This window comes from Planosporangium mesophilum (assembly GCF_016863255.1).
Classification (GTDB): domain Bacteria; phylum Actinomycetota; class Actinomycetes; order Mycobacteriales; family Micromonosporaceae; genus Planosporangium; species Planosporangium mesophilum.
This window is the reverse complement of sequence record NZ_BOON01000049.1, coordinates 1-56,073: the sequence shown is the minus strand read 5'-3', so window position 1 is coordinate 56,073 and position 56,073 is coordinate 1. Positions and strand designations below refer to the sequence as shown.

Annotated in this window: 53 protein-coding genes (1 of these 53 only partly in view); 35 read left to right on the top strand and 18 right to left on the bottom strand. The window is 71.4% G+C overall.

The window, feature by feature from the left end; genetic code table 11:
* On the top strand, window positions 1-14 hold the end of the coding sequence (locus Pme01_RS24290) for a DUF1059 domain-containing protein (protein ID WP_168113293.1). 163 nt of this gene lie to the left of the window's left edge; the window shows 14 of its 177 coding nt (coding positions 164-177); its start codon lies off the left edge, out of view; its stop codon occupies window positions 12-14.
* Between the two features lie 45 nt (window positions 15-59).
* On the opposite strand, the gene Pme01_RS24285 is transcribed toward Pme01_RS24290, so the two are convergent.
* The gene (locus tag Pme01_RS24285; RefSeq protein WP_168113294.1) at window positions 60-998 is read right to left on the bottom strand and encodes a M56 family metallopeptidase; all 939 of its coding nucleotides are present in this window, start codon (window positions 996-998) and stop codon (window positions 60-62) included.
* A gap of 150 nt (window positions 999-1,148) precedes the next feature.
* Between Pme01_RS24285 and Pme01_RS24280 the strand changes: the two genes are divergently transcribed.
* The 10 genes from Pme01_RS24280 (at window position 1,149) to Pme01_RS24235 (ending at window position 7,705) form a co-directional block, all read left to right on the top strand.
* Window positions 1,149-1,655 (top strand): fluoride efflux transporter FluC, encoded by a 507-nt coding sequence (locus Pme01_RS24280; RefSeq protein WP_239088432.1) that lies wholly within the window; start codon window positions 1,149-1,151, stop codon window positions 1,653-1,655.
* Entirely contained in the window at window positions 1,652-2,083 is a 432-nt protein-coding gene (locus Pme01_RS24275) for a DUF190 domain-containing protein (RefSeq protein ID WP_168113295.1), read from the top strand. The genes Pme01_RS24280 and Pme01_RS24275 overlap by 4 nt, the downstream gene beginning before the upstream one ends.
* Window positions 2,080-2,448 carry a fluoride efflux transporter CrcB gene (crcB, locus tag Pme01_RS24270; protein WP_168113296.1) on the top strand — a complete coding sequence of 123 codons (369 nt, stop codon included), beginning with the start codon at window positions 2,080-2,082 and terminating at the stop codon, window positions 2,446-2,448. The genes Pme01_RS24275 and crcB overlap by 4 nt, the downstream gene beginning before the upstream one ends.
* A gap of 106 nt (window positions 2,449-2,554) precedes the next feature.
* Window positions 2,555-3,151, top strand: coding sequence for a DUF7711 family protein (locus Pme01_RS24265; protein WP_168113297.1), 597 nt, complete (start codon window positions 2,555-2,557; stop codon window positions 3,149-3,151).
* Between the two features lie 69 nt (window positions 3,152-3,220).
* Window positions 3,221-3,817, top strand: a complete 597-nt coding sequence (locus tag Pme01_RS24260; RefSeq protein WP_168113298.1) for a SigE family RNA polymerase sigma factor — start codon at window positions 3,221-3,223, stop codon at window positions 3,815-3,817.
* Window positions 3,814-4,698 carry a hypothetical protein gene (locus Pme01_RS24255; protein WP_168113299.1) on the top strand — a complete coding sequence of 295 codons (885 nt, stop codon included), beginning with the start codon at window positions 3,814-3,816 and terminating at the stop codon, window positions 4,696-4,698. Before Pme01_RS24260 ends, Pme01_RS24255 begins: the two co-directional genes overlap by 4 nt.
* A 412-nt stretch (window positions 4,699-5,110) precedes the next feature.
* Window positions 5,111-5,521, top strand: coding sequence for a hypothetical protein (locus Pme01_RS24250; protein ID WP_168113300.1), 411 nt, complete (start codon window positions 5,111-5,113; stop codon window positions 5,519-5,521).
* A 67-nt stretch (window positions 5,522-5,588) separates the two neighbouring features.
* A complete protein-coding gene (locus tag Pme01_RS24245; protein WP_168113301.1) occupies window positions 5,589-6,554 on the top strand; it encodes a DUF4388 domain-containing protein in 966 nt (321 codons plus the stop codon).
* Between the two features lie 105 nt (window positions 6,555-6,659).
* Window positions 6,660-7,172, top strand: coding sequence for a roadblock/LC7 domain-containing protein (locus Pme01_RS24240; RefSeq protein WP_168113302.1), 513 nt, complete (start codon window positions 6,660-6,662; stop codon window positions 7,170-7,172).
* Between the two features lie 161 nt (window positions 7,173-7,333).
* Window positions 7,334-7,705 carry a roadblock/LC7 domain-containing protein gene (locus tag Pme01_RS24235; RefSeq protein WP_168113303.1) on the top strand — a complete coding sequence of 124 codons (372 nt, stop codon included), beginning with the start codon at window positions 7,334-7,336 and terminating at the stop codon, window positions 7,703-7,705.
* A 120-nt stretch (window positions 7,706-7,825) separates the two neighbouring features.
* Here Pme01_RS24235 and Pme01_RS24230 read toward each other — a convergent pair whose 3' ends face one another.
* The 4 genes from Pme01_RS24230 to Pme01_RS24215 form a co-directional block, all read right to left on the bottom strand.
* Window positions 7,826-8,956 carry a glycoside hydrolase family 12 protein gene (locus Pme01_RS24230; RefSeq protein WP_168113304.1) on the bottom strand — a complete coding sequence of 377 codons (1,131 nt, stop codon included), beginning with the start codon at window positions 8,954-8,956 and terminating at the stop codon, window positions 7,826-7,828.
* A 370-nt stretch (window positions 8,957-9,326) separates the two neighbouring features.
* Complete coding sequence (locus Pme01_RS24225) at window positions 9,327-10,349, bottom strand: aspartate-semialdehyde dehydrogenase (RefSeq protein WP_168113305.1); 1,023 nt, start codon at window positions 10,347-10,349, stop codon at window positions 9,327-9,329.
* Window positions 10,350-10,482: 133 nt separating this feature from the next.
* Window positions 10,483-11,286, bottom strand: coding sequence for an ABC transporter permease (locus Pme01_RS24220; RefSeq protein WP_168113306.1), 804 nt, complete (start codon window positions 11,284-11,286; stop codon window positions 10,483-10,485).
* Between the two features lie 30 nt (window positions 11,287-11,316).
* On the bottom strand, window positions 11,317-12,333 hold the full coding sequence (locus tag Pme01_RS24215; protein WP_168113307.1) for an ATP-binding cassette domain-containing protein: 1,017 nt from the start codon (window positions 12,331-12,333) through the stop codon (window positions 11,317-11,319).
* A gap of 245 nt (window positions 12,334-12,578) precedes the next feature.
* On the opposite strand from Pme01_RS24215, the gene Pme01_RS24210 reads away from it, so the two are divergent.
* Complete coding sequence (locus Pme01_RS24210) at window positions 12,579-14,267, top strand: substrate-binding domain-containing protein (RefSeq protein ID WP_168113466.1); 1,689 nt, start codon at window positions 12,579-12,581, stop codon at window positions 14,265-14,267.
* A gap of 35 nt (window positions 14,268-14,302) precedes the next feature.
* Here the strand turns inward: Pme01_RS24210 and Pme01_RS24205 are convergent, their stop codons facing one another.
* Complete coding sequence (locus tag Pme01_RS24205) at window positions 14,303-14,896, bottom strand: gluconokinase (protein WP_168113308.1); 594 nt, start codon at window positions 14,894-14,896, stop codon at window positions 14,303-14,305.
* A 180-nt stretch (window positions 14,897-15,076) separates the two neighbouring features.
* On the opposite strand from Pme01_RS24205, the gene gnd reads away from it, so the two are divergent.
* The 6 genes from gnd (at window position 15,077) to Pme01_RS24175 (ending at window position 21,356) form a co-directional block, all read left to right on the top strand.
* Window positions 15,077-16,507, top strand: a complete 1,431-nt coding sequence (gnd, locus tag Pme01_RS24200; RefSeq protein ID WP_168113309.1) for an NADP-dependent phosphogluconate dehydrogenase — start codon at window positions 15,077-15,079, stop codon at window positions 16,505-16,507.
* Between the two features lie 211 nt (window positions 16,508-16,718).
* Complete coding sequence (locus Pme01_RS24195; protein ID WP_168113310.1) at window positions 16,719-17,396, top strand: BON domain-containing protein; 678 nt, start codon at window positions 16,719-16,721, stop codon at window positions 17,394-17,396.
* Window positions 17,397-17,530: 134 nt separating this feature from the next.
* On the top strand, window positions 17,531-17,680 hold the full coding sequence (locus Pme01_RS24190) for a hypothetical protein (RefSeq protein WP_168113311.1): 150 nt from the start codon (window positions 17,531-17,533) through the stop codon (window positions 17,678-17,680).
* 192 nt (window positions 17,681-17,872) lie between these two features.
* Window positions 17,873-19,195, top strand: coding sequence for a D-alanyl-D-alanine carboxypeptidase family protein (locus Pme01_RS24185; RefSeq protein ID WP_168113467.1), 1,323 nt, complete (start codon window positions 17,873-17,875; stop codon window positions 19,193-19,195).
* Between the two features lie 315 nt (window positions 19,196-19,510).
* A complete protein-coding gene (locus Pme01_RS24180; RefSeq protein WP_168113312.1) occupies window positions 19,511-19,939 on the top strand; it encodes a hypothetical protein in 429 nt (142 codons plus the stop codon).
* A 7-nt stretch (window positions 19,940-19,946) separates the two neighbouring features.
* Window positions 19,947-21,356 (top strand): hypothetical protein, encoded by a 1,410-nt coding sequence (locus Pme01_RS24175; RefSeq protein WP_168113313.1) that lies wholly within the window; start codon window positions 19,947-19,949, stop codon window positions 21,354-21,356.
* Between the two features lie 49 nt (window positions 21,357-21,405).
* On the opposite strand, the gene Pme01_RS24170 is transcribed toward Pme01_RS24175, so the two are convergent.
* Both Pme01_RS24170 and Pme01_RS24165 read right to left on the bottom strand, forming a co-directional pair.
* Entirely contained in the window at window positions 21,406-21,852 is a 447-nt protein-coding gene (locus tag Pme01_RS24170; protein ID WP_168113314.1) for a TIGR03668 family PPOX class F420-dependent oxidoreductase, read from the bottom strand.
* A 15-nt stretch (window positions 21,853-21,867) separates the two neighbouring features.
* Window positions 21,868-22,671, bottom strand: coding sequence for an LLM class F420-dependent oxidoreductase (locus Pme01_RS24165; RefSeq protein WP_239088431.1), 804 nt, complete (start codon window positions 22,669-22,671; stop codon window positions 21,868-21,870).
* Window positions 22,672-22,779: 108 nt separating this feature from the next.
* On the opposite strand from Pme01_RS24165, the gene Pme01_RS31580 reads away from it, so the two are divergent.
* The 6 genes from Pme01_RS31580 (at window position 22,780) to Pme01_RS24140 (ending at window position 28,940) form a co-directional block, all read left to right on the top strand.
* A complete protein-coding gene (locus Pme01_RS31580) occupies window positions 22,780-22,911 on the top strand; it encodes a hypothetical protein (RefSeq protein ID WP_275408566.1) in 132 nt (43 codons plus the stop codon).
* A 41-nt stretch (window positions 22,912-22,952) separates the two neighbouring features.
* Entirely contained in the window at window positions 22,953-24,716 is a 1,764-nt protein-coding gene (locus Pme01_RS24160; RefSeq protein ID WP_168113316.1) for a thiamine pyrophosphate-dependent enzyme, read from the top strand.
* Between the two features lie 252 nt (window positions 24,717-24,968).
* On the top strand, window positions 24,969-26,096 hold the full coding sequence (locus tag Pme01_RS24155) for an ABC transporter substrate-binding protein (RefSeq protein WP_239088430.1): 1,128 nt from the start codon (window positions 24,969-24,971) through the stop codon (window positions 26,094-26,096).
* Between the two features lie 2 nt (window positions 26,097-26,098).
* Window positions 26,099-27,013, top strand: a complete 915-nt coding sequence (locus Pme01_RS24150) for an ABC transporter permease (RefSeq protein ID WP_239088429.1) — start codon at window positions 26,099-26,101, stop codon at window positions 27,011-27,013.
* Window positions 27,001-27,861, top strand: a complete 861-nt coding sequence (locus Pme01_RS24145; RefSeq protein ID WP_239088428.1) for an ABC transporter permease — start codon at window positions 27,001-27,003, stop codon at window positions 27,859-27,861. Before Pme01_RS24150 ends, Pme01_RS24145 begins: the two co-directional genes overlap by 13 nt.
* Window positions 27,858-28,940 carry an ABC transporter ATP-binding protein gene (locus Pme01_RS24140; protein ID WP_239088427.1) on the top strand — a complete coding sequence of 361 codons (1,083 nt, stop codon included), beginning with the start codon at window positions 27,858-27,860 and terminating at the stop codon, window positions 28,938-28,940. Before Pme01_RS24145 ends, Pme01_RS24140 begins: the two co-directional genes overlap by 4 nt.
* 5 nt (window positions 28,941-28,945) lie before the next feature.
* Here Pme01_RS24140 and Pme01_RS24135 read toward each other — a convergent pair whose 3' ends face one another.
* The gene (locus Pme01_RS24135; RefSeq protein WP_168113317.1) at window positions 28,946-29,893 is read right to left on the bottom strand and encodes a carbon-nitrogen hydrolase family protein; all 948 of its coding nucleotides are present in this window, start codon (window positions 29,891-29,893) and stop codon (window positions 28,946-28,948) included.
* 175 nt (window positions 29,894-30,068) lie between these two features.
* On the opposite strand from Pme01_RS24135, the gene Pme01_RS24130 reads away from it, so the two are divergent.
* Both Pme01_RS24130 and Pme01_RS24125 read left to right on the top strand, forming a co-directional pair.
* Entirely contained in the window at window positions 30,069-30,254 is a 186-nt protein-coding gene (locus Pme01_RS24130; RefSeq protein WP_168113318.1) for a hypothetical protein, read from the top strand.
* 111 nt (window positions 30,255-30,365) lie between these two features.
* The gene (locus tag Pme01_RS24125) at window positions 30,366-31,247 is read left to right on the top strand and encodes an MIP/aquaporin family protein (RefSeq protein ID WP_168113319.1); all 882 of its coding nucleotides are present in this window, start codon (window positions 30,366-30,368) and stop codon (window positions 31,245-31,247) included.
* A 31-nt stretch (window positions 31,248-31,278) separates the two neighbouring features.
* Here the strand turns inward: Pme01_RS24125 and Pme01_RS24120 are convergent, their stop codons facing one another.
* The 4 genes from Pme01_RS24120 to Pme01_RS24105 all read right to left on the bottom strand — a co-directional run bounded on the left by Pme01_RS24120 (window position 31,279) and on the right by Pme01_RS24105 (window position 36,906).
* The gene (locus Pme01_RS24120) at window positions 31,279-33,771 is read right to left on the bottom strand and encodes a glycoside hydrolase family 2 protein (RefSeq protein WP_168113320.1); all 2,493 of its coding nucleotides are present in this window, start codon (window positions 33,769-33,771) and stop codon (window positions 31,279-31,281) included.
* Entirely contained in the window at window positions 33,768-34,550 is a 783-nt protein-coding gene (locus Pme01_RS24115) for a carbohydrate ABC transporter permease (protein WP_168113472.1), read from the bottom strand. Before Pme01_RS24115 ends, Pme01_RS24120 begins: the two co-directional genes overlap by 4 nt.
* Before the next feature lie 62 nt (window positions 34,551-34,612).
* Window positions 34,613-35,623, bottom strand: a complete 1,011-nt coding sequence (locus Pme01_RS24110; protein WP_168113321.1) for a carbohydrate ABC transporter permease — start codon at window positions 35,621-35,623, stop codon at window positions 34,613-34,615.
* Window positions 35,624-35,637: 14 nt separating this feature from the next.
* Window positions 35,638-36,906, bottom strand: coding sequence for an ABC transporter substrate-binding protein (locus Pme01_RS24105; RefSeq protein WP_168113322.1), 1,269 nt, complete (start codon window positions 36,904-36,906; stop codon window positions 35,638-35,640).
* 208 nt (window positions 36,907-37,114) lie between these two features.
* Here Pme01_RS24105 and Pme01_RS24100 point away from each other — a divergent pair, with 208 nt between their 5' ends.
* The 3 genes from Pme01_RS24100 (at window position 37,115) to Pme01_RS24090 (ending at window position 39,815) form a co-directional block, all read left to right on the top strand.
* Window positions 37,115-38,140: a LacI family DNA-binding transcriptional regulator gene (locus Pme01_RS24100; RefSeq protein WP_168113323.1), complete on the top strand. Its 1,026-nt coding sequence runs from the start codon at window positions 37,115-37,117 to the stop codon at window positions 38,138-38,140.
* Window positions 38,141-38,216: 76 nt separating this feature from the next.
* Entirely contained in the window at window positions 38,217-39,035 is an 819-nt protein-coding gene (locus Pme01_RS24095; RefSeq protein ID WP_168113324.1) for a slipin family protein, read from the top strand.
* A gap of 24 nt (window positions 39,036-39,059) precedes the next feature.
* Window positions 39,060-39,815 carry an SDR family NAD(P)-dependent oxidoreductase gene (locus tag Pme01_RS24090; protein WP_168113325.1) on the top strand — a complete coding sequence of 252 codons (756 nt, stop codon included), beginning with the start codon at window positions 39,060-39,062 and terminating at the stop codon, window positions 39,813-39,815.
* A gap of 59 nt (window positions 39,816-39,874) precedes the next feature.
* On the opposite strand, the gene Pme01_RS24085 is transcribed toward Pme01_RS24090, so the two are convergent.
* On the bottom strand, window positions 39,875-41,431 hold the full coding sequence (locus Pme01_RS24085) for a methyl-accepting chemotaxis protein (RefSeq protein ID WP_168113326.1): 1,557 nt from the start codon (window positions 41,429-41,431) through the stop codon (window positions 39,875-39,877).
* 164 nt (window positions 41,432-41,595) lie between these two features.
* Complete coding sequence (locus tag Pme01_RS24080; RefSeq protein ID WP_168113327.1) at window positions 41,596-42,252, bottom strand: SDR family oxidoreductase; 657 nt, start codon at window positions 42,250-42,252, stop codon at window positions 41,596-41,598.
* Window positions 42,253-42,445: 193 nt separating this feature from the next.
* Here Pme01_RS24080 and Pme01_RS24075 point away from each other — a divergent pair, with 193 nt between their 5' ends.
* Entirely contained in the window at window positions 42,446-43,840 is a 1,395-nt protein-coding gene (locus tag Pme01_RS24075) for a type I glutamate--ammonia ligase (protein WP_239088426.1), read from the top strand.
* A gap of 105 nt (window positions 43,841-43,945) precedes the next feature.
* Here the strand turns inward: Pme01_RS24075 and Pme01_RS24070 are convergent, their stop codons facing one another.
* The gene (locus Pme01_RS24070) at window positions 43,946-44,440 is read right to left on the bottom strand and encodes a GNAT family N-acetyltransferase (RefSeq protein ID WP_168113328.1); all 495 of its coding nucleotides are present in this window, start codon (window positions 44,438-44,440) and stop codon (window positions 43,946-43,948) included.
* A gap of 58 nt (window positions 44,441-44,498) precedes the next feature.
* The gene (locus tag Pme01_RS24065) at window positions 44,499-45,296 is read right to left on the bottom strand and encodes a hypothetical protein (protein ID WP_239088425.1); all 798 of its coding nucleotides are present in this window, start codon (window positions 45,294-45,296) and stop codon (window positions 44,499-44,501) included.
* A 141-nt stretch (window positions 45,297-45,437) separates the two neighbouring features.
* Between Pme01_RS24065 and Pme01_RS24060 the strand changes: the two genes are divergently transcribed.
* A complete protein-coding gene (locus tag Pme01_RS24060; RefSeq protein WP_168113329.1) occupies window positions 45,438-46,556 on the top strand; it encodes a 5-methyltetrahydropteroyltriglutamate--homocysteine S-methyltransferase in 1,119 nt (372 codons plus the stop codon).
* Window positions 46,557-46,589: 33 nt separating this feature from the next.
* On the opposite strand, the gene Pme01_RS31690 is transcribed toward Pme01_RS24060, so the two are convergent.
* A complete protein-coding gene (locus Pme01_RS31690; RefSeq protein ID WP_205863607.1) occupies window positions 46,590-48,380 on the bottom strand; it encodes a serine/threonine-protein kinase in 1,791 nt (596 codons plus the stop codon).
* Window positions 48,381-48,504: 124 nt separating this feature from the next.
* On the opposite strand from Pme01_RS31690, the gene Pme01_RS24050 reads away from it, so the two are divergent.
* The 4 genes from Pme01_RS24050 (at window position 48,505) to Pme01_RS31575 (ending at window position 55,837) form a co-directional block, all read left to right on the top strand.
* Window positions 48,505-49,071, top strand: a complete 567-nt coding sequence (locus Pme01_RS24050) for a hypothetical protein (RefSeq protein ID WP_168113330.1) — start codon at window positions 48,505-48,507, stop codon at window positions 49,069-49,071.
* Between the two features lie 134 nt (window positions 49,072-49,205).
* Entirely contained in the window at window positions 49,206-50,669 is a 1,464-nt protein-coding gene (locus tag Pme01_RS24045; protein ID WP_168113331.1) for a PQQ-dependent sugar dehydrogenase, read from the top strand.
* A gap of 38 nt (window positions 50,670-50,707) precedes the next feature.
* Window positions 50,708-51,250 (top strand): hypothetical protein, encoded by a 543-nt coding sequence (locus Pme01_RS24040; protein WP_168113332.1) that lies wholly within the window; start codon window positions 50,708-50,710, stop codon window positions 51,248-51,250.
* Between the two features lie 81 nt (window positions 51,251-51,331).
* Window positions 51,332-55,837, top strand: coding sequence for a response regulator (locus Pme01_RS31575; protein ID WP_168113333.1), 4,506 nt, complete (start codon window positions 51,332-51,334; stop codon window positions 55,835-55,837).
* The last annotated feature ends 236 nt before the right edge of the window (window positions 55,838-56,073 follow it).

The window sequence follows — 56,073 nt, the reverse complement described above, 5'->3', positions numbered from 1 at the left end:
ACGTCGCGGACTGACCGCCGGTACCACCGTCGCCGCCCGCTACCCGAGCCGGGCCCACCTCAGCGGTGACCGTGCCTGAGGCCGTAGCCGGCCTCAGGCACGGTCGCGCGGTCGAACACCGTGTCGGTGCGGTGATCGACGCGGATGCCCGCCGTGAGGGTCAGCATCAGCATCGCGACCATCCCGAGTACGGGCAGCAGGCGCCGCCTGGGCGGCGCGGCCAGCAGGGCGCGCACCCGGTCCGGCACGTCGCCGCCGGACGCGGCCATCGCCGGTACCCGTTCCCGGGAGGTGATCAGGAGCGCGACCCGTGCGATGGTACGGGCGACGAGGGCCCGGTCGCCGACGGCGGCCGCGGCCTCCTCGTCGGCCCACCGCTCGACGGCGCGGCGGACCGCCCGCGCGCTGGGGCGTAGCAGCGGGTTGGCGCTGGCCGCCAGGTCGGCCGCCAGCACCCACCAGGCATGGTGATGCTCCAGGTGGGCCCGCTCGTGGGCGAGCAGCGCCCGCCTCTCGGCGGCCGACAGCGCCCGCAGCAGCCCGGTGGTCACGACGATCCGGCCGGACGGCAGGGGAGTGGCGAACGCGTCCGGCCGCTGGCTGTCGACGACCACCAGGCTGGCGTCGGTGGCCGGCAGGTGCCGGCAGTACCGCCGTACCGCGGCCATCGCCCTCGCGCGCCGCCACCCGGTCACGGCCAGCCGTACCACCGCGACGCCGACCAGCGCCGCGAAGGTGACCGCCGCCGCGAGCGGCACCGGGCTGCCGGACCGGAGCTTCGTAGCCGACCACGGCCCCAGCTCGGAGATCTCGGGCAGTTGCGCGATCCAGGGGGCGGCGAGCATGGCGATCATGACAACGCCGGAGCCCGCGATCACGACGGAGCCGGCGGTCAGCCCCACGGTCGCGGCGGCGGGCGGCAGCCGTCGGGACAGCCGGGGCGCGATCACCACGAACGCGATCCAGGCCACCACGGCGAGTAGTACCGCGGTGGTCACGACATCTCCGGTCGTGTGGCCATGCCTCACCCTATCCGGGACGGCCCGGACCGGATGGCCCCTGGCGTCCGGGCTCACGGTCCGCTCCGGTCTGTGCCGCGCAGCCCGGCCCTCATCGGCCGGCGGATGGTCGGCACCTACCATGTTGCGGTGCCCGACACTCCGGCCGATACCGGCTCCGCCCCACCGGCCGGCGCGGTGTCGCCGTTCCCGGCCGGGCTCGGGCGCCGCGCCCGCGTACCGTGGGCCGTGCTCGGCGTGATCTCCGTGGGCGGCGCCGCCGGGGCTCTGGCCCGGTACGGTCTCGGCCAGCTCGTGCCCGCGTCCGGTACCGGCTTCCCGTGGGTGACGTTCGCCGTCAACGTGTCCGGCTGCCTGCTCATCGGCGTACTGACGGCCCTGGTCAGCGACGTCTGGCCCGGCCGGCGGCTGCTGCGCCCGTTCCTGGGAACCGGACTGCTCGGCGGGTACACCACGTTCTCCACGTACGTCGTCGAGATCCAACGCCTGATCGGCGCGGGCTCCGTCGGCGTCGCCCTCACGTACCTCGCCGGCACCCTTCTCGCGGCGATCGCGGCGGTGCACGCTGGTATCACCGGCACGCGGGCGCTGGTACGGCGGGCCCGGCGGGCCGGTCGATCCCGGGAGGCCCGATGAAGCTCGAGGGTCCGGCGCTTCGCCTGACCATCTTCGTGGGCGAGGACGACCAGTGGCACCACCGGCCGGTGTACACCGAGATCGTGCACCGCGCCCACCGGGCCGGTCTGGCGGGCGCCAGCGTCATCCGCGGGGTGGAGGGGTACGGAGCGTCCTCCCGGATCCACACCAGCCGGCTGCTGTCCCTGTCGGAAGACCTCCCGGTCGCGATCATCATCGTCGACGCGGAGGAGCGGATCCGGGCGTTCCTGCCCCAGCTCGACGAGTTGGTCACCGAGGGCCTGGTGATCATCGACCCCGTCGAGGTGATCCGCTACGTCGGCCGGGAGCCGCTCGCCGGGTCCGCCGCGGGTCGGCACGAACCGGGTCCGGACGCGCCGGGTGGGGATGAACCGGGTCCGGACGCGCCGGGCCGGGCGGCGCCGTGACGCCGCTGCTCGTCGTGCTGGGCGCCGCGGTCGGCGCGCCGCTGCGCTACCTGGTCGACCGCGCCGTCCAGGCCCGCCACGACTCGCTGTTCCCCTGGGGGACCTTCGCGGTCAACGTCACCGGTTCGTTCCTGCTCGGGCTGCTCGCCGCGGCCACGCTGCGCACCCCGGGGCTGGTCATGGCGGCGCTCGGCACGGGCTTCTGCGGAGCGCTCACCACGTACTCGACCTTCGGGTACGAGACCGTCCAGCTCCTGCGGGAGCGGAGCCGCCTGGTCGCCGTGCTCAACGTCATCGCGAGCGTCGCGGCGGGTCTCGGGGCGGCCGTCGCCGGGGCCGCGCTGGCCCGATTGATCACCGGTTGAGCGCCGCTGCGCGCCGTCCGGCCTACGCCAGGCAGACCTACGCCAGGCAGAACCGACAGGATCCGCCGGATTGGAGCGTCCACCGGGGATGGGTCAGGATGACCGGATGAAGTGGACGCGCGCCGTACACCACGTCGAGACGCTCGCGCAGAGTTGCGCCGACATGGCGACCCGGCCGTCGTCGATCTTTCCCCTGCGGGTGACCCGGTTGTGGGCGGTCGGGGACCTCCTCGGGCCGGCGCGGGATCTGGAGAGCGTCACGGTCGCACTGAGCGTCGACCTACCGGTGGACGAGGTTCCGTGGTGGAGTGAGCCGCGCGGCGCCCAGCACTGGGCGAACGCCACCAAGCTGGCCAAGAACCCGATCGTGCCCTGGTGGCGGTCTGCCCACGCCCTGGTGTGGAACCACCGCATCGACCGACCGGTCCTGCTCTGGGACGAAGCCGACGGGGTCAGGACCGACGCCCTGGAGGCGCTGCGCGACGGGCGAGGAGAGTCCGTACGCCCCGATGCCCCGGCCCCGGATGAGCTGCGGGCACGCCTGAAGGACGAGTTGGGGGTCAGCCTCCGCGCACTGCGGGGGCAGACCAGGGAGTACGACGACCGGCGCTGGAGCCCCGGCAAGCTGGAGCCCGTCGCGGACGCACTGTGGCGGGCCAGCGACGGCTACCTCGACGTGCTCGACGCGGTGGAGCGTTCGTAGCGCAGACGTGCAACCAACCAGAGGGTCCGCTCCGTGTCTAGGACGACTGACGACGGAGGGACCCGAGAGATGGCGCTACGCCGCGGTTCGCCCGGTGGCGAACTCGACCGCGACGGCGAGTTCACCGAGTACTACGCGGCACGCGGGGCGAGTCTGCGCGCGGCGGCCTACCTGCTGTGCGGCGACTGGCACCTGGCCGAAGACCTGGTACAGACGGCGCTGGCGAAGCTGTACCTGAACTGGAAGCGCATCACCAGGCACGACAGTCTGGACGCGTACGCGCGCCGGGTGGTGTTCCGTGCCTTCCTCGACCACAAGCGACGGCCGTGGCACCGGGAGCAGGTGACCGACGTTTCCACCGGCACGTTCGACGTCGCGGTGTCGGGCGCCTCGGTGTCGAACAGCGCGGTCTCGGACGGTGCGGTTGAGAACCGGCTGATGCTGCGACGGGCGCTGGAGCGGGTCCCGCCGCGGCAGCGCGCGGTGCTCGTGCTGCGGTTCTGGGAGGACCTCTCCGTCGACGAGACCGCGAGCATTCTCGGCTGCTCACCTGGGACGGTCAAGAGTCAGTGCGCGCGTGGACTTGAGACGCTGCGGGGGCAACTCGACGGTGCCCGGATGGACGGTGTCGTGATAGGACGAGCGACGAGGGGTGACCAACGATGAGCGAGATCAAGGTCGTGTTCGGGCAGCTTCTCGACGTGGCGGCACCGCCCCTGCCGCCCGTGGACGCCGTACTGATCCGGGTCCGGCGGGCGGCGCGACGCCGGAACGCGCTGCGGGCCGCTGTCGGAGCGGCCGTCGGTATTACGGTCGTCGGTCTGACCGCTGTCGCCGCGCTCGGCGGCGTGGCGGCGTACCGCATGCCTGGGGGAGACCGGGTGGGTGGCGCGGGGCCCACCGCCTCGAGTCGGACTCCCGGCCCGGCTGTGAGCCCGGCTCCGTCGACGAGCCCGGTGCCGGACCCGCCGATGATCGGGGGCTCGAAATCCGACCCCGGGTACGAACGGGCCGCGGCGCTCTACCGGGTCCTGCTCTCCGTCGTACCCGCGGGTTACTCGACTCCGGACACCGATCTCGCGCGAGTCCCGGACGGCAACGCCTATGTCCGAGGCGTGCAGGCGACCGAGCGCGACCCGGTCGTCGGCATGGAGTACTACGCCGGCTTCGACGTGTACCGGGACGGGCGGGGCGGCGCGTTGAGCGTGCACCTGGCGCCGCGAAGCGGGCCGGCGCCCACCGGGGACCTCTGCCAGCAGACGGTCGTCCACCAGGGTACGGACGAGAACTGCCAGGTGCTGAAGACAGCCGACGGCACCCGGGTACGGGTGTCGTGGCGGTCGATCTCCGGCCACGGCCGGATCTACTACGCCACGCGTTACTACGACGACGCAGAGGTCATGGTGCAGCAGTCGCAGACGTGCATCCTGTGGCCCAGCTATCAGATCCTGGCTTCGCCGGTCTTCTCCGAAGCGGCGTTGGCCGAGGTGGCCGCGAAGCCCGAGTTCAACGTGTTGTCCTCGAAGGACAGCCCCAAGGCGCGGTGAGCGGGACCCGGCCGGCCGTGGCCGCGCCGGCCGGGTCCGCTTCGGTCGCTTCCCCACGACCGGCGCGACCACCCCCCAGTCGCCGCGCATCGATATCGTACACATGTTCCATCGACGCGGCTGCGACCGACCGGTGAAGTGGCGCACAGGTCGGCCGCCGTCCGGGCGTAGGGCCGCCACCTGGGGAGCTACCGGGCGGTAAACGGACACTGCGTGCGACGGGCGGGGTTGGATTGTGGCCTACCGTGTCCGCTCGTGTCCGGTTGTGGGTGCGATGGCGGCGGGGAGGGCAGGTTGCAGGCAGGATGTCAGCGGCCGATTCCGTCGGTGTCGGGTAGGGGGCCCGGGCCTCACCCCTTCATCCATCGTCCCGGGCGGGTGGAGCCCTCGGCCCCGGGGCGGAGGGCTCGTCGTGTCCGACATTGACGATCATTTGGCACGGACCATGGACCTGCCCGGCGCGGTCGGCGCGAGCCTGGTCGACTGCGCCACCGGCCTGGCACTCGGTAGCGCCGGGGCCGTGCCGGGCGGCGACGGGGAAGCCGCGGCCGCCGGCGCGGCCGAGGTCCTGTACGTCGCCTCGGGTCGGGCGCCATTCGCCTCCGCCCGGCCGAACGACGCCATCGAGGATCTCATCATCACCACCGCCAGCGGCTACCACCTGCTGCGGACCGTGCCGGTCGCGTTCGGCGGCCAACTGGCCCTCTGCCTCTGGCTCGACCGCCCGGACGGCAACCTCGCGATGGCCAGACGGCGACTCGCCGAGATCGCTGACGACCTGGTGCGGCCGCGCCCCGACGCGCCGGTGGGGTCCGCTGCGTAGGCGGTCCTCGTACGCCACGGTGCTGCCGGCGCCGTCTCCTGTCCAACCACCCCTTCCGTGAGGAGTCATGTCGGAAACCGGCCGTCAGCCCGAGATCGCCCAGCCCAGCCGTTTGCTGTCGCAGCTGGCAGACGCCGGTGAGACGGGGACGCTGTACGTGGACGGCGGTTCGAGTGGCACGGTGCACCTGATCGACGGCCGGGTGAGTTGCGTCGAGTCCCCGGCCGCGCCGGGCGTCGGCGCGCTGCTCACCACGTCCGGTCGGCTGGCTGAGCACACCTGGCAGGCGGCGGTTCAGACCGGGGCCGCCGGCCACCGGGTCGGCCGGCTCCTGGTGGAGCAGGGCCATCTCATGCAGAGCGAGCTGGAACTCTGCGTGCTGGGAGCGATCTACGATGCGGCGTTCTTCGTACTGACCACGGCCGCCACATCCGTGCGCTTCGCGCCCGGCGAGCTGCACTGGCTGGGCCGGGTCGTCGAGGTCGAGGTCGGGGCGCTGGAGCGCGAGACGAGCCGACGCGGCCGACGGCTCGACGAGATTTTCCCGGAGTCGTCGGTCGACCACGCCCCGGTCACGCCCGTCCCAACACCGCCGGTGCAACGAGTGGTGCTGACGGCCGCGCAGTGGGAGCTGGTGGTGCACGCCGACGGCAGGCGGACAGCAGCCGATCTGTCCCGTCTGCTCGGTCGCCCCGGATACGCGACCCTCCAGGAGGTGCGCCGGCTGTCCGCGGCAGGGCTGCTGCGCAACGCCGGTCCGCCGTCCTCCGGCGGGGACCGCGGCGCCGTCGATGCCCCTCCTGATGAGGGGGCCTCCGCGGTCGCCGACCCCGATCACGGTGTCACCGGCCCGGACCCGGTGGCCGAGGGCGAATCGCCGACCCGCACCAGGGCTGCGACGCGCCGTGAGGGTGGTCATCGGCGGCAGAGGGATCCGCAACCCAGCGGCCCCAACGGTGCCGGGCCGGTCGATGCCGTGCCGGACGACGCGCTTCTCGGTCGGCTCCGTGCCGCACTGAAGGCGCTGCGATGACCCGGGTCTCCGTCGCCCAGCATGCTGCCCTCGATGACGGCGGTCCGCACGGTCATGACCGCCCCAGAACCCGTGCAGACCTTTGACAGTGAAGGAGAACTCACCGTGAGCGCCAACCCAGCGGTACTGGCGGAGTTGGAGGACCTGCGCCGGCGCCTGCCTGAGCTTGTTGGCACCGTGCTCGCCAGCACCGACGGCCTGTTGCTGGCGCACGACGCGTGCGACCTCGAGCCCGACGGCATCGCCGCGCTCGTCGCGGCGCACTTCGCCCTGTCTCAACGCTTCGCCGACGTGGTGGGCCACGGTGAGCTGCGGGAGACGGTCATCGAGTGCGGGAACGGCTACCTGACCACGTACGCGGTGGGGCCGCACGCGGTGCTTGCGCTGGTGACCAGCCAGGAGGCCAACCTGGCCCGGGCACATTTGGAAGCGCGGCGTACCGCCGCCAAGGTCAGCGTCGTGCTCGTCGTGAGTCCACCGGCGTCTCCGGTGTCCAGGCCGGCCGCCTCGGCCTTCGTCACCCAGGCCGTGCCACCGCTGGCACGCCGGACGCCGATGGCCGCGCTTTCGGACCTCATCCCCTCACCCCGCGGCTGGCTGGAAACCCCGCAGCGTTGACCGATCCCGACGACTCGGCCGGTGGTACCACCGCCACCGGCCGTCGACCCGAGCGCGTCCGGCGAGAGCCGGGCACACCTCTCACCGGTGCGGCTGATGCCGCACCGGCGACCGGGCCCGCCGACACGGCGGGCCGCCACCCGAAATGAACTGGAGGACCCATGGCTGACATGGATACCGCTCTGAAGGACGCGATGCAGATCGAAGGTGCGATCGGCGTCGCGCTCGTCGACTACTCGAGCGGCATGGCGCTCGGCGTGGCCGGTGGCGGCAAGGATTTCGACCTGAATGTCGCCGCCGCCGGCAACACCGACGTGGTGCGGGCGAAGCTTCGCACGATGGAGATGCTCCACCTCAACGAGGTGATCGAGGACATCCTCATCACGCTGGACACCCAGTACCACCTGATCCGTCCGCTGACCGGCCGGTCGGGCAAGGGCCTGTTCCTGTACCTGGCACTGCGCAAGGACCGCGCCAACCTGGCACTGGCCCGGCACCACATGCGTCGCATCGAGGCAGAACTCGACGTCTGAGGCGTTCGCTGAGGCGCTGATCCAGGAGACGGTGCCGATCTAGGAGAAGTGGTCGCTCCCGGGGGTGTGTCGGGCCGCCACTTCTCCTAGATCGACGAGTTGGGATCGACGAGTTGGGTCCTACGCCCGCGTGCAGGCGGTCCCGTTGAGGGCGAAGTTGCTGGGCGCCGAGTTGGTTCCGCTGTATGTGCCCTGGAAGCCGAACGACACGCTGCCGTTCGGTGCGATGGACGCGTTGTAGCCGGCATTGGTCGCGGTCACCGCGGAGCCGCTCTGCGCGACGGTCGCGTTCCAGGCGCTGGTGACCTGCTGATTACCGGGGAACGAGAACGTCAGCCGCCAGCCGTTCACGGCACTGCTCGACGTGTTGGTGACGGAGACGTCGGCGGTGAAGCCGTTGTTCCAGCTGTTGGTCGTGTACGTCACCCGGCAGGCACCGCCGCCGCTCGGGGGAGGCGTGGTCGACGGCGGCGGCGTCGAACCCCCTCCACCACCGCCGTTGACGGTCGCGGAGAAGGAGTTGACGGCCAGGCCCACGCCGCCGACCCACGGCTCGAAGCCGGCCTGGATGCTCGTCAGGTACCAGGAGTTGGTGACGTTGCTGCGGGTCTTCGTGTCGTTGATGAAGTCGAGGACGCTGAAGCTCCAGCTCGTGATGGGTGACGGCGCGACGTACGAGACGACGTTGTTGGAGCCGTTGCTGCCGGTCCAGACCTCCCAGGTACGGCCGCCGATGGTGGCGCTACCGGTCCGGGAGCCCACCGGCTGGATGGAGCCCTGCCGGTTGAACCAGATCATGATCTCCTGCTGGTTCACGCCGTCCTTTTTGGGCGTCGGGTCCAGCCAGATGTCGTACGCGGCGTCGTAGGTGCCGCTGCTCGGGTACGAGAAGCTGATGCTGCTCGTCGCGCTGCTGATCTGGCTGACCTGTAGGGGCAGGTTGGTGCCGGGGGAGCAGTTGGTGTAGTGGCAGCCGTAGTAGATCGCCGGGTACGCGCCGGGCGCACCGTTGGTGGGTTTGTTGTGGCTTGCCGTGGTGATCGAGAACCCGCTGTTGGTCACGTTGATGCACTGTGTGGTGCTGTCGCCCCAGTTGTTGTTCATGACGACGTACCGGTTCGCCACTGTCGTCGAGCCGTACTGGTCGCAGATCTGGGTGTCGGCGCGCGCGGGGCCGGCGGTGGCGACGACGGCGATCGAGCCGGCGAGCAGCAGGCCGGCCGCGCCGACGGCGCGGAGTAGACGTTTCATGGTGCTCCTTGGTGGGCGTCCATGCAGTGGGCGTCCATGCAGTGGGCGGCCATGGAGTGGGCGTCCATGGAGTGCGGGGGAATTCCGGGAGCGCTCCCACCAAGAGGCTAAGACACATTTACATACATGAAAAGATGAGAGGAGCCTTTTCCGTTCGCTTCACCGGGGATGCGCGGCTCAGGGGGGCCTGTCGCGGAGGGATCTGTCGCTCAGGTCAGGAATTCACACCGGCGGCCTCGTGGGCATCGAGCACCCCGACGACCTGTGGGCCGACCTCGCCCAGGCCCTCGACGCGGTCGTCGGCAGTCAGGCGAGTGGGCGGCCAGGCCGGCGGTGACCGGCCCGACCGCCCACGACAGCCGGAGATACGTCAGAGCGTGGCGGCGACCAGTTCCGCGATCTGTACGGCGTTGAGAGCCGCGCCCTTGCGCAGGTTGTCGCTGGAGCAGAACAGCGCGAGCCCGTGCTCGACGGTCTCGTCGGCACGGATCCGACCGACGTAGGTCGGGTCCTGGCCGGCGGCCTGCAGCGGCGTCGGGATGTCGGACAGCACCACGCCGGGGGCGCCGTCGAGCAGGTCGCGGGCGCGCTGCGGGTTGATCGGGCGGGCGAACCGCGCGTTGATCTGCAGCGAGTGGCCGGTGAAGACGGGGACCCGCACGCAGGTACCGGAGACCTTCAGATCCGGGATCTCGAGGATCTTGCGGCTCTCGTTGCGGAGCTTCTTCTCTTCGTCGGTCTCGTCGGAGCCGTCGTCGACGACGGAGCCGGCCAGCGGCAGGACGTTGAACGCGATCGGCCGGGCGAACTTGCGCGGTGCGGGGAACTGCACGCCCGAGCCGTCGAAGGCCAGTTCGGTCGCCCGGTCGGCGACCTTGCGGGTCTGCTCGTCCAGCTCCGCGACGCCGGCGAGCCCGGCACCGGAGACCGCCTGGTACGTGGAGACAACGAGGCCGACCAGCCCGGCCTCGGCGTGCAGCGGCCGCAGGACCGGCATGGCGGCCATGGTCGTGCAGTTCGGGTTGGCGATGATGCCCTTGGGACGGACGGCCGCGGCCTGCGGGTTGACCTCGGACACCACCAGCGGTACGTCCGGATCCATCCGCCACGCCGAGGAGTTGTCGATCACCACGGCGCCGGCCGCGGCGACGCGGGGAGCCAGCTCCTTCGAGGTCGCCCCGCCGGCGGAGAACAGCACGATGTCGAGGCCCGAGTAGTCCGCCGTGGCGGCGTCCTCGACGGTCACCTGCCCGTCTTGCCAGGGCAGGGTCCGGCCGGCCGAGCGGGCGGAGGCGAACAGCCGCAGCTGCGTGGTCGGGAACTGCCGCTCCGCCAGGATCTGGCGCATGACGCCGCCTACCTGGCCGGTGGCTCCGACGATGCCGATTCTCATGCAGCGAGATTACCGAGGTCAGAGGCGGCCCGCAGGCGGTAATCCCGGCATATGGGTGCGACACCGACCACGGTGACGGAGTTCACCGAAGGGACGTCCTCACCGAAGGGACGTGCTCACCGAGGGGACCTGGTCACCGGGTGGAGACCCGACGGTACCGGGAGATCGCCATCGGTACGAAGAGGGCGAGGATGCCCACCGACCAGAGCAGCGCCAGCAGGACCGGGTGCGCGGCCGGGAAGCCGTCGCCCCGGGCGAGCCCCTGCGGCGCGTTGCCCCACAGATCGCGCAGGGCCAGCGCGATCGAACTGATCGGGTTCCAGTCGGCGACCGGCTGCAGCCAGCCGGGCAGCGTACTGGTGGAGATGAAGGCGTTGGACAGGAATGTCATCGGGAACAGCCAGATGAAGCCGGCCGACTGGGCCACCTCCACGCTGCGCGCGGCGAGTCCGATGACGGCGGCGATCCAGCTCATCGCGTACGCGAAGAGAAAGAGCACGCCGAACCCGGCGAGTGCACCCCAGGGGCCGGTGTGCACGCGCCAGCCGACCAGCAGCGCGCACGCGCCCATGACGAGCACGACCAGGAGGTTGTTGAGCAGGTCGGAGGTGGTCCTCCCGACGAGGACGGCGGCACGGGACATCGGCAGCGACCGGAACCGGTCGACGATGCCCTTGGTCAGGTCGTCGGCGAGCCCGATGGCGGTCAGCGACGAGCCGAAGGCGACGGTCTGGGTGAAGATTCCGGCCATCAGGTACTCCTTGTAGGCCACCCCCGTGCCCCTGATGGCGCCACCGAAGACGTACGTGAAGAGCAGCACGAACATGATCGGCTGGATCGTCGAGAAGATCAGCAGGTCCGGAATCCTCTTGATTTTGATCAGGTTGCGCTTCGTCACGATCCAGCCGTCGTGCAGCGCGCCCGCGACCTCACTCATCCGACGTCCCCGCTCATCCAACGTCCCCGCTCATCGCACTCCCTCACTCCTGTCGCCGCGCGACCGCCGCCCTCCCGCCGCGGCCGTACCCTCCGGAGCGTGCTCGCCCGACCCGGCCGCCTGGCCGGTGAGCTTGAGGAACACGTCGTCGAGGGTGGCCCGCCGGATGCCGATGTCCACCGGCTCGATCCCGGCGGCGTCCATCAGCCGGACGACGTCGAGCAGCACCCGGGTGCCGCCGGCCGGCGCGCTGACCCGCCGGGCCAGCGTGTCCACCTCGGGCACCTCGCCGCAGACCTTCTCCACCGCCACCCGTACGGTCTCCAGCTCCGCGTCGCGGGCGACGGTGACCTCCAGCCGCTCGACGGCGACCTGGCGCTTGAGCTCGGTGGCGGTACCCCGGGCGATCGCCCGCCCGTGGTCGATGACGACGATCTCGTCGGCGAGCCGGTCGGCCTCCTCCAGGTACTGCGTGGTGAGAAGCAGCGTCGAACCGGAGCGGACCCGCTCGTGGATGACCTCCCACATGCCGAGCCGGCTGCGCGGGTCCAGACCGGTGGTCGGCTCGTCGAGGAAGATGACGGGCGGCGAGGTGATCAGCGCACCGGCCAGGTCAAGGCGTCGCCGCATGCCACCGGAGTACGTCTTGACCGTACGTTTGGCCGCTTCGGCCAGGTCGAAACGCTCCAGCAACTCGTACGCGCGTTGCCGGGCCCGTGCCTTGCCGAGCTGGTAGAGCCGGCCGATCATCTCGAGGTTCTCGTACCCGGTCAGGTTGTCGTCGACCGCCGCGTACTGGCCGGACAGGCCGATGACCTTCCGGACCCGCTGCGGCTCGGCCAGCACGTCGATGCCGGCGACGCTGACCCGGCCCTCGTCCGGTCGCAGCAGTGTCGCCAGGATCCGTACGCATGTCGTCTTTCCGGCGCCGTTGGGGCCGAGCAGTCCGAGCACGGTGCCTTCTGTCACCCGCAGGTCGAGGTGGTCGAGCGCGCGCACGGTGCCGTAGGTCTTGACGAGCCCTTCCGCGACGATCGCGTCTGCCATGCCGCCAACGTACCGGTGGTATCGGAAAGTAGCAGCGCAATTTCGGACTGAAGTAGGCCGATGAGTACAGGATCAAATCGGCGCTACCCATATTAGAGTGTGGCCCCGAACACTATCGTCGACGACTCTGATCGAAGGTTCACTGTGGACACTGCGTCTGCTGGGAGTGTTGGGTAGCCGTGGGAGGTCGTCACGCTCGGGCCCACAGCCGGCCACGCCGCGAGGGCCGGTCGGCCCCCGGCGCACTGAGCATCGTCGCCGCCGCCGTCGCCGTACTCGTCGTTCTGACCGGAAGCTGGGGCGCCTACCGTGCGCTCACCAACCAGCTGTGCGGCCAAAAGATCAACCTGTCGCTTTCGGCCGCCCCCGAGATCGCGCCGGCCGTACGGGAGACCATGGCCAAGGCGGAAGGTGAACTGCGCTCGGGTGACAAGTGCGTGTCGGTCGAGGTCATCTCGGCCGATCCGGCCGATGTCGCGGCGGCGATCGCCAACCACCACGGGTCCTCGCTCGGCGGGCTGGGCCAGGCCAGCGTCAGGACGAAGGTCCCGGACGTGTGGATTCCGGACTCGTCGATGTGGCTGCAGCGGCTGCGCTCCGGCGGGCAGGACTGGGTGCCGGACGACGCCCAGTCGGTCGCGCGCAGCCCGGTCGTCCTGGCGATGCCGGAATCGGCGGCGACCGCGCTCGGCTGGCCGAACAAGAAGCTGACCTGGACCGACCTGTTTCCCCGCCTGATCTCCGACATCAGGGTGCGCAGCGGCGTGGTCGAGCCCACCCGGGACGCGGCCGGGCTGTCCGGCCTGCTGGCGCTGGTCAGCGCAGGCGAGGCGGTCGGGGGGTCGGCCGGCCGGCAGACGACCGTCGGGGCGTTGCGGGCGTTCGCCATCGGGCGCTCGGCGCTGCGGGAGGACCTGCTCGCGCGGTTCCCCCGCTCGACGGACGTCACGTCGGCCGCGCGGAGCCTCACCGCCGCGCCGCTGACCGAGCAGGCGGTCATCTCGTACAACAGCAAGCAGCCGCCGGTACCGCTGGCCGCGCTGTACGTGGACCCGGCGCCGGTGCCGCTGGACTACCCGTTCGCGGTCATGCCCGGTACGTCCGTGGACAAGGGGACCGCGGCCGGGGCGGTGCTCGCACTGCTCGCCGGCGACGCGTACCGCAACCGGCTCGCCGCCGTCGGGCTGCGCGGCGACGACGGCGGCGTGGGTGCCGGCTTCGCCGCGCCCAGGGGCGCCCCGTCGCTGACCGCGCCGACCGCCACCCCGCCCGACCCGGGTCGCATCGAGACCCTGCTCTCCACCTGGACCACGGTCACCTCGCCGGGCCGGATGCTCGCGGTCATCGACGTGTCCTCCTCGATGACCCAGCCGGTTCCCAGCGCCGGCGGCGCGACCAGGCAGCAGGTGACGATCGAGGCCGCGCTGCGCGGGCTGGCGCTGTTCGACGACACCTGGTCGGCCGGGCTGTGGATCTTCTCCACCCAGCTCGACGGCGCCAACGACTACCGTCAGCTGGTACCCATCGCTCCGCTGTCCGAGCAGCGCCAGCAGTTGCTCGCCGCGCTGGGCGAGGTCAAGTCGAAGCGGGACGGCGGCAACGGCCTGTACGACACGACGCTGGCGGCCTACAAGGCGGTACAGGCCGGCTGGGACCCGAGCCGGGTCAACTCCGTCGTGATCATGACGGACGGGATGAACGACGACCAGTCGGGCCTGTCCCTCGACCAACTGGTCGAGGAGCTGAGGAGGGTCGCGGACCCGGCCCGGCCGGTCCAGGTCATCGCGGTCGGCATCGGCAACGACGTCGTCGAGGGCGACCTGAAGCGCATCACCGATACGACCGGTGGCGGCACGTTCACCACGTCCGACCCCTCGAAGGTCGGTGACCTCTTCCTCAAGGCGATCGCCCTGCGGACCGGCGTACGGCGGTAGGCGCAGCGGAGGGGCGCTCCTCGTGCCCCTCCGCGCTACGGGTGATCGAGCGGCTCGGCCGGCAGGTCGAGACCGGTGAGGATCTGGTCGACGACCTGGGCCGGCGTGCCGTCCACCGATACGGTGAAGACGCCCTCGTCGGGCTCGGGCGGTTCCAGGTCGGCGAACTGGCTGTCGAGCATGCCGGGGGCGAAGAAGTGGCCGTGCCGCGCGACCATGCGGCTCTTGATCAGGTCGGGGCTGCCGGCCAGGAACACCGGGCGGACCCCGGGGCGGCCCTCGCGCAGCAGTTCGCGGTACGCCCGCTTGAGCCCGGACGAGGTGACGACGCCGGGTTCGTGCGCGGCGCGCCGCTCGTCGATCCAGCGCCCGATCGCCTCCAGCCACGGCTTGCGGTCGGCGTCGGTGAGCGGTTGGCCGGCGGCCATCTTCTCGATGTTGGCCTGCGGGTGGAAGTCGTCGGCCTCGGCGTACCGCCACCCGAGGCGGCCGGCGAGCATCGATCCCACGGTGGTCTTGCCGCTACCGGAGACCCCGGTGACCAGGACGACCGGAGGGTTCTCCGGTTCGCCGGGCTCGGTCGGCGTGCCGGTCGCGGAGTTCGGCCCGCCGGGCGATGTGTTCGGCATGCCGGGCAATGTATCTGCCATTCGGACACCACGCACAGGGGTAACTACCGACACATAGTCCGCTGTGAGGGAGGTATCGGATGTGAAGACCGTGGTCACGGTCGGGCCGGGGTAGCGTCGGCTCGGACGGGCGCAATACGAGGAACTCGACCGGGCTGAGGACGGAAGGGACGAGGCACCATGGCGGACAAGGCACAGATCGGTGTGACCGGCCTGGCGGTGATGGGCCGCAACCTGGCACGCAACCTGGCCAGGCACGGGCACGCGGTCGCCGTCCACAACCGGTCGCCGGAGCGGACCAAGGCGTTGGTCGAGGAGTTCGGCCACGAGGGTACGTTCCTGCCGGCCGATACCCCCGAGCAGTTCGTGGCCTCGCTGGAGCGGCCCCGGCGGGTGGTGATCATGGTCAAGGCCGGCGCACCGACCGACGCCGTGATCGAGGAGTTCGCCCCGCTGCTGGAGCCGGGCGACATGATCATCGACGCCGGCAACGCGCACTTCGCCGACACCCGGCGGCGCGAGGCGGCGCTGCGCGAGCGCGGCCTGCACTTCGTCGGTACCGGGGTCTCCGGTGGCGAGGAGGGCGCGCTGCACGGGCCGAGCATCATGCCCGGCGGGTCGCCCGAGTCGTACGAGGCGCTCGGGCCGCTGCTGGAGGACATCTCGGCGAAGGTCGACGGCACCCCCTGCTGCACCTACGTCGGCCCGGACGGCGCCGGTCACTTCGTCAAGATGGTCCACAACGGCATCGAGTACTCCGACATGCAGCTCATCGCGGAGGCGTACGAACTGCTACGGCACGCCGGCGGGATGGAGCCGGCGCAGATCGCCGAGGTGTTCCGCCGGTGGAACACCGGCCGGCTGGAGTCGTACCTGATCGAGATCACGGCCGAAGTGCTCGCGCACACCGACGCGGCGACCGGCAAGCCGTTCGTGGACGCGGTGGTCGACCAGGCCGAGCAGAAGGGCACCGGCCGGTGGACCGTACAGATCGCGCTCGACCTCGGCGTGCCGGTGAGCGGCATCGCGGAGGCGGTCTTCGCCCGGTCGCTGTCCGGCCACGCCGACCTGCGCGACGCCGCGCGTGACCTGCCCGGGCCGCGGCCCAGCAGGGTCGGCGACGTCGACGCGCTCGTCGAGGACGTCGAGCAGGCGCTGTACGCGTCGAAGATCGTCGCGTACGCGCAGGGCTTCAACCAGATCCAGGCCGGCAGCGCCGAGTACGGCTGGAACATCGACCCGGGCGCGATGGCGACCATCTGGCGCGGCGGCTGCATCATCCGCGCGCGGTTCCTCGACCGGATCCGGGCCGCCTACGACGCCGACCCCGACCTGCCCACACTGCTCGTCGACGACCACTTCCGGGACGCCGTCGCCGGCGCGCAGGACTCGTGGCGGCGGGTGGTCGCCACGGCGGCACAGTCGGGTATCCCGGTGCCGGGCTTCTCGACGGCGCTGGCCTACTACGACGGCCTGCGGGCGCAGCGGCTGCCGGCCGCGCTGGTACAGGGGCAGCGCGACTTCTTCGGTGCCCACACGTACCGCCGGGTGGACCGCAACGGGGCCTTCCACACGCTGTGGGGCGGTGACCGCAGCGAGGTGAGCGCGTAGGTCTGCGTGCGCCGCGCGCTGCACTCCAGGGCCCGCGCCACCGCGCACTCCAAAATCCTCGCAGTGTGGGCGAAACTGCTGCTGAGCGCTCGGTGACAGCAGCAGTTTCGCCCACACTGTTGCGAGCCTCTGCTGGACACCCGGCGTGGATCTTGACCCTTCACCCGAACCGGGTGATCCCATGTCATCCCCGGTGGGCGGGTAATTGCGCATGACCACCGCAGCGGAGCCGCGGACCGACGATCAGATCCAGCTCGACGTGATCGAGGAGTTGAACTGGGACGCCCGCGTCCAGCCCAACGAGATCGGCGTGGCGGTCAAGGACGGCATCGTGACGCTCATGGGGTGGGTGGACAACTACGCCAAGAAGTGGGTAGCCGAGCGCATCACCCACCACGTACGCGGGGTGCGGGCGGTCGCCAATGACATCGAGGTGCGCCTGCCCAGCTCCGCCGAGCGTACCGACGCCGACATCGCCGCGGCCGCGACGCACGCCCTGGAGTGGGACGCGTTCGTCCCGATCGAGAACCTCGAGGTGACCGTGTCGAAGGGCTGGGTCATCCTCCGCGGTGAGGTCGGGTGGGAGTACGAGCGACGGGCGGCCGAGCGCGCGGTGCGCCGGCTGGCCGGTGTCCGCGGCGTCACGAACCTGATCACCGTCCGGCCTCGGATCGCGTCCTCGCTGGAGGACCTCAAGCAGCGCATCGAGCACGCGCTGGTTCGCAGCGCCGCCACGGACGCCCAGCAGATCTCCGTGGAGGTGAAGGGCGATCAGGTCGTGCTGACCGGAACCGTGCGCTCCTGGGCGGAGCGGGAGGAGGCGGAGCGGGTCGCCTGGTCAGCCCCGGGCGTCACCCACGTGGACAACCGCATCGTGGTCACGCCCTGAGCCGGTCGCCCTGAGCCGGTCACGCTGAGGCCGGTCGCGCCCTGAGCCGTCACGCCCTGAGCCGTCACGCCCTGAGCCGTCACGCCCTGAGCCGTCACGCCCTGAGCCGGTCACGCCGAGGCACCGGGCAGCCGGTGGGGCTGACTGATCAGCTCAAGCTGGCCCGGTTGGCATCGTCGCTCGCCACTCTCGGCGGCGCACTGGGGGCCGCGGCGCAGAGCGACGAGGAGGTGCGGGAGGCCGCGTACGGTTACCAGCCCGACCGGGAACTGTCCGGCCACTGACCTGCCACTGCCGGATCCGCCGCCACGGTACCGAGCTATCTGGTCCATGAACGGCCGTTTTTGACGGCGGTGGCGGACCCTTCCGGGTACCGTCGATGCGCCCTTCGCCAGGGCGTTCGCCCTGGTTGCGCGATCCCGTGCGACGCCGCCGAAGGCCCGTTAACCTCCGTGTTTGTGAGCGGTAGAGGTGTGATGGCGGCCCTTGCGGGTGCGTTGCTGGTGTCGCCGGTTGCCACGCCGGCCCCGGGTACGAGCCCGTCCCCGGCGCCCCGTCCGTCGGCGAGCGCTCCGGGGTCGGCCGGTTCTCCGGCCCCGTCGGCGAGCGTCCCGATCGTGCCGGCGAACGCCACCCGGCCGCCGTTCGTGCCGTGCCCGACCCCGCCCACGCCCGTCGCGCGGCTGCCCCGCCCGACCCCGCCGCCGCGCGACGCGGCGCTGCCCACGATCGGCGGCGAGGGTCTGGCGACCGCGGGGCTGACGGTGCCGGCCGGCGCGCCGCCGCCACCAACGAACATCAGCGCCACCTCGTGGGTGGTGGCCGACCTCGACACCGGTGCCGTGCTCGGCGCCTGCGGCCCCCACGAGCTGAGCCCACCAGCCAGCGTGCAGAAGCTGCTGCTGGCGGCGGCGGTGCTGCCCAAGCTGGATCCCGCCCAGGTCATCGAGGTCACCGACGCCGACCTGGACTTCGAGCCAGGCAGTTCGGCCATGGGCCTGCTGGCCGGCGGCCACTACCGGATCGAGACGCTCTGGCTGGGGCTGATGCTGAACTCGGGCAACGACGCGGCCAACGTCCTCGCCAGGCTGGGTGGTGGCGACGACGGACTGGCGGGCGGCCTGCGGCTGATGAACGAGACGGCCCGTCACCTCGGTGCGCTGGACACGCACGCGGACACCCCGTCCGGTCTCGACGGGCCGAACCAGTTCACCAGCGCGTACGACCTGGCGCTGATCTCGCGCGCCGACTTCGCCCGCCCCGACTTCCGTACGTACACCTCGACCCAGGTGGCCTCCGTGCCGCCCCAGCCGCCGCAGGATCCCAAGGGTTTCGAGATGGGCAACGACAACCAGTTGCTCTACCAGTACCCGGGCGCCCTGGGCGGCAAGGTGGGCTTCACCGACCTGGCCCGCCACACCTACGTCGGCGCCGCGGAGCGCAACGGCCGGCGGCTGGTGGTGACGTTGCTCGGTGCGGAGACCGAGCCGGTCCGCGGCTGGCAGCAGGGCGCGGCGCTGCTCGACTGGGGCTTCTCGGTGCCCGCCGGGGCGGCGGTGGGCCGGTTGGTCGAGCCGGGGGAGACCGACCCCAAACCCAGCCCCAGTCATAGATCGGTACCGCCGGCGCTCCGCTCGGTGAGCGCCGTGCCGGTGGCGGCGGTACCGCGGTCGCGGCGACAGGCGATGAGCCGCTGGACGCCCCACAACGTGGGAAGCCTGGCCGTCGTCGTGGTCACCGTGCCGCTGGCGCTGGGGGTCCTGCTGTCCACCCTGCGGCGGAACCGTTCGAAGACCTGATCACGCGCCATCCGACACCGCCGCCGCGGCCCCGGGGCCGCGGCGGTCCGTGTCGCGGCGGCCGTGTCGCGGCGGCCGTGTCGCGGCGGTCCGTGTCGCGGCGGACCTGTCGCGACCGTGCGTGATCCAACGGCGTCGACCTTGTGACCAAGCCGCCACGGCCCCCCTACTAGAATTTTTCTCGCGTACACCGGTAGGGTCGCATCCGCTTCCCGGTTCTCGCGGCGTCCAATTTTCCCGTAACCGGGCTGACCGGTGGTCGTTGCCGGAATTGACGCTCAGGTGGGCCGCGCCCGCGTGGATCTGTGGAGAAGGATGACGCTGCAGTCGTTGACGAAGGACAGCGCGGCCGGGCACAGGCGGCAACGGGTCAGGACGTTCGTCATCCAGCCCCTTGTCGTCATATTGGCGTTGCTCATGTTCTGGTACGCCGGTACGGGCGCGTTCGTCTCGACCCGCGACGGCCTGAACATGCTCGACGGAACGAACCCCCAGGTCGACGCGCTGCGGCAGCGCAGCCAGTTCGAGCAGCTCCGTCGGGACCTCGCCGCGCAGGTGCCACCCGGCACCCGGATGTACCCCGAACTGCCGTGGGACCTGTGGCGGCACCGCCTGATCGAGTTCGGGATCATGGCCGGTGCGCGGATGGTCCCCGACCCCGGGCAGGCCCAGGTGCGGGTCAAGGTCGTCGAGGACCCGGCCGCGCCCAACGGCGTCCGGCTCGTCGTGACGCGGGTCGGGTGAGGCCGCGATGAGCGCGCTCTTCGCGGTCGTACTGGTAACCGTCGCCGGACTGCCGCTGGCCTTCGCCCTCACCCGCAGCGTCCCCTTCGCCGCCCTCTTCGCGCCGCTGGTGGCCGCTCTGGTCTTCACCGTGGCCACGATCGCGATGCTGATCGTCGGCGGTCCGTTGGTGCCGTGGCTGGTGGCTGCGTTGGTGGCGGAGGTCGCCTTGGCAGCCGTGCTGCTCCGGCGAGGGGGCGGCCGACTGCTCCACGGCTCGTGGGTCGACGCCGTCTGGCTGGTCGTACCGCTCGCGGTGCCCTGCGTGTTCTTCCTGGCTCAGCCCCTGAACTGGGACGCGCACTCCATCTGGTGGCTGCACGCCGCGTACTTCACCAAGGGCGCGGAGTTCTCGAGGTACACCATCGGCAACCCGCTCTGCCACGACCTGCAGTGCGACTACCCGCCGCTGCCCTCGGCCACCCAGGCCGCCGCGTGGAGCGTGCTCTCCGGCTACGACTACCGGGTGGCGCAGGCGCTGTCGACGGTGGTCACCCTCTCCGCGATCGTCATGCTCGGCCTCGCCGTGCGTACGGTGACCGACCGGGCGCCGGCCATCGTCTCCCGGCTGGCCGCCGTCGGCGTCATGGTGGCCGTGTGGGCCACCGCGCCCGCCACCATCACCGGCGGACAGGCCGACCCGGTGTGGTCGGCGGCGTTCGTGGCCGGCGCGGTGCTGCTGCTGTACGGCCGCGATCCGTGGCAGCGCCCAACCCTGCCGTTGCTGCTGTTGGCCGTCGCGGCGCTCAGTAAGAACGAGGGCTTCGTCCAGGTCGTCATGTTCGCCGCGCTGCTGACCCTGCGCGAACGCCGCAACCTCCGCAGGGCCTGGATGGTGTGGATCCCGGTGGCGGCCGGGGGCGTGTGGTCGGCGCTCGTACGGTCCCTCGGCGCCAGCACCGACCTGGTCAAGGGCGGCCATTTCCGGGGGCTGATCACCGGGGACCCGGCGGTGCTCGACCGGATCCCCCCGACCCTCGGCGCGATGTGGGACGTGATCGGGATGATCACGGTACTGTCCCTCGCCGTGGCCCTGCTCGGTGCGCTGTTCCTGCGGGGCCGGCGACGTGAGCTGGGCATGGGGTCGGACGCGTGGATGTGGCTGGTCGCGTTCGCCTACGCCGGCACGCTGGTCGTGACGTACGCGATCAGCATGCACGACCTGGAGTGGCACCTGGTGACGTCGCTGGGCCGCGTCACCATTCCGCTCGTACTGATGGCGTGCGCGAGCGCCGCCTGCTGGGCGGCGGTGGCCGTCGCCGGGGACGGCCACCGTGCCGTCGGCGACGACACCGCCGTTGACGACACCGCCGGCAGGCCCGCCCGCGCCGGGGAGCCCGAGCCCGACCACGAACCGCCCGTACGGGCCCGGAGCTAGGCAACTCACCGGGGACTTCGCGGCCAGGCGTAACAGCGGCACGCGGGGATCAGTCGCCGGCCGCGGACCAGCTCGACCAGCGCTCGACGTCGATCGCCACCACCGGCCCGCGGGGCGGGTTCTCCCGGTACTGCGGGTAGCGCGTGGCCAGCAGCGCGACGGCGTCGCGGGCCTCGGGTTCACCGGCGTCGAGGACCCGGCCGGTACCGTCGGCCCGCACCCACCACAGGCTGTCCCAGTCGTCGGAGTAGTGGTCCACGAGGACGGCGACGCGCGGGTTGGCCTGGATGTTGGCCAGCCGGCGTAGCGACGTGGAGCGCTTGGGCTTGGCGTCCACGGCGCTGTAGATCCGGTACCGTGCCCCGCCGGAGTCGGAGCCGTCGGCGGCCAGCGCGAAGACCATCGGTACGAGGTGCGGGCGACCGCCGGCGTCCGCGGTGGCGAGCCGGGCGACCCGGACCTCCGCGAACCGCCGGCGCGCCTCCTCGTCGTTCATCCGCCGGTGACCCGGTCAGCCGCCGGTGAACTGGACGATCGCGTCCTCCCACACGTCGAGGGACTGCTGTACCGGCCCGGCCGGGCCAGACGGCAGCCAGTGCAGCGCCCGCCGCACCCCGGCCCGCTCGAAGCGCTCGAGCACGCCGGGGTCGGGCGGTGCGGCCAGGATCTGTACCTCGATGTGCCGGTCCGCCCGCGAGCGCAGCTCGTTGATGCGGTCGAAGAGCGTGTCGTCGCCGCGCCAGTTCGGCATCCAGGCGTCGCCGAACGCGAGCACCCGGTCGAGCACGGTCGGCCCGTCACCGCCCACGAGGACCGGCGGATGCGGCCGCTGGGCCGGTTTGGGGTACGACCAGATCCGCTCGAAATTCACGTACTCGCCGGAGTAGCTCGCCTCGTCCTGCGTCCAGATCGCCTTCATCGCCTCGACCCGCTCGCGCAGGATCGCCATCCGCTTGCGCGGGTCGGTGCCGTGGTTGCTCATCTCCTCGCGGTTCCAGCCGGCGCCGACGCCGAACTCGAAGCGGCCGCCGGACAGGTGATCCACACTGGCCACCGCCTTGGCGGTGACGATCGGGTCGCGCTCGATGACCAGACAGATGCCGCTGCCGACGCGCAGCTTCGTGGTGGCCATCGCGGCCGCCGTCAACGCGACGAACAGGTCGTAGGAGTGCCAGTATTTTCTGGGCAGCGCGGTGCCCGGCGGGCCCTCGGGCCAGGGGCTTTCGCGACTCGCCGGGATGTGGGTGTGCTCGGCGAAGAGCAGCGCGTCCTGCCCGTGGTCCTCCAGCATCTGTGCCAGGGCGCCTGGGTTCATGCCGTCATGTGTCGGGAAATATCCGGCCCCGAAGTCCATTCCACCAAGTCTAGGGGCGCAACCTCCGGTCCGCTCGCCGTACCGCACGACGCGAGTACCGCGGCGCACGTGGGAGCCGTCGCCGGGGCCGAGTACGTCGCCGGGGCCGAGTACAACGCCGTGTCCGATGCGGTACGCGCCTTCGAGTTCGGCCTGCAGCGCGTGCTCGACGGGGTGGAGGCGCTGATCCGGGAGCGCTAGCGGGACTGGTTTGTGCGATGGCCTCGGGGTAGTCCCCGTCCATGGTCCACATCGCGGCCGAGGTCCTGGTGTCCCGCCTGGCCGAATGGGGTGTGGACACGGTGTACGGGCTGCCCGGCGACGGCGTCAACGGGGTCATGGAGGGGCTGCGCCGCAACGCCCACCGGGTGCGGTTCCTCCTGGTGCACCACGAGGAGGCGGCGGCGTTCATGGCGACCGCCCATGCCAAGGCCACCGGCAGGATCGGGGTCTGCCTCGCGACCAGCGGGCCCGGCGGCATCCACCTCGCGAACGGGCTGTACGACGCCAAGCTCGACCACGCGCCGGTCCTGGCGATCACCGGGATGCAGGAGAGCGCGGTACTGGGCACCGGCTACCAGCAGGAGGTACACCTCGACCAGCTGCTCGCCGACGTCAGCGTGTACAACCAGATGGTCGTCAACCCGGCGCAGCTGCCCGGGTTGGTCGACATCGCGGTCCGCACCGCGTACGCCCGCCAGGGACCGGCGCACCTGACGATCCCCATCGACATCCAGGTCGCCGAGGCGGGCGTCGACCCGTACCGGGAGGTGGCGCCGGCCGGTCCACCGGCGACCGCTCCGATCTACCTGGAGGCGCCGGTACGCCCGCGAGAGGCCGAGGTGGAGGCGGCCGCGGAGGTACTCAACGCCGGGCGGCGGCCGGCCATCCTCGTCGGGATCGGGGCGCGGGGAGCCGGCCCGCTCGTCGAGGCGGTAGCCGACGCGCTGGCAGCCCCGGTCATCAAGACCCTGCCGGGAAAGATGGTCCTGCCCGACGACTCGCCGTACGTCACCGGCGGCCTGGGGCTGCTCGGCACGGCGCCGAGCGAGGAACTGGTCGAGAACGCCGACACCGTGCTGATGCTCGGCACGAACTTCCCGTACACGAAGCATCTGCCGGCGCCCGGGGCGGTGAAGGTGGTCCAGGTGGAGATCGACCCGGCCCGCGCCGGGCTGCGCCTGCCCACCCAGGTGCCGCTCATCGGCGACGTCGCGGCCACCCTCGAGGCGCTGCTGCCGCGGCTGGACCGCCGCGCCGACCGCTCGCACCTGGAGCACTACCAGCAGCGGGTGCGCGAGTGGAACGACAAGATCGCCGCCCTGGAGTCACCGGCCCGCGTACCCATCGCCCCGCAGTACCTGGTCCGCCAGCTCGACCGGCAGGCGACCGACGACGCCGTGCTCACCTGCGACACCGGTACGGTCACGACGTGGGCCGCCCGGCACTGGCACATCCACGGCCGGCGCGAGTTCTACGTGTCGGGAACCCTCGCCACGATGGCCAGCGGCCTGCCGTACGCGCTCGCGATCCAGCACGCCAACCCTGGCCGCCAGGTCATCTGCTACACCGGCGACGGCGGCTTCGCGATGCTGATGGCCGAGTTCCACACCGCCGCCCGGTACGGCCTGCCGGTCAAGGTCGTCATCAACAACAACAACTCGCTCGGCCAGATCCTGTGGGAGCAGATGGTGCTCGGCTTCCCCGAGCACGGGGTGCGCTTCGGGGATCCGGTGCCCGACTACGCGGCCTGGGCACGCGGCTGCGGTGGATTCGGCGTACACGTCGACAAACCGTCCCAGGTGGTCGAGGCCCTGGGTGAGGCGTTCGCCCACCCCGGGCCGGCGCTGGTCGACGTCGAGGTGGACCCGAACGAGCCGCCCATGCCGGGCAAGGTCACCTACGAGCAGGCGAGGCGGTTCGTCCAGGCCTGGCTGCGCGAACCCAACCGGGCCGCCATCGCCACCACCCTGTTCCACGACCGGATCCAGCAGCTCAAGGCGTGAGCCGAGCCCGGCGTGTACCGTGCCGCGACGGACTCATCAGCGTCGAACCGGGCGCCGTCGTGGTCCGCGCTCCCGAACTGTTGGCCCGGCGTGCATCCTCCGACCGTATGACGCCTTCACCCAGTCGTCGCTGACCTGCAACTTTATCGTTGCCTCGCGGGCACGCTTTGCGCCTAGCCGGTTCCGGGGCTGATGTACAAGGATCGGTGATCAAATGCCGGTCCAGGTCTGGTCCGGTGCGAAGGAGGAACCGTGCAAAGCTTGGTTGCCCGTGGGGCGGCCTTACTGGCAGCGTCCACACTCGCCGTGGGCGTCGCCGCATGTGCACCCCCGCCGAAGTCGAGCTCCGGATCGAGCGACGCGGCCAAGGCCGCCAGCGCCGCCGACCTGGGCGGCATGGACAAGCTCGTCGCCGCGGCCAAGAAGGAGGGGCAGCTCAACGTCATCGCGCTGCCGCCGGACTGGGCCAACTACGGCGAGGTCATCAAGGCCTTCGGTGAGAAGTACGGCATCAAGGTCAATTCCGCCCAGCCGGACGCGTCCAGTCAGGACGAGATCAACGCGGCCACCCAGCTCAAGGGCCAGGACAAGGCTCCTGACGTCTTCGACCTGGGCAGCGCGGTGGCGACCGCCAATGTCGCGAAGTTCGCCCCGTACAAGGTGGCGACGTGGGGCGAGATCCCGGACGCGCTGAAGGACGCCAACGGTCAGTGGGTCAACGACTACGGCGGCTACATGTCGATCGGGTACGACGCGTCGAAGGTACCCGCGCCGCAGACCGTCGCCGACCTGCTCAAGCCGGAGTACAAGGGCAAGGTGGCGCTCAACGGCGACCCGACGCAGGCCGGTGCGGCGTTCAGCGGCGTCGCCATGGCGGCGCTCGGCAACGGTGGCTCCGCCGACGACATCTCGAAGGGTGTCAGCTTCTTCTCCGAGTTGAAGAAGGCCGGCAACTTCCTGCCGGTGGACCCGACCCCCACCACGATCGAGTCCGGCCAGACGCCGGTCGTCATCGACTGGGACTACCTCAACGTCGGCCAGGGCACCAAGCTCAAGGGCAAGATGGACTGGAAGACGGTCGTGCCGGCCAACGCGGTCCTCGGCTCGTACTACGTGCAGGCCATCAACGCCGACGCGCCGCACCCGGCCGCGGCCCGGCTGTGGCAGGAGTTCCTGTACTCCGACGAGGGCCAGAACCTGTGGCTCAAGGGCGGTGCGCGCCCGGTGCGGGCCGACGCCATGGAGAAGGCGGGCACCATCGACAAGGCCGCCTACGAGATGCTGCCGAAGACCACCGGTACCCCGGTGTTCCTGACCGAGGACCAGACCAAGAAGGCCAAGGACCACCTGGCCGCCAACTGGGCCAAGGCCATCGGCTGACCGTGGCTGCCGTCGTTACACGTCCGGCTGAGCCGGCCTCGGACAACCGAGGCCGGCTCAGCCGCGTCCTGACTCGTGGTCGTAGCCTGCTCGGCGTCGTCCCGTTCTTCGCGTTCGTCGCGGTGTTCCTGGCCGTCCCCACCCTCGAGGTGACGATCGGCGCGTTCACCGGCGACGACGGACAGCCGACGCTCTCCAACGTGGGCGCGCTGATGAACGGGTACATCGTCGACGCGTTCATCAGCAGCATCCTGCTGTCGGCGGTCACCGCCGTGCTCGGCGCGGTGTTCGGCGCTCTGCTCGCCTACGTTCTGGTCACCGCGAAGGAGGGCGGCCTGCTGCGCCGCGTCGTCACCGCCGCGTCCGGGGTACTTGCCCAGTTCGGTGGCGTCACTCTGGCGTTCGCGTTCATGGCCACGATCGGCCTGCCCGGCTTCGTGACCCTCTTCCTGCGGGACAACTTCGGCATCAACATCTACTCGGGCGGTGTCTGGCTGTACGAAATGCCCGGCCTGGTGCTGGTGTACACGTACTTCCAGATCCCACTCATGGTGATCGTGTTCCTGCCGGCGCTGGACGGGGTCCGGCCGCAGTGGAGGGAGGCCACCGAGAGCCTGGGTGGCTCGACCTGGCAGTACTGGCGGCGGGTCGCCGGGCCGCTGCTGGCCCCGGCGTTCCTGGGCTCGACGCTGCTGCTGTTCGCCAACGCGTTCTCGGCGTACGCGACCGCGGCGGCGCTGGTCAGCCAGGGCAGCCCGATCGTGCCGCTGCAGATCCGGTCCGCCCTCACCAGCGAGGTCGTCCTGGGCCAGCAGAACCTGGGTAAGGCCATGGCGCTCGGCATGGTCGTGGTCGTGGCCGTGGTCATGTGGCTGTACGCGCTGCTGCAGAGGAGGACGGCGAAATGGCTGGGCTAGCGACGGGCGGCTTGCCGCCCCGGCGCCAGGGGCTGATGCGCCGCAGAGCCCGACGGCAGCGGGCGTTCCGCTGGGTCGTCGTCACCGTGCTCGGGGTGTTCTTCCTGCTGCCGTTGCTGGCGATGCTGGAGTTCACGACCCGCGGTGCGGGCGGCAGGCTGTCGTTCGACACCTGGCGGCTGCTGTTCGACTGGGGGCGGCTGCGTGCGACCTACCCCGACCTGTCGGTCGGCATCACCGACTCCGCCGGGCTGGTCGTGCTCACCGTGCTGCTCATGCTGGTGCTGCTGGTGCCGACCGTGATCTGGGTACGGCTGCGGCTGCCCCGGCTGCGCCGGGTGGTGGAGTTCATCTGCCTGCTGCCGCTGACGATCCCGGCGATCGTGCTCGTGGTCGGCCTCGCCCCGGTGTACGCCTGGGTCACCTACTTCCTGGGCGGCTCGTCGCTCACGCTCACGTTCGCGTACACGATCCTCGTGCTCCCGTACGCGTACCGGGCCATCGACGCCGGGCTGTCCTCGATCGACGTCCGTACCCTCGCCGAGGCGGCGCGCGGGCTGGGGGCCGGGTGGGGCACCGTGATGTGGCGGGTGGTCCTGCCCAACATCCGGTCGGCGGTGATGAGCGCCGCGTTCCTCACGGTCGCCCTGGTCCTGGGCGAGTTCACCATCGCGTCCCTGCTCAACCGCAGCAACCTGCAGGTCGCCATCAACCTGCTCGGCAAGAGCAGCGCCGGCATGTCGGTGGCCGTCTCGCTGGCGGCGCTCGTGCTCGCGTTCGTACTGCTGATGCTGTTGTCCCTGGTCGGCGGCCGTCGCCGGGGCATCCCGAAGGAGAACAACTCGTGACCGGGTCCATCGAAATGGCCGCGACGGCCCGTGGCGACCAGCGTGGCGTGGCGGTACGCCTCGACGGGCTGCGCCGCCGGTTCGGCGCCGTACAGGCGCTCGACGGGCTCGACCTCGACCTCGCGCCGGGCGAACTGGTGGCTCTCCTGGGACCCTCGGGCTGCGGCAAGACCACGGCGCTGCGGGTGCTCGCCGGGCTGGAGGAGACCGACTCCGGCCGGGTACTGGTCGACGGGCGGGACATCACCACCACCCCGGCCAACCGCCGGGACATGGGCATGGTGTTCCAGGCGTACAGCCTGTTCCCGCACCTCACCGCCCAGGAGAACGTCGAGTTCGGGCTGCGGCTGCGCAAGCGGGCGGCGGGGGAGCGGCGCCGGCGCGCGGCCGAGATGCTGGAGCTCGTCGGCATCGGCGCACACGCCGGCCGGTACCCGCACCAGCTCTCCGGCGGCCAGCAGCAGCGGGTCGCGCTGGCCCGGGCGCTCGCGATCGAGCCGCAGGTCCTGCTGCTCGACGAGCCGCTGTCGGCGCTCGACGCGAAGGTGCGGGTACAGCTCCGCGACGAGATCCGCCGCATCCAGGTCGAGGTCGGCACCACCACCCTGTTCGTCACGCACGACCAGGAGGAGGCGCTCGCGGTGGCCGACCGGGTCGGCGTGATGCGCGACGGGCGGCTGGAGCAGGTCGGGCCGCCGGCCGACATCTACCTGCGCCCGGCGACCCCGTTCGTGGCCGACTTCGTGGGGCTGAGCAACCGGCTTCCGGGGCGCGTCGTGACCGGCGCGGTCGAGGTGCTCGGCAGCCGGCTGCCGCTGGTCGACCCGGTGGGCGCCCCGAAGGACGCTGCCGACGTGACCGCGCTCGTACGCCCCGAGGCCGTCGACGTGGCGGCGGACCCCGACGGTACCGGCCGGGTGCTCGCGGTGAGCTTCCTCGGGCCGACCAGCCGGGTCACCGTGGAGCTACCCGACGACGTCCTGGTCGTGGCGCAGGTCGCGAGCGCCCGGCTGGCCGAGTTGGCGTCGGGCACGGCGGTACGGGTGGAGCTGCATCCGGTACCGACCGCCCTGGCCTGACCCGGTCAGCTGGCACGGACGCTGTTGCGGTCCTGGGCGTTGTAGACGTTGCTCCGGTACCAGCGGCGTCCGTGCCAGCGCTGGTAGTTCCAGGCCAGCGTCGCCATCGGGCCCCGGGGGTGCAGCCAGAAACCGGCCGGGGGTTCGAGGGACGGCTGCTTGCGGCCGAGGGTGAGGTCGGCCAGGACGATGCCCTCACCGTCCCGCCAGCTCCGCTCCGCGAGCACGGTGCCGTCGGCGTCGGTGATGAGCGTCGCGCCCTCGAAGTGGCCCCGGTAGCGCACCGGCATCCACGGCATCCCGCACTCCAGGGCGCCGGCGTGCCCGGCGTGCACCACCGGCGCGCCGACGTAGCGCGCGAAGGTCGCCGCGGCGGTCCGCGCGGTGGCCTCGTTGTCGCGCTCCCACCGGCGGAACACCGAACCCGGGACCCACTGCGGTACCGACCACCAGCCGGCCCCGGCCATCACCAGGTCGACCCGCTCGCGCATGCGGCGGGCGGTCTGGGTCCGCATCAGCTCCCAGCAGACGGCGGCGCCGACCGTGTGTGAGCCGGCGTCGATCACGCCGTCGTCGTCGCCCCCGACGTAGAACGCGTTCTCCCACATCGTCGGCAGGTCCTTGTCGTGGGTGCCGATGACGCCGTCCGGCCCCGCGAGCAGGTACTTGTTGCGGACGTGCCCGTCGGGGTCCGCGCACATGAACGAGCCGCCGACCATCGCCTCGTACCTCGCGGCCAGGGAGGTCAGCAGTACCGTCGCCGCGCCGTCGACCGGCAGCGCGGTGTGGGCCAGCCGCTCGTCGAAGCCGATGCCCGTGGTGAAGAACTCGGGCAGGGCGATGATTTTCGCGCCCGCCTCGCCGGCGCGGGTGGCGAGGCGCTCGCACGCCGCCAGGTTGGCGTCCACATCGGCGAGAACCGCTTCGAGCTGTACGGCAGCGACTGTGACCATGGCGCACATACTTGACAAAGTTGCGGCATTTGTAAAGCCTTCTCCTCCGCGGAAAACGCTCCGTGATCACGCAGGGAGTCGTATCGGTCACTCCGACTGTGGACACGGCGCGTGTCCCAGTCGATACTTCGGCCGAGGGCATCGAAGCCCGCGCCTATCGGAGAGGACCGTTTCGGTGGGCTACTACCGCGAGGGGCAGAAGGTCAAGGTGGCGGTCACGTCGATTCAGCGGAGTACCGGGGCGGCGTGGCACGGCGACGTGGGTGAAATCGTGGCGAAGACCGGGGACGGTTACCGGGTCCGGTTCGGGGACGGGTTCGTGGCCGACACCGTCAAGGACCACGAGATCAAGGAAGCGTGACGGGAGTGCACCGGCCCTCGATGAGGTGGCCGGAGCGTGGCCGGAAGCCGGTCAAGATCGAACCGCCAGGGCGGGGCGTTTAGGGCGGACCGGTGGTGGAAGAGCCACATCATGTCGGCGCATCTCGCGCGCCGCGTTCTCGCCGAACTGATCGGAACCGCGCTGCTCGTGTTCTTCGGCGCTGGTTCGGTGGTCGCGGCCATCATCGCTGGAGACGGCAGGCTCGACTACGCCGGACTGGGCGTGATCGGCCTGTCCTTCGGGCTGGTCATCGCGATCGTGTGGTACGCCTTCAGCAGGACGTCCGGCGCGCACATCAACCCGGCAGTGAGCATCGCGCTGGCGTCGGTCCGGCGGTTCCCGTGGCGGGACGTGCCGGCGTACGTCGTGGCGCAGCTCGTCGGCGCAGTGCTGGGCGCCCTGCTCATCGTCGCGGTGTACGGCCGGCGCGCGACCGAGATCGGTGGCCTGGGGCTGACCGCGATGAGCCCGGGCGCCGGCTACGTCAAGGGAGTGGTCGCGGAGGCGCTGGGCACCTTCCTGCTGCTCCTGGCGTACCTGTCGCTCGCGGTCGACCGCCGGGCCCCGCCGGGGTCGGCCGGGCCGGCCGGCTTTGTCATCGGGTTCGCGGTGAGCGCCGGGATGTTCGTCCTCGGCCCGATCACCGGCGGGTCGCTCAACCCGGCCCGCACGTTCGGCCCGTACGTGGTGAACTCCCTGTTCGACGGGCTCACCCCGTGGCGCGAGTTCTGGGTCTACGTCGTCGGGCCGGTGCTCGGAGGCGTCCTCGCGGCGCTCGGGTACGTCGTGGTGGCCCGGCGGGTCCGTGAGGTACCCGAGGAGGCCCCGGAGGGCGCCGAGGGAGCCGAGGGCGCGAGCGAGGGCCGCCAGGTTCCGCCGGAGGACCGCCCCGATCGCGACGGCCCCGATCGCGACAGCTCCGACCGCGACAGCCCTGTGGAGCACCCGCGCGGCGACGACGGCAGAGGATGAGAGAACCGCACCCTCTCCACCTCGCGCAGCACTACGGCTGAACAGCGATGTCGTTTACGCAGCGCAGCACCGGCCGGCTGGTCAGCGCCGCCGGGTCCAGCGGCTGAGCAGAGTGCACGGTGAAGGTGGCGGACTCGCCCGGCAGCAGGGTGACCAGGGCGTCGCCGACGGTCGCCGCGGGGTCGAGCCGGTCGGGGAAGAGCGTCAGGTCCCGCAGGATCGTCCCGGCGGTGACGGTGACCAGCAGGCCGTCCACAGTGGGCGTCACTTCGGCGGAGTACGCGGCCGGCGGGTACGCGACGTCGCGGTCCTCGGCGAAGAACCACCATGCCCGCAGGTCGCCCACCTCTGCGCGCAGCAGTTCGCCGGCCGGGTCGCCGGGCGTCGCCACATCGTCGGGGAGCGCGCAGGTCCGCGCGGACCGGGCCGGTACCCGGAGGTCGACGGTGTGCGTGGCGCGCGGCTCGCCGTCGAGGGTGTACCGGGTGACGACCGCCCGGCCGGACCAGTCGACGCCCTCGTCGTTGACCGCGACCAGCGCCAGCCCGTCCCGGTGCGACTGGATGGCGCGCGGCTGGATGGTGAGCAGGCGGTCGGCGTACAGCCGGCGCAGCGCGTACCAGAGCGGCTTGCGCCGCCCGTCGCAGTCGACCGCCGACCACGACGTGGCCGGCCAGGAGTCGTTGAGCTGCCACACGATCGTGCCCATGCACACCGGCCGGTGCGAGCGGTGGTGCGAGACGGCGACGCCGACCGCGCGGGCCTGGTTGACCTGGGTCAGGTAGTGCCAGTCGTCGAAGTCCCGCGGCGTGGGCAGGTGCGCCTCGAGTCCCCGTCGCAGCTTGCCGTCGCCGTCCTCGGCCTTCTGGTGGTGGACCAGGCCGGGGGAGTCGGGGGCGAGGGGATCGTCGGAGAGCCAGCAGCGCAGGGTGGCGTACGCGGGCGGCGCCTGGAACCCGAACTCGGCCACGAAGCGTGGCACGTGGTCGCGGTAGTGGAGGTAGTCGACCCGGTTCCACACCTCCCACTCGTGGCTCGTGCCGTGCGCCGGGTCGTTCGGGTGCCGGTCGGTGCTGCCGGACCAGGGGCTGCCCGGCCAGTACGGGCGGGTCGGGTCCAGCCGCGCCAGGATGCCGGGCAGCAGGTCGAAGTAGTACCCGGCGCCCCAGCTCCGCCCGTCGAGCCGCTCGCGCCACTTCCAGTCGTGCCAGCCCCAGATGTTCTCGTTGTTGCCGGTCCACAGCACCAGGCTCGGGTGGCTGGCCAGCCGGACCACGTTGTCCTCGGCCTCGGCCGCGACCTCCGAGCGCAGCGGCTCCTCCTCCGGGTACGCCGCGCAGGCGAACAGGAAGTCCTGGCCGACCATGAGCCCGAGCGAGTCGGCGGCGTCGTAGAAGTCGTCGGACTCGTAGATCCCGCCGCCCCACACCCGCAGGTAGTTGGCGCCGGCCTCGGCGGCCTGGGTCAGGCGCCGGGTGTACCGCTCGCGGTCGACCCGGCTGACCAGCGAGTCGTCCGGGATCCAGTTGAAGCCGCGGACGAACACCGGTACGTCGTTGACGACCAGCGTGAACGGGGTGCCGTGGGCGTCCGGGGTGGTTTCGACGCGTACCGACCGGAAGCCGACGCTCCGCTCCCAGCGGTCGAGGACCTCGCCTTCGGCCGTCGCGAGGGTGACCGCCAGGGCGTGCAGGCGCTGATCGCCGTAGCCGCGCGGCCACCAGAGCGCCGGCTCGGCGATCTCCAACTCCAGCGTCGTGCTGGTCTCACCCGCTGCCAGCCCGGCGGTGACACGCACACCGCAGACCGTCGCCGCGAGGGTGAGCGGGCCGGCAGGGTCCACCGGGTCGGCAGGGTCCACCGGGTCGGCAGGGCCGTCGGCCGCGCGCTCGACCTCCACCTCCACCCGTACCCGGCCGGTACCGGACTCGACGGTCACGAGCGGGCGTACCCGCGCCAGCCGGGCGGTCGACCAGGACTCCAGGGCGATCGGGCGCCAGATCCCGGCGGTCACCACCGTCGGGCCCCAGTCCCAGCCGAAGTTGCAGGCCATCTTGCGGATGAACTGGTACGGCTGGTCGTAGGCGGCCGGCCGGTCGCCGAGCCGCTCGCGCAGCCGCTCGGCGTACGCGTACGCCGACTCGAACTCCACCCGCAGATCGTTGGCGCCGTCGTGCAGCGCGTCCCGCACGTCGAAGCGGTACCCGCGGTGCATGTTCTCGGTCCGGCCGACCTCGACGCCGTTGAGCGTGATCGTGGCGACGGTGTCCAGCCCTTCGCAGACAAGGTCGACCCTGTCGGCCCGGGTGTGCTCGAAAGAGGTCTGGTAGACCCAGTCGGTGCGGCCGATCCAGGCCAGTCGCTGCTCGTCGTCGTCGACGTACGGGTCGGGGATGAGGCCGGCCGCCATCAGGTCGGTGTGCACGCACCCGGGCACGGAGGCAGGCACCGCGGCGGCCGGTACCTCCGTGGTGGTACTCGATCGCAGGGACCATCCGTCGTGCAGTGGCCGGACCGACCTCAACTCTTCACGGCTCCTTCCATGATCCCTCGTACGATCTGCCTGCCACCGAGGAACAGCACGACCAGCAGCGGGAGCGTCGCGACCAGGGCTCCGGACAGCACCCGCCGGTAGAGGACGTAGTTGCCGCTGGCCAGGTCGGACAGTGCCACCATCGAGGTGGGGTAGTCGGTGCCCTGCAACTGGATCAGCGGCCACTGGAAGTCGTTCCAGGTGGCCACGAACGTGAGCAGGCCGAGGACTGCCAGGGCCGGGCGGATCGCCGGCAGGACGACGCTGCGGTAGATCCGCGTGACGGTGGCGCCGTCCACGCGGGCCGCCTCGACCAGCTCGTCCGGGACCGCGCCCACAATGAACTGTCGCATGTAGAACACGCCGAACGCGGTGACCAGGCCCGGCGCGATGACCGCGAGCAGGGTGCCGTTCAGGCCCAGCTTGCCGGTGAGGATGTACAGCGCGACGACCGCGAGCTGGTTGGGGATGGTCAGGGTGAGCACCACGAAGACCATCAGCGCGTTTCGGCCCTTGAATCGGAGCTTCGCGAACGCGAACCCGGCCAGCGAGCAGAAGAAGAGCTGCGCGACGGTCGTGACGGTCGCCACGATCACGCTGTTGACCAGGCCCGCGGAGAAGAAGACGTCCTGGAGGGTGAAGACCTCGCGCAGGTTCGTCAGGAGTTGGTTGCCGGGTATCGCCTGCGGCGGGGTCTTCGACACCGCCGACTCGTCGCCGGTGGAGATGACGAACATCCAGTACAGCGGGAACGCCGAGAAGGCCAGCATGAGCAGCAGGAACAGGTACGTCCAGCGGCTGCCGGGGGTGTCCTGCGGCGCGCGGGCGATCGTCACTTCCTCCCACCTCCCAGGCGGTTGGTGAGCAGCGCGTTGGCCAGGGTGATCACCAGGATGATCAGGAACAGCGCCCAGGACATCGCGGCGGCGTACCCGAGGTTGAGGTCCTTCCAGCCGACCTTGTAGATGAGCTGGGCGACGGTCTGCCACTGCCCACCGGACCCGCCGGTGGCCCCTTGCACGTTCAGGTCGTACAGCATCGGCTCGGTGAACAGCTGCAGGCCGCCGATCGTGGACAGCACGACCGTGAAGATCACTACCGGCCGGATCATCGGTACCGTGATGCGCCACAGCTGCCGCCACTGGCTGGCCCCGTCGAGCGCCGCCGCCTCGTACACGTCGCGGGGGACGGTCTGCATCGCCCCGAGGTACAGCAGCGCGTTGTAGCCGATCCACTTCCAGTTGACCATCGTCGCGATCGCGATCCAGGACGCCGTCTTGGTGGCGTGCCAGTCGATCGGGTTCGCCGCGCTGCTGAGCCCGAGAAACGACAGCGCCCAGTTGGCGATGCCGTGGTCGCGCTCGAAGACCACCTTGAACACCAGGGTGGAGGCGACGATCGGCGTGACGTACGGCAGCAGCGCGCCCATCCGGAACCACGTCTGCGCCCGCAGCCTGCGGTTGAGCAGCGACGCGATGATCAACGCCAGCAGCAGTTGCGGCACGGTGGACAGGATGAAGATCCCGGACGTGTTGTAGAGCGCGTTCCAGAAGGCGTCATCGCCGAAGAGTCGCCGGAAGTTCGCCAGCCCCGCCCAGCCGTCGAGGGTGGGGTCGTCCAGCCGCCAGGTGCGGAACGCGACGACCCCGTTGAACAGCAGGGGGAACAGCCCGAAGGCGAGGAAGAGCAGGAAGAAGGGCGAGATCAGAACGTACGGCATGAGCCGCACGTCCAGCCGGAGGGCGCGGTCGCGCCAGCCGAGCCGGGGCGCGCGGGGGCCGCGGCCCGGCTCGGTGGTGCTCTCGCGCGTCGGCGCCGGCGGCGCGCTGCCCGTCGCGGACATGGCTACCGGGGCCCTTAACCCTGTGCGGCCTTCTGCGCCTGTCTGACCGCCTCCGCCCAGGCCTCGCTGCCCTTGAGCTGGCCCGCCTCGACCTGCCGGAGCACGTTCTCCGTGGCCACCCGGGACGGACCGGCCTTCTTGCCCTGGTACACCGGCTGGAGCTTCATCGCGGTGGCGCCGAAGATCTGGCCGACCGGGGCGCCCGAGAAGAACGGGTTGGTGAAGGTGGCGAGCGCCGGGTCGGTGTAGAGCGCCGGCTGGGAGGGCAGGTTGCCGACCTCCTTGAAGATCTCGATCTGCTGCGCCGGCTGGACCAGCCACTCCAGGAGCTCGTACGCCTCCTTGACGTGCTTGCCCTGCTTCGGGAGGGTCAGGAAGGAGCCGCCCCAGTTGCCGCCGCCGCCGGGGATCGCGGCGATGTCCCACTTGCCGTTGGTACCCGGTGCGGTGTCCTTGATGTGGCCGAGCATCCACGCCGGGCAGGCCAGGACCGCGAAGCTGTTGTTGACGAAGCCCTGGTCCCAGCCGGTCTGGAAGCTGACCAGGTTCGCCGACAGGCCCGCGTCGATGACCGCGGTGGCGGTGTCGAAGGCGACCTTCGGGCCGCCGTCCATCTGCAGCTTCTCGTCCGGGCTGAAGAAGCCGACCGGCTGCTGGCTCAGGACCGGGTTGAAGATGTTGGTCGCGCTGTCGACGAACTTCTTGCCGGTCCTCGCGGTGTACTGCTGGCCGACCCGGATGAAGTCCGGCCACGTCGGCCAGAGCTTGGAGACCTCGTCGCGGCTGGTCGGCAGCCCCGCCGCCTGGAACAGGTCGGTGCGGTAGCACATCGCCTGGCCGCCGACGTCGGTACCCAGACCGATCTGGGTCTTGCCGTCGGGCGACAGCGACAGCTTCCACTTCCAGGGCAGGTACTTGCTCTCGTACTGGGCGGCGCCCCGGTCGAGCAGGTTGACGAACTTGTCGGACTGACTGCGGAACGAGACGATGAAGCCCTCGTCGATCGCGGCGATGTCCGGGGCGCCGGAGCCGGCGATGAGCTTCTTCTGCAGGTCCTCGTGCTGGGCGTTGTACTCGCCGGAGTTGAGGACGATCCTGATGTTCGGGTGGAGGGCCTCGTACTTCGGCTTGAGCTGGGTCAGCCCGAAGTCGCCCCAGAAGTTGATTTTCAGCTGGATCTTGTCGCCACTGCCGCCGCCGCTGTTGCCGCTGCACGCGGCCAGCACCACCGCGGCCGTACCGACGGCCACCGCCCGGAGCGCCCGGGACCACAACCGTTGCATGTCACCCTCCGCGCTGAACCGGATAAGTTGGCACCAACCTAGGAGGGACCACGATAGGTGTCAATGCCTCGTTGAGAGGCTGTTACCGAGGCTCCACCCGGCCGCTATCGCGGGTGTACCGAGGGCATCCGGTGTCCCGCGATCCCGCATACTGAACCGCGTAAGCAATCCGAGCTCGAAGGAGCGCTGGGTCTCGAAGGAGCGCTGGGTGAAGCGGCCGACCATCGCCGACATCGCGCGTGAGGCAGGGGTGTCCAAGGGGGCCGTGTCGTACGCGCTCAACGGCCAGCGGGGCGTCTCCACGGCGACGCGCGAGCGGATCCTGGAGATCGCCCAGCAGATCGGCTGGAAGCCGAACTCCGCCGCGCGTGCCCTGTCCGGAGCGAGCGCGGGTGCGGTCGGGCTCGCGCTGTGCCGGCCGGCGCGCATCCTCGGCGTCGAGCCCTTCTTCATGGAGCTCATCAGCGGCATCGAGGCCGAGCTGTCGGCCCGCTCCTGCGGGCTCACCCTCCAGGTGGTGGCCGACCACGACGCCGAGATCGCGGTGTACCGGCGCTGGTGGGGCGAGCGGCGGGTGGACGGGGTACTCGTGGTCGACCTGCACGTCGACGACCGGCGGGTGGGCGTGCTGCGGGAGCTTCAGTTGCCGGCCGTCGCGATCGCCGGCCCCGGCGACTTCGGGGGCCTGCCGAGCGTGTGGGCCGACGACGCCGCGGCCATCGAGGAGGTCGTCGAGTACCTCGTCGCGCTCGGGCACCGCCACATCGTCCGGGTCGGCGGCCTGCCCGACCTGCTTCACACCACCATCCGTACCCGGGCCTTCGCGCAAGCCTGCCAGCGCCTCGGCATCCAGCACGCCGTGACCGTACCGTCGGACTACACCGGCGAGGAGGGCAGCCGCGCCACCCGCCGGCTGCTCAGCTCCACGCCCCGGCCGACGGCGATCATCTACGACAACGACGTCATGGCCGTCGCCGGACTGGCGGTGGCCCAGGAGATGGGGCTGTCGGTGCCGGCCGAGCTGTCGATCGTCGCCTGGGACGACTCGCTGCTGTGCAGCCTGGTGCACCCGTCGCTGACGGCGCTGTCGCGCGACATCCCGGCCTACGGCACCACGGCCGCGCGCCAGTTGCTCACCCTGGTCGAGGATGGCTCGGTCCCGAGTGTGCAGGCCGAGACGGGTCATCTGGTACCGCGAGGGAGCACCGCCCCACCCCGGATGATCCCTTCCTGATCCTGGCGGATTTTCCGTGCTCCGACCCGAAAGTCCGCCACGATCGTGGGAAGGGGGTGGGGGAGGGGAGCATGTCATGGTCATCGTCGATGCGCTCGTCTTCCTCGCTGCACTGGGAGCGGCGGGGGCCGCGACGAGCGCGCGGATCGTCAAGCAGTACGAGCGGGGCCTCGTCTTCCGGTTCGGCCGTGTCCTGGAGGGCGTCCGGGGGCCCGGCCTCGCCCTGATCGTGCCGGGGGCCGACCGGCTCCGCAGGGTCAACATGCAGATCATCACGCTGCCGGTACCGGCGCAGGACGGCATCACGCGTGACAACGTGACGGTCAAGGTCGACGCGGTGGTGTACTTCAACGTCGTCGACCCGGTCCGGGCCGTCGTCAACGTGCAGGACTACCGCTTCGCGGTCCTCCAGGTCGCGCAGACCTCGCTGCGCTCCATCATCGGCAAGAGCGACCTGGACGACCTGCTCGCCAACCGGGAGCGGCTCAACCAGGGCCTGGAAATCATGATCGACAGTCCCGCGCTGGACTGGGGCGTCCACATCGACCGGGTGGAGATCAAGGACGTCTCGTTGCCGGAGTCGATGAAGCGTTCGATGTCGCGGCAGGCCGAGGCCGAGCGGGAGCGGCGGGCCCGGATCATCACCGCCGACGGGGAGTTGCAGGCGTCGCACAAGCTGGCCGAGGCGGCGGCGACGATGTCGGGTACGCCGACGGCGTTGCAACTGCGGCTGCTGGAGACGGTGGTGGAGGTGGCGGCCGAGAAGAACTCGACACTGGTCCTGCCGTTCCCCGTCGAGCTGCTGCGGTTCCTGGAGCGGTCACAGGATGCCGGGGACGCAGTGACCATGTCCGACCTCGACGCCATCCGCTCGCCCGGCCACCGAGTCTCGTGAGTGGACGCCCTGTTGGAGGATCTTGTGACTACGCCGGTGCTCGACCTCGAGGGGCGCGTCGCACTGGTGACCGGCGCGTCCGGCGGCATCGGTACCGCCCTGGCCCGCCGGTTGGCCGGAAGCGGTGTCGACCTGGCTCTGACGTACACCAGCCATGCCGAGGATGCCGAGCGCCTCGGCGAGGAGCTGAGCGCGACCGGCCGGCGGGTGACCGTGATGCACGCCGACTTCACCGAGGGGGCGGCGCCGCGGGCGATCGTCCGCCGGACCGAAGAGCGGCTGGGCCCGGTGGATCTGCTCGTCGCGGCCGCCGGCATGGGAATCCAGAAGTCGTGGGACGAGGTCGACTTCGACCTGTGGGAACAGACGATGGCGGTGAACCTGCGGTCGCCGTTCTTCCTGGCCCAGCACGTGCTGCCCGGGATGGTCGACCGCGGGTACGGGCGGATCCTGTTCTTCTCGTCGGTCGCCGCCTTCACCGGCGGCGTCGTCGGGCCGCACTACGCGGCGAGCAAGTCGGGCCTGCACGGGATGACCCACTTCCTCGCGTCCCGGGTCGCCGACGCCGGCGTGACGGTCAACGCGATCGCACCGGCGCTCATCGGCGGTACCCGGATGCTGCCGGCGAACCCGCACGACCCCGGTGCCCTGCCGCTGCCCATCCCGGTCGGCCGCCTCGGCACCACCGACGAGGTGGCGGACCTCGCGATGGCGATGCTGCGCAACGGGTACCTCACCAGCAAGGTGATCGCGCTGGACGGCGGCCTGTACCCGTACTGACGTGACACCGCCCCGACCCTGTGACAGGGCCGGGGCGGCGCCGTGCGGGGTACCTCCGGTCAGTACCGGAACCGCGTCACCAGGTCCTGCAACTGGCCGTTGAGCCGGGTCAACTCGGCGGCGGCGTGCTGGGTTTCGGTGATGGCCTCGGTGGTCTCCGCGGCGGCGGAGGCCACATCCGTGATGGCGGTGGCGATGGCGTTGCTGCCGTTCGCCACCTCGGTCACGCTGCGGCTCATCTCGTTGGAGGTGGCAGCCTGCTCTTCGACGGCCGTGGCGACGATGGTCTGGTACCCGTTGATGCGGCCGATGATCTCGCCGATCTGCGCGATCGCTTGTACCGCCTCGGCGGTGTCGGTCTGGATGGCCTCGATGCGGCGGCCGATGTCCTCGGTCGCGCGAGCCGTCTCCTGGGCCAGTTCCTTGACCTCACCGGCCACGACCGCGAAGCCCTTGCCCATGTCACCGGCGCGGGCGGCCTCGATGGTGGCGTTGAGGGCCAGCAGATTGGTCTGCTCCGCGATGGACGTGATCACCTTGAGTACGTTGCCGATCTCGGCCGAGGACACGCCCAGCTTGGCCACGATGTCGTTGGTCGACTGGGCGACCGTGACCGCCTCCGAGCCGACCTGTGCCGCGTTGGCGGCGCTCTGCGCGATCTCGCGGATCGACGCACCCATCTCGTCCGCGCCGGTCGACACCGTAGCGACGCTGTTCGACACCTGCGCGGCCGTGGCGGATACCTCCTCGGCCCGCTTGGAGGTCGTCAGGGCTGCCTTGGAAAGCCGCTCGCTGGTGGCCGTCAGGGTGCTCGAGGAGCCGGCCAGGGCGGCGGAGGACTCGGCGACGCCCATGACGATGCCGCGGATCTCGCCGACGGCGTTCCGGAGTGCCTCGGCCGTCCGGGCGATCTCGTCCTGGCCGCTGACCGGGATGTCGTGGGTCAGGTCGCCGTCGGCCAGGTGCTCGATGGAGCCCATCAGGGCGTTCACCGGGCGCCGGATGCTCCGGGCCACCCGCCAGCCCAGCAGGACGGCCAGCAGAATGCCGACCGTCAGGACGGCGACGGTCAGCCAGTTGGAGCGCGACGTCTGGGTGACGATGATCTGACGCTGCTGTGCGGCGTCGTCGGTGAGCTGCTTGGCCATGTTCGCGAAGTCGGCCGCCAGGGCGGCGTCACGCTCGATGGTCAGCTTGTCGGCCTCGGTCTCCTTGACCCGGTCGCCCGCGGCGGTGGCCGCGATCCGGCCTTCGAAAGCGACCAGGTAGGAGTCCCGGTCGGCGGTGATCTTCTCCACCGCCGGCAGCATCTCGGCCGGCGCGCTGCTGCGCAGCTGCCCGAGCGCCTCGACGGTCTTGGTCTTGTTCTTGTCCAGTAGACCCTGCAGTCCCTTGCGGGCCTCCGGCGCCTTCACGTTCTCCAGGACGAGGCTGAAGATGACGACCTGGGCGTGTGCGTCCTGAGCGACCCGCAGGTGGTCGAGGGGGATGACGTCCCGTACGGCCATCGCCGTTGCCCGGCTCTTGAGCTGGTTCTGCTGGTACAGGCTGAACACGCCCAGCCCGACCATGACGGCGGTCACGGCGAGGAAGGCGACGAGCAGTCTGGTCTGCACACTGCGACGTACGGGACTGGATGAATCGGCAACGGGCATTGACTGTTCTCCTCGTCGACAACCGGTTCGCCGCCGAGACGGGGCCAACCTGACACAGGGTGCAAATTTCCCCTGGTGCTTGAATCGGGTCCCGCGTGCCGAGCTTGAGGGGTTTGGGAGCGCGGTCAGGCGGCCAGCCGGGTCACAGCCTCGTCGACCGGGGTGTCCCCACCAACCAGCTCCAGGGTCAGATTCCGGCTCTCCGGCCGGTCGAGCAGCGCCAGCAGGACCGCGGCGACGTCGTCGCGGGGCACCGCGCCGGCCGGGACACTCCCGGCGAGGCGGACCCGGCCGGTGCCGGCCTCGTTGGTGAGCCGGCCCGGCCGGAGGATGGTCCAGTCGAGATCCCGGCGCCGCAGGTCCTCCTCCGAGGCCGCCTTGGCCCGCAGGTACGCGGCGAACACCGGATCGGTGTCGGGCCGGTCCGCGCGGTCCGCGCCCATCGAGCTCACCAGCAGGTAGCGCCGGACCCGGGCGTGCTGCACCGCGTCGGCCAGCAGCGCGGCGCCCGCACGATCCATGGTGTCCTTGCGGGTGACGCCGCTGCCCGGCCCGGCACCGGCGGCGAACACCACCGCGTCCGCGCCCGCCACCACCTCGGCGACCTCGGCGTCCGTGGCCTCCTCCAGGTCGCGGAGCACCGGCTCGGCGCCGGCGGCCCGTACGTCGCCGAAGTGGTCTTCGTTGCGTACGAGCCCGACCGGCGTGTCACCGCGGTCGGCGAGCAGCCGTGCCAGCCGCAGTGCGATCTGTCCGTGCCCACCTGCGATCACCACGCGCATCGCCCCACGATAGACCGGCCCGGCACCGTGATCGCAGCTCTATGACCCCGGAAACCGCGGTGGCAAGCCGACCGCCGCGCCCGGTCAACGCGGGCCACTTCACCTGACCACCCGTCGGGTCATCCCATGGTCACCAGGAGTTCGGTGCGCGCTGACGCCTCGAACTCCCGGTGGTGGTGGAAAGCTGGGGACCATGGACCCGGCTGACGCTATGGACCCGGCTGACGCCATGGACCGCGAAGCGCTCGCCGAGCGGGCCCGAGAGCTCGCCGACGACCTGGCCACCCGCGCTGTCCGGGCGGTGGCCCTGACCTGGGTCGACAACGCCGGCATCACCCGGGTGAAGACCGTGCCCCGGCACCGGCTGCCGGCCGCCGCCGAGTGGGGGATCGGCGCGTCGCCGGTGTTCGACGTTTTCTGCGTGGACGATTCGATCACGACCAGCCGGTACGTCGGCGGCCCGGTCGGCGACCTGCGGCTGCACCCCGACCTCGACCGGCTGACCGTGCTCGCCGCGCAGCCGGGCTGGGCGTGGGCGCCGGTCGACCGCTGGACCCAGGAGGGCGAACCGTACCCGGCCTGTCAGCGGCGGTTCGCGGCGCGGATGGTGACGCGGCTTGCCGAGGCCGGCCTGCACATGAAGGCCGCCTTCGAGATCGAGTGGTTCGTCGGGACCGACGACCCGGACGGGCGCGCGGTGCCGGCCGGTACCGGCCCGGCGTACGGGATGACCCGCCTCGTCGAGCTGTCCGACTACGTCCGTGACCTGCTGGACGCGCTGGCCGCGCAGGACGTGGCCGTCGAGCAGTTCCACCCCGAGTACGCGAGCGGGCAGCTGGAGCTGTCCGTCGCTCCGACCGACCCGGTGGGCGCCGCCGACCTGGTGGTACTGCTGCGCCAGACGATCCGGGGCGTCGCCGCCCGGCACGGGCTGCGGGTGTCGTTCGCGCCCGTCGTGACGGCCGGCCAGGTCGGCAACGGCCAGCACCTGCACTTCTCGGCGTACACCGGGGAGCGCAACATCTTCGCCGGCGGCAACGGCCCGTACGGCATGACGGGGCGCGGCGAGTCGACCCTGGCCGGCCTGCTGGCGCGGCTGCCCGCGCTGGTCGGCGTCACCGCGCCGAGCGTCGCCAGCTACCTGCGGCTGGTACCGCAGCGGTGGGCGGGCGCCTACCGGTGCTGGGGTCGGGAGAACCGGGAGGCGGCCCTGCGGTTCGTGACCGGCGCGGTCGGCTCCCGGGACACCGCTGCCAACGTCGAGATCAAGTGCTGCGATCCGTCGGCCAATCCGTACCTGACCGTCGGTGCCGTGCTCGCCGTGGTGGCCGACGCGGTGGACGCGGGCCTGCGGCTGCCCGACGAGGTGACGGTCGACCCCGCCGGGCTGCCGGAGAGCGAGCAGCCTCCCCGGTTGCCCGACTCGCTGCCCGCGGCGATCGCCGGCCTCGAGCGCGACGACGCGCTGGCCGAGGCGATGGGCAAGGAGCTGTTCGAGGCGCTCCTGGCGGTCCGTCGCGCGGAGGTGGCGCTGTTCGCCGACCGCGCACCCTCCGACGTCGTGGCGGCGACGCGCTGGGCGTACTGATGGGCGGGGCTTTCGAACGCGCAGAAGGCTTTCGAACGCGCAGAAGGCTTTCGAACGCGCGGAAGGCTTCGAACGCGCACACGCGAAGGTGCCCGGACGGTCGGGTCACCACTTCGCCGGCTCGGCCGCCGGGCCGATCGACTTGGCCATCTGAAGGCTGGTGGTGTGGAAACCGACGCTCTCGTACAGCCGGATCGCCGCCGTGTTGTGGCTGAACACGTTGAGCGCCAGGCGGGTCACGCCCCGCCGGGCCAGCTCGTCCTCGGCGGCCCGGATGAGCGCCCGGCCGTACCCCTTGCCGCGGTGCTCGGCGTCGACGGTGATCTCGTAGATCCAGGCCGATCCGGGCTGGTGCGGCGTGGAAAGGCTGAGCCAGATCCAGCCCACCGCGGCGCCGCCGGCCTCGGCGGTGAACATCAGCGTTCCGGTGGTCGCCACCCCGTCGGGCAGCAGGTCGGCGGTCTGCCGCTGCGCCTCGGTACGGGCCCGGTCCAGCGGCAGCCCGCGTGACCGGTGCAGGTCGAGCGCGTACTCGTCGACGAGGTCGTCGATCCGCGCCTCGAGTTCGTCCTCGGTCATCGCGCGCAGTGTCACGGTCACGCCGGTCGACGGTACCGGCACGCGGACGGCGATGCGGCTGTTTACCGGAGGAGACCAGTTACCGGAGGAGACCAGCCGCCGCGATCGCCTCCACCGCCAGCGACCGCAGCCGGGGATCACCCCGTACCCGCCAGCTCAACTCCAGGTGGAGGAAGACCGAACCGGCCCGCGCGGCGGCCCGTGCCTGGACGTTCCCGACGCCTTCGAGGTACCCGCGCGGGTTCTCCCACGACCGGCTGGTGGCCAGGCCGGCGTCCCGGAGCCGGTCGGCGACCCGGGCGGCCGCCGGTACCGCGGCCGCGCCGCCGGTCGCGACGACCGCGTCGACGTCGGGCAGGTTACGGTCGGCGAACCCGTGCAGCTGCACCTGGGGCAGGCGCCGGTTGGCCGCCTCGGCGGCGAGCGCGCTGAACAGGGAGCCCTCGTTGTGCGCCACGTCCGCCGCCCCGTGACCGGCCCGCCGGTGCGCCCCGGCCATCAGCAGCACCGAGCCGGGTACCAGCCGGAACAGGTGTGCCCCCATCCGCTCGGTACGCAGGTCGGAGTTGGGGTGCGGCACCTCGACGACCAGGCGCGCCGGGGCGGAGAGGTCGACGACGACGACGCCCCACGCCCCGCCGGAGTACCGGGTGTACCGGCGACCTGTGGCGCTGTCGACCTCGTCGGTGTGTGAGAAGCCGAGCTGGACGAAAGCGTCCGGCTCGTCCGGACCGGGGCTCACCGCCCTGCCCAGCGCGACCGCCGCGAGTCCCCGCTCGGAGGGGCGCGGATCCCGGTACGGCTGGGACGGGCCGAGCGTCGTCGCGAAGCCGGCGAGGCATTCTTCGAGGTCACGCTCCTCGAAGTCAGAGCCCACCGGGAGATCGGAGCCCATCGGGAGATCGGAGCCCATCGGGTGATCGGAGCCCATCGGCAGAAAGCCTACGCCGGCCTACTTGCCCCGACCGGGGGCGAGGGCATATCCACAAGGGTGGTTCCAGTTACCAAGGAGGATTTGATGGCCGTCCGTACCCGCCCGCCGTTTCGTGCCGACCACGTCGGCAGCCTGCTGCGACCGCCCCGCCTGCTTCGGGCGCGCGCCGAATACGGCGACGGCTCCATCTCGGCCGAGCAGTTGCGCGAGATCGAGGACGAGTGCATCCGCGAGGTCGTACGCGCGCAGGAGGAGGTGGGCCTGCGGTCGGCGACCGACGGCGAGTTCCGGCGCACCTCGTGGCACATGGACTTCATCTACCAGCTCGGCGGCGTCCGGTCGACCGACGAGAAGCTGCAGGTTCACTTCTACAACGAGGCCGGCGAACTCGATTTCTCCTCGGCGGCCCTGCGCGTCGACGACCGGATCACGCTCAACGAGACCATCTTCGCCGACGCGTTCGGCTTCCTGAAGGACACCGTGACGACGGCGACTCCGAAGCTTACGATCCCGTCCCCGAGCATGGTCCACTACCGGGGTGGCCGGGCGGCGATCGACCCGGACGTCTACCCCGACCTGGACCAGTTCTGGGCCGACCTGTCCGCCGCGTACGCGGAGCAGGTCCGCAGCCTGGGCGAGCTGGGCTGCACGTACCTGCAGTTCGACGACACCAGCCTGGCGTACCTCAACGACCCGCGTCAGCGGGCGATGGTGACCGAGCGCGGCGGCGACGCCGAGCACCAGCACGAGCGGTACATCAGGCAGATCAACGCCGCGCTCGCCGGGCGTCCGGAGGGCATGACCGTGACGACCCACATGTGTCGGGGGAACTTCCGCTCCTCGTGGGCGGCGGAGGGCGGCTACGACTTCGTGGCGGAGGCGCTGTTCAACCAGCTCGAGGTGGACGGCTTCTTCCTGGAGTACGACGACGCCCGCTCCGGTGGGTTCGAGCCGCTGCGCTTCGTGCCGCCCGGCAAGATGGTGGTGCTGGGCCTGGTGACGACGAAGCGGGGCACGTTGGAGGACAAGGACACCCTCAAGCGCCGTATCGACGAGGCCAGCAAGTTCGTGCCGCTGGACCAGCTGTGCCTGTCGCCCCAGTGCGGCTTCTCGTCCACTGTGGAGGGCAACACCCTGACCTACGACGAGCAGGTCGCGAAGCTGCGGCTGATCGTCGAGACCGCCGAGGAGGTCTGGGGCTAGACCCCCGGGTGTGCGGACCTCACCGCACGGGTGTCACGGCGTACCGGGTGAGCCGCCGCTGGGCGAGCCGCCGCTGGGCGAGCCGCCGGCAGTGCCGCCGGTGCCGCCGGTGCTCGTCGGGGTCGGTTCGACAGTCGGAGTGGCCGGCGGCTGGGTGGGCGTCGGTGCCGCCGTGGTCGGTACCGGCGCTGCCGTGGTCGGGGCCGGCGCGGGGCCGGTGTTCTGACCGGCGGGGACGGTGTTCTGACCGCCCGGCGGGACGGCTGCCGGCGGCGGTACGGCCGCCGGGTTGCTGGCCCGTACCGGCATCGCCGGCCCGGTGGCGGACACCCCGGCGGTTCCGTCGGTGCCCGCCGTCGGGTTCGGCGCTGAACCGGCCGGTGCGCCGGGGTTGCGCCCCTCGACCGGGGCCCTGCCGGACTGCTTCGCGGGACTGAACAGGATTGCGACGGCGACAAGGCCGATCAGTACGACGGTGGCCGTGCCGGCGAGGACGGCCAGCCGTGGACGCCTGCGCGGTGCTCGCTCGGAGGCGCTGTCCGGCCTCGCCCCGCTGCCCGGCGCGTACCCGCTGCCCGTCGCGTACCCACTGCCCGGCCTCGCCCCGCTGTCCGGTGCGTACCCGCTGCCCGGCGCCGCCGGGCTGAGCGGTAGCGGCAGGTCCGGCGTGGTCCGCTCGTCCCGCTCCTGGGGGAAGGCCCAGGCCACCACGCTGGCCGGGCGCTTGCTGGCCGCCGGGTGCGCGCCGGCCGTCCGGTTTGCGGTGTCGGACGCGGCGCGGGCCATCGGGATCGTCGCCGCGGGGTTCGCCGCCGGGGCTGCGGGGCTCGCGTTCGCAGCCGCCGCAGTCGCCGCAGCCTTTGTCGCCGCCGGGTCTGCCGCCGCGGGGCGTGCCGAGGCCTGGCGCGCGGACCCGGGCCGTGACGAGGTGAGCGCCCGGGCCGTCGCGGCCCGCGCCGTCGCCGCTCGTACCGCGGCCGCCACGGCGCCCCGCCCCGCCATCACGGAGCGGGCGGCGGCGGCCAGCTGGGCGGCGGAGTCGTACCGGTCGGCCGGGTCCTTGGCCATCGACCGCTCGACCAGCGCGCGGGCGGCCGCCGGGATGTCACTCGGCAACGGCGGCAGCTCCTCGGACACGTGCCGCAGGGCGATCTCCAGCGGGCCGTCCCCCTCGAACGGCGGGTGACCGGCCAGGCAGTGGTAGGCCACCGCGCCCAGCGCGTAGATGTCGGTGGCCGGCGAGACCTCGCGGCCCGACGCCTGCTCCGGCGCCATGTACATGGCCGTACCGAGGATGGAGTTGGCGGCGGTGACCTGGGTCACCGCCGGTGACCGCGCCACTCCGAAGTCGACCAGCGTCACCATGCCGCTGGGCTGGATCAGCAGGTTGGCCGGCTTGACGTCGCGGTGGATGATGCCGCGTTGATGCGCCGCGTGCAGCGCCTCGGCGGCCTGGGCCACGACGGACATCGTCTCGGCCGGCGACAGCCGACCCGCGTCGGCGATCCGGCGGGACAGCGGTTCGCCGTCCACGTACGCCATGACCAGGAACGCCACGTCGCCGCCGGAGCCCGACGGGCTGTGGCCGTAGTCGTACACGTCGACGACGTTGGGGTGGGTCAGGGCCGCCATCATGCGGGCCTCGGCCCGGAAGCGGGCGTCGAAGCCGGGGTCCGTCAGCAGCGCCGATCGCAGCACCTTGACCGCCACGGTCCGGCCGAGCGAGACGTCGGTAGCCCGCCAGACCTCGCCCATACCGCCGTCGGCGACGGGTTCGTCAAGGCGGTAGCGGTCGCTGAGCACGTCACCTGTAGATAACACCATCGACCCGTACCCAACTCGTGCTTGATCTATGCGTGATTGTGGGCCTGAGCACTCGCGTGTAGGAGGGTCCGGCCGGGGTAGCGCTGGAGCGTCCCGAAGGTGGCCATCCGCGGGGGAGGCGAATATGGCTGAACGCGATCCGATTTTGAAGGCGATGCACGACGTGGGTCTTGCCGCCTGGTTCGGCGGTTCACTGATGGGCGTGGTCGGCCTCAATGGCGCAGCCGCCCAGATCAGGGACCCTCGGGAGCGGCTGCGGGTCGCCTCCGTCGGCTGGGATCGGTGGACCCCGATCAACGCGGCGGCGATCGGAGCCTACCTGATCGGGGGTGTGGGCATGAGGATGTCCGAGCGCCGGCCCGACGGGGACGAGGAGGGACCGCCGATGAAGAACCTCCTGACCTGCCTCTCGCTCGCCGCGCTGAGCGCGACCGGGTACAGCCGGTGGCTCGGCATGAAGATGGAGAAGGCTCGCGAGGCCCCGACCGCGGGCGTCACCGAGCCGGCCCGGGAGACCCCCGAGGAGGTGCGCGTCGCCCAGCGGCGGCAACGGATCGCGCAGTGGTTGGTTCCCGCCCTCACCGGCGCGCTCATCGTGGTGAGCTCCGTAGCCTTCGAAATGGAGAAGCCGCGAGGGGTGGTTCGCGGGGTCGGAGCCCGGGCGGCTCGGGTGCTGGCGCCCTTCGGCTAGCCGGTCCGCTTTTCCCGCGCTCTGCGGGTAGTCAGTGTCGCCCCCGCGCTCTGCGGGTAGTCAGTGTCACCCCCGCGCTCTGCGGGTAGTCAGTGTCGCCCCGCGGTCGACCAGCGCGCCGGAGGGATGGGCCCGTGACGCTTCCGACAGTCTCCGCCTCGGCGCAGACGCTGCGACACCTGCCGACGCCGGCCCGCCCCCGGTTGGACCCGGCCGACGTGGAGGTACCCGACGGGTACGACGTGGAGGTGGTGCTGGCCGGCCTGTCGATGCCGACCGGGATGGCGTTCGCCGACGACGGGACGCTCTTCCTGATCGAGGGCGGCAGCACCTGGCCGCCCCGGCCGTACCTGCCGGCGCGGATCCTGCGCTATGCCCCTAGGGGCGGCGACCCTAGGGGCGGCGACCCCGCGGGCGACCTGGCGGTCTTCGGCGAGGAGCCGCCGGAGCGGCCGCGCGGCGCCACCGTGCACGGCGGCTACCTGTACGTCGCCGACAAGGGTGATTACCACTCGAGCATCGTCCGTTACGGTCTGTCCACCGGCGAGCGCACCGTGGTCGTCGACGGCCTGCCCGACAGTGGCTGGCACGAACCCGGCGGGCCGGTGTTCGGGCCGGACGGCCTGATGTACTTCGCCCAGGGGTCGGTGTCCCGGAACGGCGTGGTGCTGCCGCAGGACTACGGCGCCGACCTCGCCCGGCACCCGGCGGCCCACGACGCACCCGGGCAGGACGTCGTGCTCACCGGCGACAACGTCGACACGTACGACGTCACCGCGCAGTACCCGTACCCGGTCGAGACGGGTGCGTTCAAGCCGTTCGGGGTGCCGGCGAACCGCACCGAGCGGGTGGCGGGAGCCCGCAAGTGCAGTACTGGCGTGTGGCGCGCGCAGCCGGACGGCACCGGGATGGAGCTGTTGGCCTGGGGGGTCCGCAACCCGTACGGGATGGCGTTCGGCGAGGACGGTGAGCTGTACGTCTCCGACAACGGCTTCGCCGAGGCCGGCGAACGGGCGGTCGCCAACGACCCCGACCGGATCTGGCGCATCCGCAACGCCCGCACCGAGCCCGGTTCGGTGCGCACGCCCGACTGGTACGGCTTCCCCGACATCTGCGCCGACGGCCGACCGGTCTGGGAGCAGAGGCACCTGCCGCAGCGGGGCCGGCCGGCACGGCGGCTGATCGCCGAGCCGCCGGCCTGGGCCGGGCCGCCGGCGTACGTCGAGCTGCCGCACTCGGGCATGGCGAACATGGACGTCTGCCGGTCCGACCTGTTCGGCCACCGGGGACGGCTGTTCGCCTGCGAGTGGGGCTCGCTGGCGCCGCTGACCTCGCCACGCAGCCAGGATGTCGACCACGGCTTCAGGGTCATCGGGGTCGACGTGGCGAAGGGTACGGCCGGGGACTTTCTGCGCAACCGACACCCGGGGCCGGCGTCCGCGCACGGTACCGGCGGTATCGAGCGCCCGGTCGACTGCGCGTTCAGCCCGGACGGGCGCAGCCTGTACGTGCTCGACTTCGGGGTGTCGCACGTGGACGGGGGCAGGCACGTGTCGTACGGGCACACGGGCGTGCTCTGGCGGATCACGCGCCGGTGACGGGGAGTGGTGAGGAGGGAGTCGAGGTGGCATCGCCCATGCGACCACTCGTGGTCGAGGTCGACGGTCGGACCTGGCGCGGGTACGTCGACCGCTCAGCGGAGTGGCTCGAGACCGCCACGCTGCTGCAGGCCACGTACCGCAAGCTGCTCGAGGACACCGTCGAGGAGGTTGCCGACCCGCGCCTCCGCGACCGGATCGGCGACCTGATCGAGTCGGCCCGCAGGCACGAGGCACTGATCAACGAGCTGTACGTCGCGTTCAGTGAGGACGAGCTTCCGCCCAGTGAGGTCCGCGCCTCGATGCTGGCCCGGACGCGTGAGGTGGTGGCGCGCGTCGAAGGCCTCGCGGCCGGCGCCCGCGGCGGCGACTGGCGCAACGTACGCGAGCTGACCCTGACGAACCTGGACTCCACCAACGGCTTCGCGGTCATCGAGCAGCTGGCGCTGGCCATGGGCCTGCCGGCCGTCGTCGACCTGGTACAGCCGGTCATCGCCGAGAAGACGCGACATCAGCTGGCCCTGCGCGAGTACCTGCTGGAGGCGGCACCGAAGGCGGTCCTGTACCGGCCTGACGGGTAACCCCGGGCCCGGGTTCCCTTGACTCGGCCCGGCGGGTGCCGATGAGGCATCCGCTATGGGAGCTTTCGACGTGGGTACGCGATGAGCCGGGTTGGCCCGAGGGGGGCCGCCCGGCTGGCCTCTGCCCCGCTGGTCTCTGTCGCTTGGCTGGTCTGCGCGGTTGCGCAGCTCGCCGGCGCCGCGCTGTTCTTCCTGCTGCCCGAAGGCCCGGCGCTGCCCGAGAGGTTGGCGCGACCGCTGCTCATGATCGTGCTCAGCGCCGTGACCGCGGCGTCCCTGCTGGCCGGTACCCGGTGGCGCCGGCCTGGTACTCCGCTGCGCCCCGGTATTCCGCTGCGATCCGAAGGGGCCGCCGGCTGGTACCTGCTGGCCATCGGGCAGGTGCTGAACACGGTCGCCTGGGCCTGCTGGTACCTGTACCCGGTCGCCGCGTCGGTCACCCTGCACGCCCCGTCCGTAGCGGACGGGCTGTACCTGTCGTCGTACGCGGTCTCCGTGCTCGGCCTGGCCCTGCTGGGCCGCCGACACGGCGCCGACCGGCGTGCGCTGTTCGACGCGGCGATCGTCACCACCGTCGTCGCGGTGATCATGTGGGCCGTCCTCGCCGACAAGGCAACCGCGCCCGGATTCACCGCGTGGCAGCAACTGCTGAACTTCGCGTACCCCGTCATGGACCTGCTCCTGCTCGCCGCGGCGGTCTCCCTGGCACTCGGCGTCGACCGTGCAACCCGGTCGGTACCGGTGCGGTCGGTGCTGCTGTCGCTCTGGGTCGCGCTGCAGTTCGTGGGCGACACGGTGCTGAACGTCGGACTCCTGACCGGCTCCTTCCGCCTCGGCGGCCCCAATTTCGCCTGGTGGCTGATCTCGTTCCCGGTCCTGTCGGCGGCGGCGCTGTACCGCGGCGACTCCCGCCTGCGGTTCACCGTGCCGCGACGGCTGCAGCCCGTACTCGCGGCCGCCGTCGTCCTGCCGTTGCCGATCCTGCTGATGGTCCGGGCATTCGAGTCGTCGGCCAACGATGTCGGCGTGGTCGCCGGCGGCTCGATCGTGGTGACCGCGCTGTTGCTGCTGCGTGTCTCGACCGCGAGTGGCTCCGATCCCATGAACGCCGCCCTCATGACCCCCGCGGCCCGTGCAATGCTCCGCCGGTCGGCGGTGCGGTTGTGTGCGGGGTTCCTCGTCCTGGCGCTGCTGCCGCTGGCCGGCCTGACCTACCTCGCCGTCGCCCAGGCCCGGAGCACGGTGGACACCGAGGTACGGCGCCGGCTGACGACCGGGGCGGACGTCAGCGTCACGTACGTGGTCGACCAGTTGAACGGCATCAAGGCGCTGGCGGCCTCGTATGCCGAACGGCCGGGCGTGGTGGCGCAGATGGCTGCGGGAGAACAGGCCGACCCGGCAAAGCTCCAGGACCACTTGGCCTCGCTACAGTCGCGCAACCCGCAGTTCATCGGCGTCTGGGCGATGGACGCGCGCGGGACCATGCTGGCGTTCGACCCGCCGGCGCCCTTCATCGGGCAGAACTTCGCCCATCGCGACTACTTCCAGGGGGTCATGCGAACCGGCCAGCCGTACGTGTCCGAGGCGTACCTGGCGGCGTTGCCGGACAAGCCACGCACGGTGGCGGTGACCGCCCCGGTGATGAGCGGCGGCCGGGTCGTCGGCTCGATCGGCATCGGCCTGCGCCTGGAGATGGTCTCCGCGTTCACCGCGCGGGTGGCCGACGTACAGAAGATCCGCGTGAAGCTGGTCGACCGGAACGGCGCCCTGCTCGCCGGTCCGGGCAGCGAGAAGCCGGGGCTGCCCTCGGGCCTAGACGACAAGTATCTGGCGGCCGCGCTGGGTGGCCGTAGCGGCATCGTCCGCGACGCCGAGAACGGCGTCGATACCGTAACGGCCTACCGGTCGATCCCCCGGCTCGGCTGGGCGGTGGTGGCCGACATACCGGCCAGCGAGGCGTACGCGGGGGCCGACCGGTTCGCCGGCCGAATCTTCGGCGTCGCCTCCCTGTTGGCCCAGGTGCTGCTGCTCGGGCTGGTCCTCGCGGTACGGGCCGAGCGGCGCCGGAGGATCGCCGAGATTGCCGTGGCCAAACGGGAGGAGCAGGTCAGCTCCATCCTGGAGGCGGCCGGGGACGGGTTCATCTCGATCGACGCGCGCGGGTTCATCACCCACTGGAACTCCCAGGCCGAGAAGATCTTCGGCTGGTCCGCCGGGGAGGCGCTGGGGCGTGTGGTGACCGACCTCGTCGTCCCCGGCGTGGACTCGGCCGACCGCGCCGAGCGCTTCCAGCGGATACTGGCCGGTGGCCGGTCCACGTTGCCGGACCAGCGCATCGAGGTCGAGGTCCGCCGCCGCGACGGTACGGTCTTCCCCGCCGAGATCACCGTGTGGTCCTCGGCGAGCGGCGACGACGTGACCTTCAGCGCGTTCGTGCGCGACATGACGGAGCGCAAGCGATACGAGTCCGAGCTGGCCGCCGCCCGGGACGCGGCGCTGGCCGCCTCCCGGATGAAGTCGGAGTTCGTGGCGAACATGAGCCACGAGATCCGTACCCCGATGAACGGGGTCATCGGGCTGACCACGCTCCTGCTGGAGACCGAGCTCGACGCCCGGCAGCGCGACTACCTAAACACCGTGCAGAACTCGGCCGACGCCCTGCTCAACGTCATCAACGACATCCTGGACTTCTCAAAGATCGAAGCGGGCAAGCTGGATATCGACCCGGTCGACTTCGACGTGCGGGCCCTCGCCGAGGACGTGGTGAGCCTGCTGGCCGCCACCGCGCAGGCCAAGGGGCTCGAGATCGCCGCGGTGGTACACCCGGCGCTGCCGCCGACGGTACGCGGCGACGCGCACCGCATCCGCCAGGTCCTGACCAACCTGGTCGCCAACGCGGTCAAGTTCACCGAGCGGGGAGAGGTGATCGTCGAGGTCGCCGTCGGCGAGGCGGTCGGTGAAGACCGCGTCCGCGAGGTCACGTTTGCCGTGGTCGACACCGGTATCGGTATCCCGGCCGACCGCCAGGAGCACCTGTTCGAGGCGTTCACCCAGGTCGACGCCTCCACCACCCGCCGCTACGGCGGGACCGGCCTGGGGCTGACCATCAGCCGGCAGCTCATCGAGCTGATGGGCGGCACGATCGGGCTGGTCAGCGAGGTCGGTGCGGGCAGCCGGTTCACCTTCACGCTGCCGCTGCCCAGCGCCACCACGTCACTGGCTAGCCCACCGGTACCGGCGGATCTGGCCGGGGTACGGGTACTGGTCGTCGACGACAATCCCACCAACCGCAAGGTGGTGCAGGACCTGCTCGCCATGTGGCAGATGCGCCCGTCGGCGGTCGCCGACGGCGCGGCGGCGCTGGACGTGCTCCGGCGCGCCGCCGGGGAGGGTGACCCGTACGCGGTCGCCCTGCTGGACATGCACATGCCCGGTCTGGACGGGATCGAGGTAGCGCGCGCCGTCCTCGCCGACGACGACCTCAGCGCCACCCACCTCGCGATGCTGACCTCCACCAACCAGCCCGGCGAGGCGCAGAAGGCCCGCGAGTGCGGGATCGAGGCGTACCTGACCAAGCCGGTTCGCTCCGCCCAGCTCCGCGCCGCCCTCATGCGACTGCTCGGCGGGGCACCCCGCGCGGGTGCGGCCGAGCCGCGCCGGGCGCAGGCCGGGACCGGGACCGGGACCGCAGCCGGCACCGCGGCCGGGATCGCAGCCGGGACCGCGGCCGGGATCGCGGCCGGTAGGCCGCCGGCCGGGACCGCGACCGCGTCCCGCACCCCGGCTGATGCTCCGATCGCCCGGATCCTCGTCGCCGAGGACAACGAGGTCAACCAACAGGTGGTCGTCGAGATGCTGGCCAGCCTCGGTTACTCGGCCGACGTCGCGGCCGACGGCGAGCAGGCCCTGCGCATGCTGGGCGAGCGGCGCTACGACGCGGTACTCATGGACTGCCAGATGCCCGGCGTCGACGGTTTCCAGGCAACCGAGCGACTGCGGCGGATGCCGGCGCCGGTGAGCGAGACACCCGTCATCGCCCTCACCGCGTCCGCCCTCGCCACGGACGAGCAGCGCTGCCTCGACGCGGGCATGGACGACTTCCTCGCCAAGCCGCTACGCAAGAACAGGCTCGACGAGGTGCTGCGCACCAACATCGGCGAGCGGGTGGTGGCCGAGCCCGGCGCCGCCACCGAGGAATCAGGCGACCCTGAGACACTCCTCGACCCTGAGGCACTCCTCGACCCTGAGGCACTCCTCGATCCCGAGGCGCTCGAAGAGCTTCGCGAGATGGGGCCGGCGTTCGTCGACCGCGTTCTGACCTCGTACCTGCGCAACGCACCCGACACGGCCGCCGCGATGCGCGTCGCGGCCGCGCGGGCGGACGTACAGGAACTGGCGAGGCTCGCCCACCGGCTCCGCGGCAGCAGCGGCACGCTCGCCGGCCGGCAGCTCGCCGCCACCTGTGGCGATCTCGAGCAGGCGGCGCTCGCCAGCGACCTGGCCACCGCGACGGCCCTCGCCGCGGCGGTCCAGGAGCAGACCGAGCGAACCTGCCAGGCGCTGCGCGCGGCGCTCGGTGTGACCTGAGGCGGCTCCCTCTTCGCACCCGCCTGGGTACGCCGGCACCGGCGGTCGTCGTTCACCATCGCAAGAGTCTTGTGTCAGGCAGACCTGGAATGGAGTGTCAGCGTTGTCCGTGACGGCACCGCGCGGCCGTACCGTGCCTACCGCCTCCCCGGTCTACGACCCGGCCTCCCCGGTCTACGACCCGGCCTCCCCGGTCTACGACCCGGCCTCCCCGGTCTACGACCCGGCCTCCCCGG

What these genes read in the sequence shown, in the direction of transcription:
- Pme01_RS24205 (WP_168113308.1), bottom strand. Translation starts at nt 14,896, where the DNA reads ATGCCGAACACATCGCCCGGCGGGCCGAACTCCGCGACCGGCACGCCG.
- Pme01_RS24105 (WP_168113322.1), bottom strand. Translation starts at nt 36,906, where the DNA reads ATGCAACGGTTGTGGTCCCGGGCGCTCCGGGCGGTGGCCGTCGGTACG.
- Pme01_RS24040 (WP_168113332.1), top strand. Translation starts at nt 50,708, where the DNA reads ATGCGACCACTCGTGGTCGAGGTCGACGGTCGGACCTGGCGCGGGTAC.
- Pme01_RS24060 (WP_168113329.1), top strand. Translation starts at nt 45,438, where the DNA reads ATGGCCGTCCGTACCCGCCCGCCGTTTCGTGCCGACCACGTCGGCAGC.
- Pme01_RS24080 (WP_168113327.1), bottom strand. Translation starts at nt 42,252, where the DNA reads ATGCGCGTGGTGATCGCAGGTGGGCACGGACAGATCGCACTGCGGCTG.
- Pme01_RS24260 (WP_168113298.1), top strand. Translation starts at nt 3,221, where the DNA reads ATGGCGCTACGCCGCGGTTCGCCCGGTGGCGAACTCGACCGCGACGGC.
- Pme01_RS24180 (WP_168113312.1), top strand. Translation starts at nt 19,511, where the DNA reads ATGACGCTGCAGTCGTTGACGAAGGACAGCGCGGCCGGGCACAGGCGG.
- Pme01_RS24135 (WP_168113317.1), bottom strand. Translation starts at nt 29,893, where the DNA reads ATGGTCACAGTCGCTGCCGTACAGCTCGAAGCGGTTCTCGCCGATGTG.
- Pme01_RS24145 (WP_239088428.1), top strand. Translation starts at nt 27,001, where the DNA reads ATGGCTGGGCTAGCGACGGGCGGCTTGCCGCCCCGGCGCCAGGGGCTG.
- Pme01_RS24095 (WP_168113324.1), top strand. Translation starts at nt 38,217, where the DNA reads ATGGTCATCGTCGATGCGCTCGTCTTCCTCGCTGCACTGGGAGCGGCG.
- Pme01_RS24125 (WP_168113319.1), top strand. Translation starts at nt 30,366, where the DNA reads ATGTCGGCGCATCTCGCGCGCCGCGTTCTCGCCGAACTGATCGGAACC.
- Pme01_RS24255 (WP_168113299.1), top strand. Translation starts at nt 3,814, where the DNA reads ATGAGCGAGATCAAGGTCGTGTTCGGGCAGCTTCTCGACGTGGCGGCA.
- gnd (WP_168113309.1), top strand. Translation starts at nt 15,077, where the DNA reads ATGGCGGACAAGGCACAGATCGGTGTGACCGGCCTGGCGGTGATGGGC.
- Pme01_RS24265 (WP_168113297.1), top strand. Translation starts at nt 2,555, where the DNA reads ATGAAGTGGACGCGCGCCGTACACCACGTCGAGACGCTCGCGCAGAGT.
- Pme01_RS24185 (WP_168113467.1), top strand. Translation starts at nt 17,873, where the DNA reads ATGGCGGCCCTTGCGGGTGCGTTGCTGGTGTCGCCGGTTGCCACGCCG.
- Pme01_RS24215 (WP_168113307.1), bottom strand. Translation starts at nt 12,333, where the DNA reads ATGGCAGACGCGATCGTCGCGGAAGGGCTCGTCAAGACCTACGGCACC.
- Pme01_RS24115 (WP_168113472.1), bottom strand. Translation starts at nt 34,550, where the DNA reads ATGCTGGCCTTCTCGGCGTTCCCGCTGTACTGGATGTTCGTCATCTCC.
- Pme01_RS24075 (WP_239088426.1), top strand. Translation starts at nt 42,446, where the DNA reads ATGGACCCGGCTGACGCTATGGACCCGGCTGACGCCATGGACCGCGAA.
- Pme01_RS24175 (WP_168113313.1), top strand. Translation starts at nt 19,947, where the DNA reads ATGAGCGCGCTCTTCGCGGTCGTACTGGTAACCGTCGCCGGACTGCCG.
- Pme01_RS24225 (WP_168113305.1), bottom strand. Translation starts at nt 10,349, where the DNA reads ATGAGAATCGGCATCGTCGGAGCCACCGGCCAGGTAGGCGGCGTCATG.
- Pme01_RS24195 (WP_168113310.1), top strand. Translation starts at nt 16,719, where the DNA reads ATGACCACCGCAGCGGAGCCGCGGACCGACGATCAGATCCAGCTCGAC.
- Pme01_RS24220 (WP_168113306.1), bottom strand. Translation starts at nt 11,286, where the DNA reads ATGAGTGAGGTCGCGGGCGCGCTGCACGACGGCTGGATCGTGACGAAG.
- Pme01_RS24160 (WP_168113316.1), top strand. Translation starts at nt 22,953, where the DNA reads ATGGTCCACATCGCGGCCGAGGTCCTGGTGTCCCGCCTGGCCGAATGG.
- Pme01_RS24110 (WP_168113321.1), bottom strand. Translation starts at nt 35,623, where the DNA reads ATGTCCGCGACGGGCAGCGCGCCGCCGGCGCCGACGCGCGAGAGCACC.
- Pme01_RS24245 (WP_168113301.1), top strand. Translation starts at nt 5,589, where the DNA reads ATGTCGGAAACCGGCCGTCAGCCCGAGATCGCCCAGCCCAGCCGTTTG.
- Pme01_RS31575 (WP_168113333.1), top strand. Translation starts at nt 51,332, where the DNA reads ATGAGCCGGGTTGGCCCGAGGGGGGCCGCCCGGCTGGCCTCTGCCCCG.
- Pme01_RS24165 (WP_239088431.1), bottom strand. Translation starts at nt 22,671, where the DNA reads ATGAACCCAGGCGCCCTGGCACAGATGCTGGAGGACCACGGGCAGGAC.
- Pme01_RS24235 (WP_168113303.1), top strand. Translation starts at nt 7,334, where the DNA reads ATGGCTGACATGGATACCGCTCTGAAGGACGCGATGCAGATCGAAGGT.
- Pme01_RS24050 (WP_168113330.1), top strand. Translation starts at nt 48,505, where the DNA reads ATGGCTGAACGCGATCCGATTTTGAAGGCGATGCACGACGTGGGTCTT.
- Pme01_RS24170 (WP_168113314.1), bottom strand. Translation starts at nt 21,852, where the DNA reads ATGAACGACGAGGAGGCGCGCCGGCGGTTCGCGGAGGTCCGGGTCGCC.
- Pme01_RS24275 (WP_168113295.1), top strand. Translation starts at nt 1,652, where the DNA reads ATGAAGCTCGAGGGTCCGGCGCTTCGCCTGACCATCTTCGTGGGCGAG.
- Pme01_RS24230 (WP_168113304.1), bottom strand. Translation starts at nt 8,956, where the DNA reads ATGAAACGTCTACTCCGCGCCGTCGGCGCGGCCGGCCTGCTGCTCGCC.
- Pme01_RS31690 (WP_205863607.1), bottom strand. Translation starts at nt 48,380, where the DNA reads ATGGTGTTATCTACAGGTGACGTGCTCAGCGACCGCTACCGCCTTGAC.